This is a genomic window from Pseudomonas sp. ARP3 (genome assembly GCF_001029595.1).
GTDB lineage: Bacteria > Pseudomonadota > Gammaproteobacteria > Pseudomonadales > Pseudomonadaceae > Aquipseudomonas > Aquipseudomonas rhodesiae.
Window position 1 is genome coordinate 1 of the sequence record NZ_LEKF01000002.1, and the last position, 56,634, is coordinate 56,634.

A 56,634-nucleotide genomic window follows, 5' to 3' on the forward strand; every position below is an offset into this window, starting at 1 on the left:
CTCCACAAGCACCCACACGAATTGCTTGATTCAGTTGTTAAAGAGCGGTTGGTTAAGATCTTTCGTCTCAACCGAGGCGCGCATTCTACAGCAGCCTCATTTGCTGTCAAGTGATTATTTTCAGAAGCTTTCGAAGATTTCTTCAACAACTTCAACCACTTGCGCTTCCGATCTCTCGTTAGCGGGAGGCGAATTCTACAGCGTTACACGCCGCTGTCAACACCTCTTTTTCTCCGCTTTCGATCGAGAAGATCGAAACGTTAACAGAGCCAAACAACACTGCTCTACCAACTCCTTCTGGGCTTCGATGAACTGAAGCGATCCGCTGTCGAATCTTGCGCAACCCTTTGTTTACCAAGGAGTTTTCCGTTTCGACTGCGCCGGAAGTGGGGCGAATTATAGACTTCTGGAATCTGCCGTCAACCACTATTTTCATATTTCTGTCGTACTGGTCAAAAAACGCCCCAAAGCACGAAAGCCGGCCCTAATGGGCCGGCTTCCCGCCTAGCCAACGAGGGCTAAAGGCTGGGAAAAGCAAACTGTGACGCTTCATGACTGGCCCGCTGCGGCCAACGCTGGGTAATCGCCTTGCGCCGAGTGTAAAAGCGCACACCATCCGGCCCATACGCATGCAAGTCGCCAAACAGCGATCGCTTCCAGCCACCAAAGCTGTGATAAGCCACCGGCACCGGCAGCGGAACGTTCACACCCACCATGCCCACTTCGATTTCGTCACAGAACAGACGTGCCGCTTCACCATCACGGGTGAAGATACAAGTGCCGTTGCCATACTCGTGATCATTGATCAGTTGCATCGCAGCTTCCAGGCTGTCTACCCGAACCACGCACAACACTGGGCCAAAAATCTCTTCTTTATAGATACGCATCTCAGGGGTTACGCGATCAAACAGGCTACCGCCGAGGAAGAAGCCCTGCTCATGACCGGCAACACTCAACCCGCGACCATCGACCACCAACTCAGCGCCGGCAGCCACGCCGTCTTCTATATAGCCGCTGACCTTGTCCCGCGCCTGCCCAGTGACCAACGGCCCCATATCCAGGCCGCAAGACGTGCCTGCGCCAATCTTCAATGCCTTGACCTGCGGCACCAACTTGGCAATCAAAGCATCGGCGACCTGGTCCCCCACGCACACCGCCACCGAGATCGCCATGCAACGCTCGCCGCATGATCCGTAGGCAGCCCCCATCAAGGCACTGACCGCGTTATCCAGATCGGCGTCCGGCATCAACACCGCATGGTTCTTCGCTCCGCCCAGCGCCTGTACACGCTTGCCGCGTTTGGTCGCTTCGGAATAGATGTACTCAGCAATCGGCGTCGATCCTACAAAGCTCAAAGCTTTTACTTCAGGCGCTTCGATCAACGCATCCACCGCCCCTTTGTCTCCGTGCACCACATTGAGGACGCCTTTGGGCAGACCGGCTTCTTGCAACAGTTGTGCGATCAGCAGCGTCGAACTTGGATCGCGCTCCGAAGGTTTGAGAATGAAGCAATTGCCGCAGACGATCGCCAACGGGTACATCCACAAAGGCACCATCGCCGGGAAATTGAACGGCGTAATACCGGCCACTACACCCAGGGGCTGGAAGTCCGACCACGCATCGATGTTCGGCCCAACGTTACGGCTGTATTCGCCCTTGAGAATCTCCGGCGCCGAGCACGCATACTCGACGTTTTCGATCCCGCGCTTGAGCTCGCCGGCGGCATCTTCCAACGTTTTGCCATGCTCCTCGCTGATCAACTGCGAGATGCGGGCTTCGTTCTGCTCCAGCAATTGCTTGAAACGAAACATCACCTGAGCGCGCTTAGCCGCGGGCGTATTGCGCCAGGCCGGAAAGGCCGCCTTCGCTGAGTCGATTGCACGCTGGATAGTTTCACGGCTGGCCAACGGCACTTGGTGAATCACCTGGCCGGTGGACGGGTTATACACATCAGCGCTGCGACCGCTGTCGTTGACCAACTCGCCATTGATCAAATGCTGGATAAGGCTCATGCAGGGCTCCTGAAAAGTTGTTCTATATAGAAGGAGAAATCAGTCGATTTTGTTCAGCACGTCGCCGACCGCGTCGAACAAGCGATCCAGGTCCTGCGGCTTGCTGTTGAAGGTTGGCCCGAACTGCAGCGTGTCGCCACCGAAGCGCACGTAGAACCCCGCCTTCCACAAAGCCATGCCGGCCTCGAATGGACGCACAATGGCGTCTCCGTCACGCGGGGCGATCTGGATCGCGCCGGCCAGGCCATAGTTGCGAATGTCGATTACGTTCTTGCTGCCCTTCAAACCGTGCAGCGCATTCTCAAAGTGCGGAGCGACTTCGGCTACGCTCTGCACCAGGTTTTCCTTCTGCAATAGGTCCAACGCCGCCAGGCCCGCCGCGCAAGCGACCGGGTGCGCCGAGTAGGTGTAGCCGTGGGGGAACTCCACTGCGTACTCCGGCGTCGCCTGGTTCATGAAGGTTTGATAGATCTCGCTGCTGGCAATCACTGCGCCCATGGGGATCGCGCCGTTGGTGACTTGTTTGGCGATGCACATCAAGTCCGGGGTCACACCAAAGCTGTCCGCACCGAACATCGAGCCGGTGCGGCCGAAACCGGTGATCACTTCATCGAATACCAGCAGGATATTGTGCTGATCGCAGATCTCGCGCAGGCGCTTGAGGTAACCCTGTGGCGGCACCAGCACGCCCGCCGAACCGGCCATCGGCTCGACGAACACCGCGGCGATGTTCGACGCGTCATGCAGCTCGATCAACTTGAGCAACTCATCTGCCAAGGCGATGCCGCCCTGCTCAGGCATGCCGCGGGAAAACGCATTGCTTGCCAGCAAGGTGTGCGGGAGATGGTCAACATCCATCAGCGCCTGGCCAAACATCTTACGGTTACCGTTCACACCGCCAAGGCTGGTGCCGGCGATGTTAACCCCGTGATAACCCCGTGCGCGGCCGATCATCTTGGTCTTGGTGGCCTGGCCTTTTAAGCGCCAGTAAGCCCGCACCATCTTCACCGCGGTGTCGGCGCACTCGGAGCCAGAATCGGTGAAAAACACATGATTGAGGTTTCCGGGGGTCAGATCGGTAATCTTTTCCGCCAGTTGAAAGGACAGCGGATGACCATATTGGAAGCCCGGCGAGTAGTCCAACGTGCCCAATTGCTTGGCCACCGCTTCCTGAATTTCTTTGCGGGTGTGCCCGGCGCCGCAGGTCCACAGGCCTGATAACGAATCGTAGACCTTGCGCCCCTTGTCATCCGTCAGCCAGCTACCCTCTGCGGCCACGATCAGGCGTGGATCGCGCTGGAAATTACGGTTAGCGGTATACGGCATCCAATGCGCATCCAACTTGAGTTGGCTGGCCAGGGACGAAGGGGCGTTTTCGGGCATGTTCATCAGCAAAACCTCGCAGGGCAAAAGGCAGCGTCGGGATTGAAAGCGTTCTTGCAGCTAAATTGCCATGGCGATAAAGTCGGTGAAATCCAACTTTTCTAACCTTCAGTCAGGGCTTCACTAAACTATGAGCATCCGTCGTCCCGATCCCCTGGCTCAAGTCAGCGACTTTGATATCCGCTTATTGCGCATCTTTCGAAGCGTGGTGGAATGCGGCGGCTTTTCGGCGGCAGAAACCGTGCTCGGCATCGGGCGCTCGGCCATCAGCCAGCAAATGAGCGACCTTGAACAGCGGCTGGGATTGAGGCTCTGCCAGCGTGGCCGCGCGGGGTTTTCGCTCACGGAGGAAGGGCGCGAGGTGTACCAGTCGGCCCTGCAGTTGTTGAGCGCGCTGGAAAGTTTTCGCACCGAGGTCAACGGCCTGCACCAGCACTTACGCGGCGAATTAATCATCGGTCTCACCGACAACCTTGTCACCCTGCCTCACATGCGCATCACACACGCCTTGGCACAATTGAAGGAACGGGGCCCGGACGTGCAGATTCAGATCCGCATGATCGCACCCAACGAAGTGGAGCAAGGCGTACTCGACGGCCGCCTGCATGTGGGAGTTGTGCCCCAAGCCAGCGCGCTGTCCGGCCTGGAATACCAGCCGCTCTACAGCGAACGTTCGCTGCTTTACTGCGCAGTCGGTCATCCGCTGTTCTATGCCGACGACAAAGCGCTGGACGACACCCGCATCGATAGCCAGGACGCAATCGCCCCGACCTTTCGCCTGCCCGCAGACATCCAGGCTCACTACCAGGCGCTCAACTGCACCGCCAGCGCGTCGGACCGCGAAGGCATGGCGTTTCTGATCCTCACTGGTCGCTATATCGGCTATTTACCTGATCACTACGCCAACCTATGGGTACAACAAGGCCGACTGCGTGCGCTGAAACCGGCTACACGTTTTTACGATTTGAGCCTGGCATCGGTCACGCGCAAGGGCCGTCGCCCTCATTTGGTGCTGGAAAGCTTTCTCGACAGCTTGGCTGCAACACGCTAAATCGGGCCTCGGCGCAAAAGCTGAGCAACTGGACAGCTTTTTGCAAGGGCATCAGGACCTAGAACCGTCCGCCTTGAGTTTGCCCGCCATGCCACCAGAATCCTCCAGCCCCAGCGACCTGATCTACGGTCTCAACGACCGCCCAAAACCCGCCCCCGCCCTATTGGCCGCCTTGCAGCATGTGTTGGCCGCCTTCGTCGGTATCATCACTCCGCCGCTGATCATCGGCTCCACCCTCGGCCTTACCGCGCATTTGCCCTACCTGATCAGCATGGCGTTGATGGTTTCCGGTGTGGGCACCTTCATCCAAGCGCGTAGGCCGTTTGGTATCGGCGCCGGAATGATCTGCCTGCAAGGCACCAGCTTTGCGTTTCTCGGCGCGGTGCTGTCAGCCGGTTTTCTGGTCAAGCAACGCGGCGGCAGCCCGGAAGACATCATGGCGATGATCTTCGGCGTGTGCTTTTTCGGCGCGGCCGTGCAGATCGTCCTCAGCCGCTTCATCGGGCAGTTGCGCCGGGTAATTACGCCGCTGGTCACCGGCATCGTGATAACACTGATCGGCATCAGCCTGATCAAAGTCGGCATTACCGACCTGGGCGGCGGTTTCAACGCCGCCGATTTCGGCGCTCCGACCAACCTGGCATTGGGGCTGTTCGTGGTGCTAACGATCATTCTGCTCAATCGCTCGAACACACCGTGGGTGCGGCTTTCGGCGATTATCATCGGCCTGGCCCTGGGCAGTCTGGCGGCCTGGTTCAGCGGCAAACTGGTGCCTCAGGCCTTGCCGGACTTGCCTCTGGTCAGCTTGCCGATACCGTTTCGGTTTGGTTTCAACTTCGACTGGAGCGCATTCCTGCCGATTGCGCTGATCTATCTGATCAGCAGCATCGAAACTGTCGGCGACCTGACTGCCAATTGCATGATCGCCCGCCAACCCATCAGTGGCCCTTCCTATATAAGCCGGCTCAAAGGCGGCGTGCTGGGTGACGGGGTGAGCTGCATGATCGCCGCCACCTTCAGTGCGTTCCCCAACACTACCTTCGCGCAGAACAACGGGGTGATCCAACTCACCGGCGTCGCCAGCCGTTACGTCGGCTTATATATCGGCGTGGTGCTGTTCTGCCTCGGTTTGTTTCCGCTGATTGGGGCCGTGCTGCAGCAAATTCCCAAGCCGGTATTGGGCGGCGCGACCCTGGTGATGTTCGGCAGTGTCGCCGCCGCCGGGGTGCGCATCCTCGCGCAAGCGCCACTGGACCGGCGCAGCATGCTGATCATCGCAACTTCGTTCGGCGTCGGCCTGGGGATCGCTGCCCAGCCAAACCTGCTACACCTGATGCCCGCGCTGATACAGAATCTGTTCGATTCCGCCATCACCAGCGGCGGCCTGACCGCGATTGTGTTGTGCGTGCTATTGCCGGAGGCCAAAACCCCCGGCACCGCCGTAAACCACGCAACCGAAAGCGACACGCTGGAGCCGCTTTGACGGTTTTATTGCATCGGGACTTGTCTGGGGCTTGAGGGTGGGTTATCTGTGCACACGTCGTCTCTATCGATCAGCACGGTAATCTCCATGAGCCTCGAAGTTCCTGCCCACAGCCACCACGCCGGTAAGCCCGCCAGCCGCATCCGGCAAAAGAACGAACAAGCGATTCTCCAGGCTGCTGAGGATGAGTTCGCGCGCCATGGCTACAAGGGCACCAGCATGAACACCATTGCTGCCAGCGCCGGGCTGCCCAAGGCCAACTTGCACTACTACTTCACCAATAAACTGGGCCTGTATATCGCGGTGCTCAGCAATATCCTTGAGCTATGGGACAGCACCTTCAACACGCTGACCGCCGAGGACGATCCCGCCGAGGCCCTGACCCGCTACATCCGCACCAAGATGGAGTTCTCACGGCGCCAGCCCCAGGCCTCGCGGATCTTCGCCATGGAAATCATCAGCGGCGGCGAATGCCTCACCGAATATTTCAGCCAGGACTACCGCGCCTGGTTCAGCGGGCGTGCGGCGGTGTTCCAGGCCTGGATCGACGCCGGCAAAATGGACCCCGTGGACCCCGTACACCTGATCTTCCTGCTGTGGGGCAGCACCCAGCACTACGCCGATTTCGCTACCCAGATCTGCCGCGTCACCGGGCGTACCCGCCTGACCAAACAAGACATGGAAGACGCCGGCACCAACCTGATCCATATCATTCTCAAAGGCTGCGGCATCAAGCCGGCCCTCTAGACGAAGCAACCTATGCCTTTCACGCTCACCGGCCTTTGCGAGTTTCGTGAAGAGATACGCAAAAGCCGCTTTATCACCCTCGCTGTGCCGATCACCAGCCCACAGGACGCCCAGGCGTTTTTTCAGGAGCACAGCGTTCTCGATGCCACGCACAACTGCTGGGCCTGGAAATTGGGCGACCAGTACCGCAGCAACGACGACGGCGAACCCGGCGGCACGGCCGGGCGACCGATCCTGGCCGCCATCGAGGCCCAAGGTTTTGACCAGGTCGCCGTGCTGGTCATCCGCTGGTACGGCGGTATCCAACTGGGCACCGGTGGGCTTGCCCGTGCCTATGGTGGTGGCGCGAATAAATGCTTACAAAACGCCGAGCGCATCGAGCTGATCAGCCGCGTGCCGTTGCGTTGTGCGTGCGGCTTCTCCGAATTGAACTTGGTCAAACTGCGCGTGGCCGAATTGGGCGGGCTGGTGGTGGAAGAAACCTTCACCGCCAATGGTGTCGAATTGCATCTGGCCCTGGGGGAAGCGCAGATCGAAACCCTGCAAACCCAGCTCGCAGACTTGAGCCGTGGCCGCATCCTCCTGCAACGCTGAAACTGCTACTGTTGTGCGCTGAATCTCCCTGAACCGCGATTTCAAAGGAAGCCTTTCATGTCTACGCCAAAAACCGCACTGATCATCGGCGCCTCCCGCGGGCTGGGTCTTGGCCTGGTCAAGCAACTGCTCCAGGACGGCTGGGACGTGACCGCCACCGTGCGCGATCCGAGCAAAGCCGATGCGCTGAAAGCCGTTGGCCCGGTGCAGATCGAGAAACTCGACATGGACGATCAACAAGCCGTGATCGCCCTGAACCAGCGCCTCAAAGAGCGCACCTTCGATCTGCTGTTCATCAATGCCGGCGTCAAAGGCCCGGACAATCAGGAACCCGGCCACGCCACCCTGGCCGAAGTCGGCCAGCTGTTCTTCACCAACGCCGTAGCGCCGATCAACCTGGCCCAGCGTTTTGTCGGGCAAATCCGCAAAGACAGCGGTGTGTTGGCGTTCATGAGTTCGGTGCTGGGCAGCGTCACCATTCCCGACGGCTCGGAGATGGCGCTGTACAAAGCCAGTAAGGCTGCGCTCAATTCCATGACCAACAGCTTTATCACCCAATTGGGCGACCACCGGCTAACGGTGCTGTCGATGCACCCGGGCTGGGTCAAAACCGACATGGGCGGCGAAAACGCCCATATTGATGTCGATACCAGCGTGCGTGGTCTGGTGGATCAAGTGAATGCCTTCGCCGGCAAAGGTGGCCATCATTTCGTGGACTACAAAGGCGACACAATCGCCTGGTAAGTACACACGAAAAAAATGTGGGAGGGGCTTATCCCTCCCACACAAATCAATCCGCTTTCCTACAAACCGAACTCCACGTACTCTAGCCCCTCGCCCCCACCGGCGACCCTGGATCAGCAGACAGGGCAACACTGAGCTGGCAAACCTGAACCCATCATTCAGAGGAGCCGGCCAATGCCTGCGACCCGTATCTGGTTAAAAAACCCCCTCGCGATTTTCACTGCCAATGGCCTCGATGCCCGTGGCGGCCTGGTGCTGCAAAACGGTGTGATCGCCGAAGTGCTATCGGCTGGCCAAGTCCCTGCGCAACCTTGCGAACAGGTCTTCGATGCCCGTGAACATGTGGTCCTGCCGGGCCTGATCAACACACACCATCACTTCTACCAGACCCTCACCCGTGCCTGGGCGCCGGTAGTCAATCAGCCGTTGTTTCCGTGGCTGAAAACCCTTTACCCGGTATGGGCGCGGCTGACCCCGGAAAAACTCGCCCTGGCCAGTAAAGTAGCATTGGCCGAGCTGTTGCTGTCCGGCTGCACCACTGCGGCCGACCATCACTACTTGTTCCCCGACGGCCTGGAACACGCCATCGATGTGCAAGTGGACAGCGTGCGCGAACTGGGCATGCGCGCCATGCTCACCCGCGGCTCCATGAGCTTGGGCGAAGCCGATGGCGGCCTGCCACCGCAGCAAACCGTGCAACAAGGCCAAGTGATCCTGGACGACAGCCAACGCCTGATCCGCGCCTACCACCAGCGCGGCGACGGCGCGCAGATCCAGATCGCCCTGGCACCCTGCTCGCCGTTTTCAGTCACGCCGGAAATCATGCGCGCCAGTGCCGAATTGGCCACTCAACTCGATGTGCGCCTGCACACCCATCTGGCCGAAACCCTCGACGAAGAAAACTTCTGCCTGCAGCGCTTCGGCCTGCGCACGGTGGACTACCTCGACAGCGTCGGCTGGCTCGGCCAGCGCACCTGGCTGGCCCACGGCATTCACTTCAACCCGGATGAAATCGCGCGCCTGGGCGAGGCCGGTACCGGTATCTGTCACTGCCCAAGCTCCAATATGCGCTTGGCTTCGGGCATCTGCCCGACCCTGGACCTGATCGCCGCCGGCGCGCCAATCGGCCTGGGTGTGGACGGCTCGGCCTCCAACGACGCGTCGAACATGATCCTCGAAGCGCGCCAGGCCCTGTATATCCAGCGCTTGCGTTATGGCGCGCAGCACATCACCCCCGAAGGCGTGCTCGGCTGGGCCACTAAAGGCTCGGCGCATTTGTTGGGGCGTACGGATATAGGCGAGTTGGCCGTTGGCAAACAAGCCGACCTGGCGCTGTTCAAGCTGGATGAGCTGCGCTTTTCCGGCAGCCATGATCCGATCTCGGCGCTGCTGCTGTGCGGCGCGGACCGAGCGGATCGGGTGATGGTCGGCGGGCAGTGGCGAGTCATCGACGGGCAGGTGGAAGGCCTGGATCTGAAAGGCTTGATTGCCGATCACAGCCAGGCGGCGCGGGCGTTGATCGCCGGGAGCTGATCCCGGCGTCCTCACCAACCTTACGCTGCTGCGCTTACAGGCCCAGCAGCGACAACATGATAAACGTCGCAAACAGCACAAAGTGGGTCATCCCTTCGATGGCGTTTGTTTCGCCATCGTTGAGGTTGATCGCGCTGACGATCAGCGTGATAAACACCATCACGGTTTGCACGGGGGTCATTGCCATCTGGAACGGCTGGCCGGTGTAGAGCGCCATGGCCTCCATTACCGGCACGGTCAGGATCACTGTTGACAACGAAGCACCCAACGCGATGTTGACCACCGACTGCATACGGTTGGCCAACGCGGCGCGCAATGCCGTCAGAATTTCCGGCGCCGCCGAAATCGCCGCCACCACAATCGCCGTCACTACCGGCGGCGCGCCCGTGCCTTCCAGGCCAAGGTCGAGAGTCTTGGACATGACCTCTGCCAACGCACCAATCACCACCACACCGAACACCAAAGTGCCAATGGAAAACGCCAGGCTGACCGGCGGCGCTTCCGCGTCTGCCGGCAACTGCTTACGGCGTTTTTCCGGGTAGCTGTAACTGAAGAAGTAACTGTGCGGCCCCACCTGCATCCTCAGGAACAAGGTGTACAGCACCACCATCGCGCCGATGGTGAAGGCCGAGTAAATTTTCCAATCGCCTCTGGGGATAAATTCCGGCACCACCATCGACACGCCCATGGCGGTGAGGATCATCACGCTGTAGGTCCGCGCCGAATCGTCGTTGTAGGACTGTTCGCCATGCTTGATCCCGCCCATCAGCGCAGCGAGGCCAAGGATGCCGTTGATGTCGAGCATCACCGCCGAGTAAATGGTGTCGCGCACCAGGGTCGGTGAAGGTTCGTTACTCATCATGATCGCCAGGATCACCACCTCCACCAGCACGGCCGCGAGGGTCAGGATCATAGTGCCGTAGGGGTCGCCGACTTTTTCCGCCAGTTGCTCGGCGTGGTGGGCTACACGCATCGACGCCATCACGATAAACGCGATCAGCGCCAGCCCTGCGAGCAGCGCCACCATTTGCCCGCTGTGCAGCATCCAATGCTCCAACGGATAGGCGGCGATGGCGGCAATCAGCGCCAGCAGCATAAATTTTTCTTGCTTGAGGGATGTGAGCATTCCGGGCCTTTTAATGCGGCAAATCAGTCATTGATGGGGTACAGACTGCGCCACGTCGCTAACGTTTCGTTACACCTTAGTTCACGTCGCCCTTGCGCGAATAAAACGAATACTCTCCTGCTGGTCAGGTTTTGCCGATTATTTCAGCCATGGCCTGTAGAATGCGGCGATTGCACCTGATGAGAATTTAGACATGTACGATTGGCTCAACGCCCTGCCCAAGGCCGAACTGCACCTGCACCTGGAGGGTTCGCTGGAGCCTGAGCTGCTGTTTGCCCTGGCCGAGCGCAATAAAATCGCGCTGCCGTGGAACGACGTCGACACCCTGCGCAAGGCCTACGCCTTCAATAACCTGCAAGAATTTCTCGACCTGTACTACCAGGGCGCCGATGTGCTGCGCACCTCCCAGGATTTTTACGACCTTACCTGGGCCTACCTGCTGCGCTGTAAAGCCCAGAACGTGATCCACACCGAGCCGTTCTTCGATCCGCAAACCCACACCGATCGTGGCATCCCGTTCGAGGTGGTGCTGAACGGCATCGCCGCCGCGCTCAAAGATGGCGAGCAGCAATTGGGCATCACCAGCGGTTTGATCCTCAGCTTCCTGCGCCACCTGAGTGAAGCAGAAGCCGAGAAAACCCTGGACCAGGCCCTGCCGTTCCGCGATGCGTTCGTGGCCGTTGGCCTGGACAGCTCGGAAATGGGCCACCCGCCAAGCAAGTTCCAGCGCGTGTTCGATCGCGCACGGCATGAAGGCTTCCTCACCGTGGCACACGCCGGCGAAGAAGGCCCACCGGAATACATCTGGGAAGCCCTCGACCTGCTGAAAATCCAGCGTATCGACCACGGCGTGCGCGCCATCGAAGACGAGCGCCTGATGCAGCGCATCATCGACGAGCAAATTCCGCTCACCGTGTGCCCGTTGTCCAACACCAAGCTCTGCGTGTTCGACGACATGGCCCAGCACAACATCCTCGACATGCTTGAGCGGGGCGTGAAGGTGACGGTGAATTCGGATGACCCGGCGTACTTCGGCGGTTATGTCACCGAAAACTTCTATGCACTGTATGAATCACTGGGCATGACCCAGGATCAGGCCAAACGCCTGGCCCAGAACAGCCTGGATGCGCGCTTGATCAAGCCGTAACGAAAGAAGGGAGGGTGCTTGCACCCTCCCTTCTTTTGCGCAGCGGTTTTCAGGCTTCGGCCAACTCTTCCAACGTTTTGCCCTTGGTTTCCATCCCAAATACCCACACCACCAGCGCCGCCACCGCAAAACATAGCGCGCCCAAGGCAAATACTCCGCCCTGCCCGGTCACCGGAAACACCAGCCCGGTCACCAACGGCCCCAGCAACGAACCGACCCGGCCAATCGCCGAGGCAAACCCGGACCCGGTCGCCCGCGCCGACGTGGGGTACAACTCCGGCGTGTAGGTGTAGAGCACCGCCCACATGCCAAACAAAAAGAACTGCATCAACAGCCCCGTGGTGATCAGCAAGCCGACATTGCCGCCAAACACCGCACTCTGCCCATACAGAAACGCCATCAAGCCGCCACCGAGCAATGTCACCACACACACCGGTTTACGCCCCCAGCGCTCGACCAACCAGGCCGCCATCAAAAAGCCGGGGATCCCGCCCAGGGAAATGATCACCGTGTAGTACACCGATTGGGTCACCGCGAAACCGGACTGCTGCAACAGCGCGCTCAGCCACGAGGTCAGCCCGTAGAAACCGAGCAGGGCAAAGAACCAGACGCTCCAGATCATCAGCGTGCGCTGGCGATACTGCGCGGACCACAATTGCTGGAATGCCGAAAAGAAATTCCCCGGCACGCTCTGCACCCGTGGCAGGCGAATCGGTTCCGGCAAGTCGGTGCGGCCCAGGGAGGTACGCACTTTGTTCTCGATCCCAATCAGCACCTTGTCCGCTGCGTCATGGCGGCCGGCCTGTTCCAGCCAGCGCGGCGATTCGGGGATGAAAAAACGGATTGCCAACACAAACACCGCCGGCACCGCCAACACCAGGAAGATGTCACGCCAGCCGATCACCGGCAGCAGGAAATACGACAGCACCCCCGCCGCCACAAAGCCCAGCGGCCAGAAACCATCCATCAACGCGATATAGCGCCCGCGCGCCTTGGCCGGGATCAGCTCGGACAGCATCGATTGCGCAATCGGAAACTCCATGCCCATGCCGATCCCCAGCAGGATACGAAACAGCGTCAATGTCTCCACGGTCTGCGCCGTGGAACACAGATAGCTGGCCAAGCCCCACAGCACGATGCTCCACTGAAACACCGGCTTACGCCCGAAGCGATCGGCGAGCATCCCGGACAACGACGCCCCCACCACCATGCCGAAAAAACTCGAACTGGCGAGCAAACCCGCCTGGGCGGTGCTCAGCCCGAACTCGGTTTTGATCGAGCCCAACAGGAAGGTCATCATCGCCAGATCCATGGAGTCGAAAAAAAACGCCAAGGCAATGATGATAAAAATCACTCGGTGGTAACCGCTGATGGCTAACCGTTCGAGGCGTTCCGCTGCGCTAAAACCTTGCATACCCATGCCACACCCCCAGTAAGAAAAGCCCGAGGACGAGTGTGCGGCATGCTTTTTCCAGATTTTTGCTGGATGCGACCTGATTAAAACTCTCAACGACGCCACGACTATTCAGGCGCAGCCAGGCGGTCGATTTCCTGCTGCCCGATCTCACTGACCTGTAGCGCCTGGGAATCATTGATCAGGCTGACCCAGTTCGATTGCAGAAACAATTGCAGCAACCCCGCCCCCAGCGCACCGCCCAAGTGCGGATGCTGCTGACTCCAGTCGAAACAATCGCAGGTCAGCGGCGAGCTTAGTGCCTGGGTGAAAATGCCCAAGTTCGCCAGTTGCTGGGCCCCCTTGACGGTGACATCGGTGCGTTGTTCATAACGCTCGATCCACCTCGCCTCCATCATGCGCTCGTACAACCCCGCCGCCAGCTCGCCGCCGAGATGGCCGTGACACAGTCGCGCCCGACGCAGTGACGGCGGCGCCAACAGCGTCGGTTCCGGCGAACAGGGCGCGGCACGGGCGGCACTGGCCAGGGTGGTACTGGCCAACGCATCGATGGCGAGGCTGACATCGGCGGCGGCCACCCGAAACAGACGCTTGCCACGCCGCGCCTCGGCCCGTAGCAAGCCACTGCCGGTGAGCCGCGCCAAATGCGCATTGGCCGACGCTGGCGAGAGCCCGGTCAACCTGGCGAGTTCTTCTGAAGTTTTAGCGGAGCCGTCCATCAAAACCCAGAGCATGGCGGCGCGTTTCGGCTCGGCGAGCAAGCCGGCGATCTGACTGATACAAGGTGCTGCTTCCATCGGTTCACTCCCTGTTAAATCACTTTTCTGCTGCGGTTGGCGCCAAAGTATAGGTGCGCCATGGGCCGGTTCCGCGGCGTCTGACAGCGCGAATAGGGACAGAACATGAGTGAAATTTCTGGCTGTGGTGGAGGCTATTGCCCAGCCCCTGCTGGCTCCGGCATTTGCGCGGTCAAGTTCGCACAACGGGTGACCAGCATGTCCCGCAGCAAGTTGACGGGTTTGCTCAATTGCGCCCGGTGGGCACACAGCAGATTGAGCGGTGTGGGCTCGCCGCGCAGCTCTGGGAGGATCAAGCGCAGGCGCCCGGCGAGCACGTCGGTGCTCACATCCAGCCAGGATTTGTAGGCAATGCCCACCCCGGCCACCGCCCAGCGCCGCACCACATCGGCGTCGTCGCTGAAACGGTCGCCGCTGACCGTCAGACTGATGTCGCGCTTACCGTCGCGAAACGCCCAATGGTCATGCACGCGGCTACCGAGCATGTACAGCAGGCAATTGTGCTGAGCCAGTTGTTCCAGGTGACGGGGTTCGCCGTGACGCGCCAAATAACTGGGGGCGGCGCATAGCACACGCACGTTGCTCGGCGCCACGGGCAGCGCCACCAGGCTGGAGTCCTCGGGTTCGCCGTAGCGCAGGGCGATATCCACCGGTTGGCGAAACAGGTCGGCGATTCGATCACCCAACAACAGGCGCACGTTGAGCTGCGGATGTTCACGCTGGAACTCATCCAGCCAGGGCAGTAATTGGTTACGGCCAAAGTCCGACGGTGCCGAGAGTTGCAGCACGCCGCTGACATGGTCCTGACCGCTGGCCAGCAAGCGCCGCCCCTCATCCAAGGAACCCAACGCAGCACGGGCATACTCTAGGAACCCTTCACCCTCGGCGGTCAAGCGCAGGCTGCGGGTGGAGCGCGCCAGCAAACGCGCGCCCAACTGCTGCTCAATGCGCTTGAGCGCCGCACTGGCCACCGCCGGCGACAGGTCCATCACCCGCGCCGCTGCCGACAGGCTGCCCAAGTCCGCCGCACGTACAAACAATTGCAAATCATCGAAGCGCAGCATTATCAAAATTCCGTTGAAACAGCCCTCTGTTTTAGCCGCTTTTATGATGGCGGGAAATAGCCAATCATCAGCCCACCCCGTGTTTAACGTGCCAGGAGTCGCTTATGTCCGCTGCCTTTAACGTGATCGCCACACTGATCGCCAAACCTGGCCAACAGGCCGCCCTGGAAACCCTGCTGCGCGGTCTGCTTGAACCCACACGCCGTGAAGACGGCTGCGAGCAGTACGACCTGCATCAGGACCAGCAACACCCCGGGACCTTCTACATGCTCGAACGTTGGCGCGACGACGCAGCCCTGGCCGCCCACGACCAGAGTGCGCATATCCAGCACTTCCGCGCCGAGGCGGCGCAGGTACTCGAACATTTCGAACTCAAACGCCTGAATTTTCTCGCCTGATCACCGCTATTTTCCGGAGCCTCCATGAAAGCCATTGCCTACTACGCGTCACTGCCCATCAACGATCCCCTGTCCCTGCAAGACATCGAATTGCCGGCCCCCGTCGCCGGCCCCCGCGACCTGCTGGTAGAAGTCAAAGCCATCTCGGTCAACCCGGTGGACACCAAAGTGCGCCAGAACGTCGCCCCCGAACACGGCGCTGCCAAGGTGCTGGGCTGGGACGTCGCCGGGGTGGTCAAGGCGGTCGGCAGCGACGTGACCCTCTTCAAAGCTGGCGACAAGGTGTTCTACGCCGGCTCCCTGACCCGCCCGGGCGGCAACAGCGAACTGCACACGGTGGACGAACGCATCGTCGGGCATATGCCCAAGAGCCTGAACTTTGCCGAAGCCGCCGCGCTGCCGCTGACCGCTATCACGGCCTGGGAACTGCTGTTCGAGCGCCTGCAGATTCGCGAGGGCAAGGAAGATGAAGGCCAGAGCCTGCTGATCGTCGGCGCCGCCGGCGGTGTGGGTTCGATCCTCACCCAACTGGCCCGGCAACTGACGGCATTGAAGGTGATCGGCACCGCGTCGCGCCCGGAAACCCAGGCATGGGCCAAAGCACTGGGCGCCCATCGGGTGATCGACCACAGCCAGCCGCTGAGCCAAGCCTTGCAACAGGCCGGCGAAGCGCAAGTGACCCATGTCGCCAGCCTGACCCAGACCGAGCACCACCTGGATCAGTTGGTCGAAGCGCTGCAACCTCAGGGCAAGCTCGCGCTGATCGACGACCCCAAGGCACTGGACGTCAGCAAGCTCAAGCGCAAGAGCCTGTCGCTGCATTGGGAGTTTATGTACACCCGCTCGATGTTCGAGACGCCGGACATGATCGAACAACACCACCTGCTCAATCGCGTGGCTGAACTGATCGACGCCGGCACGCTGGAAACCACCGTGGGCGAGCACTTCGGTGCGATCAACGCGGCCAATCTGCGTCGGGCTCACGCGTTGCTGGAGAGCGGCAAGGCCAAAGGCAAGATCGTGTTGGAAGGTTTCTGAAACAGGTCTGTAGGCGTCGTCTGTTACTCGTGTGAGTGATGGACGACGCCGCTAGTCAGACAGTTGACCTTTGTCATATTTGCGAGCGCATTCGGGTTTATATTGGCCGCCTTTGCCACGATTCTTTTACGTGAGGAAGTCAGCAATGAAGATCCTGATAAAAGCGTTAGCAAAATCTCAATGGGAGGTCCGTCTGGACCAGAGAACCATTACCTTCCGCAGTGAAGCCGAGGCCCGCGCCTTTGCCGAGACCCTGCAAGCGCGCATTCAGGCGCCGCACAATTTCCGGGTCAACCAGCAGCGCGCCGCCGCTGGCTGACCCCCTCGGTCAGCCCTGCGCCTGCACGGCCCTGGCCCGTTGCAGGCGCAAGGTCGACATGGCCACTGTCACCGCCAATAGCCCGCACAAGCTGATGACCATCGCCATCGGCATCGCTGTGCCATCGTGCAACGCCCCCACCAACGACGCCGCCCCCGCCGCCACGCCGAACTGAATACAACCGAGCAATGCCGAAGCACTACCGGCCCGCGCACCCTGGCCTGCCATAGCACAGGCCGAGGTGTTAGGCAGTATGCAACCCAGGCTGGCGATACAGATAAACAGTGGTATCAGCAGAGGCCACAACGCTTGGGTGCGCAGCGCGGCCACTCCCAGCAGCGTCAGCGCCGCCGCCACGTACACCCACACTGTGCGCGACAGCAAAAATGCCGGGCCACGTTTGGCTAACAGTCGGGCATTGAGCTGAGCCACCAGGATAAAACCGGCGGCGTTGGAGCCGAACACCCAGCCGTAATGCTCGGCTGGCACGCCGTAGAGTTTGATAAATACGAAAGGTGAACCGGCTATGTAGGCAAACATTCCGGCAATCGACAGCGCACCGGTGAGGGCATAGCCGAGGTAGACCCGGTCCGACAGCAACCCGAGATAACGACGCAGCGAGCCGGACAATGGCTGGCGCGGTTGGTGGGCCGGGAAAGTTTCCGGCAACCCTACCGCCACGGCGACTGCCGCCATCACGCTGAAGATCGACAACGCCAGGAAGATCGACTGCCAGCCCCACAACCCCACCATCAAGCCACCGGCCAGCGGCGCGAGGATCGGCGCCAGGCCGGTCACCAGCATCAGTTGGGAGAACACTTTGGCCGAGCCCACGGCATCGCATTTGTCGCTGACCACCGCGCGGGAAATCACCATGCCCGCGCAGCCACCCAGGGCTTGCACAAAGCGCGCGCCGATCAGCCACTCCAGGGACGGCGCAAAGGCACAGGCGAAGGAGGCCAAGGTAAACAGGGTCACGCCGCTGAGCAGCGGCCCGCGCCGACCGAAACGGTCTGCCAGGGGGCCGTAGATCAATTGGCCGATAGCCAGGCCGGCGAAATACACCGCCAACGTCAGCTGGATATGTTTTTCATCGGTGGCAAACGCGGTGGCCATCGCCGGAAAACCCGGCAAGTAAAAATCGATCGCCAGTGGAGCGAAGGCGCTCAGGGCACCCAGGATCAGAATTATGCGAAGGTTCATCAGGCACCCAAGTGAGTCGGCAGCCCGACAGTCTAGCCGTGCTTGGGTGCCTTGAACATTACGATAGCTCGCTAACTATTAAATTTCAGACGACGCTGTAGCCTTCCTCCTTGATCAGCCCGGCAATCGCTTCACGGCTCAGCTGGCTCTGCACGCTGACCTGCTTCGCCGCCAGGTCCACCTTCACTTCGGCTGTTGGGTCCTGGCTCTGTACCGCTTGGGTCACCGCTTTGACGCAATGGCCGCAGGTCATTCCTTCCACAGTGAATACTTGCATGACATGACTCCTTTGATGAGGTTGGACCCAGTCTCGACCTTGCCACGATGGCAAGGTCAAGTTCCTGAGAAATCGGCCGGGCTGGTATTCGGCGGCCACGTCGGCCAAGCTTCAACTTTCTCAAGCTGTGAACCACGGAGTACTCGCCATGCGCTGGTCGTTTTTTGGCCTTGTGGGCCTGATGAGCTTGTCTGCCGCCGCGCCCCAGGCCCTGGCCGCAGAAGACTATGCGGTGCTGATCATTTCCCGGGAACGCCTGGAAGTGCCGAGCAATTGCGAGATTGGCCTGTACCTCAACGACCAGTTGGCCGGCCGGCTGTTCCAAGAGCAGTCCACCTCGTTCAACTTGCCGGCGGGTAATCTGTCGTTGCGCCTCAAGTTGCTGCCGGGCCAGGCGCCGGGCTGCTTGCCGGGTCTGCTGGCACCGCCGGCGCAGAACATCACGTTGAAGGCCGGAGACGTACGCAAACTGCGGATCGCCCAAGGCCCGGACGGCATGTACCTCAAGCCTGCGGCATTGGAATACTGAAGGCGCTTGACCTTACCCACAGGACAAGGTTGATCCTAGGGGCCACTTCTCTTGGAGGATTGCCCCATGAATGGAACCACCACCTTTGACCTGCCCATCGGCGGTATGACCTGCGCCAGTTGCGCCGGGCGTGTCGAGCGCGCGCTGGGCAAGGTGCCGGGGGTGCAGAGCGTCAGCGTCAACCTGGCCAATGAACGTGCCCACGTCGAAGTCCTCGGCCAGATGGACCCCAGCGTGCTGATCGCCGCCGTCGACAAGGCCGGTTACAGCGCCAGCCTGCCGCAGACCGAAACCCGCACCGCCGCCGATCAAGCTCAGCGCCTGCACCGCGAGCGCTGGGCCTTGCTGTTGGCCATCGTGCTGGCGCTGCCCCTGGTGCTGCCGATGCTGGTGCAGCCGTTCGGCCTACATTGGATGCTACCGGCCTGGGTGCAATTCGCCCTGGCCACCCCGGTGCAATTTATCCTCGGCGCGCGCTTTTACGTGGCCGCCTGGAAAGCCGTGCGCGCCGGGGCGGGCAATATGGATTTGCTGGTGGCCATCGGCACCAGCGCCGGTTACGGCCTGAGCCTGTACGAATGGCTCAACGCCCCCGCCGGCAGCATGCCGCACCTGTATTTCGAAGCCTCCGCAGTGGTGATTGCCCTGATCCTGCTGGGCAAATACCTGGAAAGCCGCGCCAAGCGCCAGACCGCCAGCGCCATCCGCGCCCTGGAAGCCCTGCGCCCCGAGCGCGCCACCCGCGTGCGCGATGGCCATGAACAAGAGGTGGCGATCAACGCCCTGTCCCTCAACGATGTGGTCAGCGTCAAACCCGGCGAACGCTTCCCGGTGGACGGTGAAGTGATCGAAGGCCAGAGCCATGCCGACGAAGCCCTGATCAGCGGCGAGAGCTTGCCCGTGCCGAAACAACCGGGCGATAAGGTCACCGGCGGCGCCATCAACGGTGAAGGCCGCCTGTTGGTGCGCACCACCGCGCTGGGCGCCGAGAGCGTCCTGGCGCGGATCATCCGTTTGGTAGAAGACGCCCAGGCCGCCAAGGCGCCGATCCAGAAACTGGTGGATAAAGTCAGCCAGGTGTTTGTGCCGACCGTGCTGGTGCTGGCGCTGATCACGCTGGTGGGCTGGTGGCTGTACGGCGCGCCGCTGGAAACCGCCATCATCAATGCGGTCGCGGTACTGGTGATCGCCTGCCCATGCGCCCTCGGCCTGGCCACGCCGACCGCGATCATGGCCGGCACCGGCGTCGCCGCGCGACACGGCATTCTGATCAAGGACGCCGAGGCCTTGGAACGTGCCCATGAAGTCAGCGCCGTAGTGTTCGACAAGACCGGCACCCTCACCTCCGGCACGCCAAAAATCGCGCATATGATCGCGGTGGATGGCGATCAAGCCCAACTGTTGCAACAAGCCGGCGCGCTGCAACGCGGCAGCGAGCACCCATTGGCCAACGCAGTGCTGGAAGCCTGCGCCGAACAGGGGCTGAACGTTGCCGATGTCAGCGCCAGCCAATCCCTGACCGGGCGCGGTATCGCCGGCACCCTCGATGGCCGGCCACTGGCCTTGGGCAATCGTCGCCTGCTGGAAGACAGCGGCCTGAACCCTGGCGATCTGACGCAAACCGCTCAGACCTGGGAGGCCGAAGGTCGCACGTTGTCCTGGTTGATCGAGCAAGGCGGGCAACCGCGGGTGCTGGGGCTGTTCGCATTTGGCGACACCCTCAAGCCCGGTGCGTTGCAGGCCGTGGGGCAGCTCACGGCTCAAGGCATCAGCAGCCATCTGCTCACCGGCGACAATCGCGGCAGTGCGCAGGTGGTGGCGCAGGCGCTGGGCATCGACGATGTGCATGCCGAAGTGCTGCCCGCCGACAAAGCCGCCACCGTCGCCGCGCTGAAAAAAACCGGCGTGGTGGCGATGGTCGGCGACGGCATCAATGACGCCCCGGCCCTGGCGGCCGCCGATATCGGCATCGCCATGGGCGGCGGCACCGATGTGGCCATGCATGCCGCCGGCATTACCCTGATGCGCGGCGATCCGCGCCTGGTGCCGGCCGCGCTGGAGATCAGCCGCAAGACCTACGCCAAGATCCGGCAGAACCTGTTCTGGGCCTTTGTGTATAACTTGATTGGCATTCCCCTGGCGGCCTTCGGCCTGCTCAACCCAGTGTTGGCGGGCGCGGCGATGGCGTTGTCCAGCGTCAGCGTAGTGAGCAATGCCTTGCTGTTGAAAACCTGGAAACCCAAGGATTTGGAGGATCGACACCCATGAACATCGGCCAAGCCGCGCGTCAGAGTGGGCTCAGCGCCAAGATGATTCGCTATTACGAATCCATCGGCCTGCTGAAAGCGGCTCACCGCACCGACAGCGGCTACCGCGTGTACGGCGCGGAGGACCTGCATACGTTGGCGTTTATCAAACGCTCGCGGGATCTGGGGTTTTCACTGGAAGAGGTCGGCAAACTGCTGGCCCTGTGGCAAGACCGCCACCGCGCCAGCGCCGACGTAAAAGCCTTGGCGCGCCAGCATATCGACGAGTTGAATCAGAAGATCCTGGAACTGGGCCAACTGCGCGACACCTTGCAGGACCTGGTGGAACACTGCCAAGGCGATGATCGGCCCGATTGTCCGATCCTCAAGGAGCTGGCGTCCGGCTCTTGCTGCTCCTAAGGCCATACGCAAAACCAATGTGGGAGAGAGCTTGCCCGACAGCGGTGGATCAGCCAGCCGTTGCGGTGAAACGCTGCCATTGGGGCATAGGTATCCTCAAGTCTTAAAGGCGGACACATAACGCTGTGGTGAGCAGGCTTGTCCTGCGCTGGGGCGCGGAGCGGCCCCCTCTCCGCACACTGCGGCGTATCAGGCCAAACCGGTTGTCAGGTTTTAGGGCCGCTTCGCAGCCCAGCGCAGGGCAAGCCTGCTCACCACAAAAACCTCAATTTCTCAGGTTATGTTTTCTACCGAAGGTGTGTAGATACCTGTGCCGCCGGGGCAAGTCGAATCGTTGCACCGCCCCTCCCACCTGTTGATCTGCATGCAGCCGCAGAATATTGCATCCCAATGAGGGAGAGAGCTTGCCCGACAGCGGTGGATCAGCCAGCCGTTGCGGTGACTGAAACGCTGCCTTCGGGGCATAGATATCTTAAAGTTTTAAAGGCGAACACATAACGCTGTGGTGAGCAGGCTTGCCCTGCGCTGGGGCGCGGAGCGGCCCCCTCTCCGTACACTGTGGCGTATCAGGCAAAACCGGTTGCAGGTTTCAGGGCCGCTTCGCAGCCCAGCGCAGGGCAAGCCTGCTCACCACAAAAAATCTCACTTTCTCAGGTTATGTTTTCTACCGAAGGTGTGTAGATACCTGTGCCGCCGGGGGCAAGTCGAATCGTCGCACCGCCCCTCCCACCTGTTGATCTGCATGCAGCCGCAGACTATTGCATCCAAGGCGGCGGTGGCGGTTCGTCGGGGACTTTGCTCGACGGCGCGTCATCCGCCGCCCGAATCGCCTGGCGACGCTCTTCATCGAGCCGCGCCGCTTCGATCTCGCGGATCACACCACCCACGTCCGCCAGTTCTTCCGGCTCGTCGAATTCACCGGTCAAGACGCTGCCAGGGTGCAAGGTGCCGGCTTCATACAACGCCCACATTTCCTTGGCGTACTTGGTTTTTTTCAACTCCGGGGCGAAGCGTCCGAAGTAGGAAGCCATGTTGCCCACATCCCGCTCCAGCATGCTGAATGCGTGGTTGTTGCCCGCCGCATCCACCGCCTGGGGCAGGTCGATGATTACCGGGCCGGTCGGCGTGAGCAGCACGTTGAACTCGGACAGGTCACCGTGCACCAGGCCGGTACACAGCATCAGCACGATCTGGGAAATCAGGAAAGCGTGATACTCGCGGGCTTGATCCGGCTCCAGCACCACGTCGTTCAGACGCGGGGCGGCATCGCCATACTCATCGGCCACCAGCTCCATCAGCAGCACGCCTTCGAGGAAGTCATACGGCTGCGGCACGCGCACACCGGCACCGGCCAAGCGGAACAACGCCGCGACTTCGGCGTTCTGCCAGGCGTCTTCGGTTTCCTTCTTGCCGAACTTTGAGCCCTTGGCCATAGCGCGGGCCTGGCGGCTGTTACGGACTTTACGGCCTTCCTGGTATTCGGATGCCTGACGAAAACTTCGTTTGTTCGCCTCCTTGTAAACCTTGGCGCAACGCAATTCGTTGCCGCAGCGCACCACATAAACAGCTGCTTCTTTCCCACTCATGAGTGGGCGCAGCACTTCGTCGACCAGACCGTCTTCGATCAGGGGTTCAATGCGTTTAGGAGTCTTCATCAGCTTTTATTGTGGGTCCTTTGTTACCAAATACGCGTATGGCACTCGTTATACGGCAATCGGCTCGCGGGTGGGAGAGGCGACTGATCTTTGCCCGTTTAAGAATGCAACCAATAGGCCAATTCCGGGGCATCGTTAACGCTCAATGATCGCGGTCACCCCTTGCCCGCCGGCGGCGCAGATCGAGATCAGCCCACGGCCCTTGCCCGCCGTCTCCAACAACTTGGCCAAGTTGGCAACAATGCGCCCGCCGGTGGCGGCAAACGGATGCCCCGCCGCCAGGGAGCTGCCTTTGACATTGAGCCGGCTGCGGTCGATGGCGCCCAACGGCGCGTCGAGGCCCAGACGGGTCTTGCAGTAATCGGCATCTTCCCAGGCCCTGAGTGTGCACAACACTTGGGCGGCGAAGGCTTCGTGGATCTCGTAGTAATCGAAGTCCTGCAGCGTCAGACCGTTCCTGGCCAGCAGGCGCGGAACCGCATACACCGGCGCCATCAGCAAGCCTTCGGCGCCGTTGACGAAATCCACCGCAGCCGCTTCGCCATCGCGCAGGTAAGCCAGGATCGGCAGGCCACGTTCCTGAGCCCACGCCTCACTACCCAGCAGCACCAGGGAGGCGCCATCGGTCAGTGGCGTGGAATTGCCGGCGGTGAGGGTGCCCTTCTCGCTGCGTTCAAAGGCCGGTTTGAGGGCGGCGAGTTTCTCCAGCGTCAGGTCGGGGCGTAGGTTGTTGTCGCGAGTCAGGCCCAAAAACGGCGTGATCAGATCGTCGTGCCAGCCTTCGGCGTAGGCGGCGGCCATTTTCTGATGGCTCTCAAGGGCAAGTTGGTCCTGTTCGGCCCTGGGGATCTGCCAGGTCTGGGCCATCAATTCGCAGTGCTGGCCCATGGACAGGCCAGTACGCGGTTCGCCATTGCGCGGCAGCTCAGGCTTGAGGTGATGGGGACGAAGTTGTAACAGGACTTTTAATTTATCCGCCATCGACTTACTGCGATTGGCCTGCAGCAGGATCTTGCGCAACCCCTCATTCACACCGATCGGCGCGTCGGAAGTGGTGTCCACGCCGCCGGCAATGCCGCATTCGATCTGGCCCAGAGCGATTTTGTTGGCCACCAGCAGCGCCGCCTCCAGCCCGGTGCCGCAGGCTTGTTGGATGTCGTAGGCCGGGGTTTGCGGCGACAGGCGCGAGCCCAGCACGCATTCGCGGGTCAGGTTGAAATCCCGCGAATGCTTGAGTACCGCACCGGCGGCCACTTCGCCCAGGCGCAAGCCGTGCAGGTTGTAGCGTTCGATCAAACCTTCCAGGGCGGCCGTCAGCATCGCCTGGTTGCTCGCAGTAGCGTAGGGGCCATTGGAGCGGGCGAAAGGAATGCGATTTGCGCCAATGATCGCTACACGCCGCAATTGAGTCATGGAAAGCTCCCTGTGTGTGGTGGGCCGGCCGCCGTGGCCTGGAAGGATAAGCCTAGTCGAACGACTGCTACCCTGGGATGGTCAACCCTTTGAACCCCAGCCTTCGGAGAGCGTTCCATGTCTGACCGTTATATCGACTTCGCCAACTCCAGCCTCGGCCAGCGCCTGGTCGCCGCCATTGGCCTGCCGTCGCCGGGACGCCTGGAACGCTGGCAGGCCGGGCGCCTGCGGCCGGTCGAGGGCGCCTTGCTGCTCGGCGGCGGCGCACTGGCGGCCCAGGTGCTGCCGTTCGCCAACAAACTCACCGATGCCATTTACAGCTATGGCGCCGAACCGCTGGACGCCCCCACATGGATCCCCGGCCATGGCCCCAAGCTCAAAGCGGTGGTGTTCGACGCCAGCGGCCTGCAGCACACCGATTCGCTCAAGCAACTGCGCGAATTCTTTCAGCCGCTGCTGAAAAATCTCGACCATAGCGCCCACCTAGTGATTCTCGGCCGCGCTCCGGAAAGCCTCAGCGATCCGTTTGCCGCCAGTGCCCAGCGCGCCCTGGAAGGCTTCAGCCGCTCCTTGGCCAAAGAACTGCGCAATGGCGGCGTGTTGCAGTTGCTCTATGTCGGCGACGGCGCCGAGGCGCAACTGGAAGGCGCGCTGCGCTTCTTCCTATCGCCGAAGAGTGCCTACATTTCAGGCCAGGTGATTCGCCTGCAAGCCTGCGCTACCCCAGTGGAGGACTGGACCCGCCCCCTGGCGCGGCGCAAGGCCCTGGTCACCGGCGCCGCCCGTGGCATCGGCGCGGCCATCGCCGAAACCCTGGCCCGCGACGGTGCCGAGGTGATCCTGCTCGACGTGCCCCAGGCCAAGGCCGATCTGGAAGCCCTGGCCGCACGCCTGGGGGCGCGCACCGTCATCCTGGATATCTGCGCCGAAGACGCTGCCACGCAGTTGATCGAACACCTGCCCGAGGGTCTCGACATTCTGGTGCATAACGCCGGCATCACCCGCGACAAGACCCTGGCCAATATGACCCCGGAATATTGGGATGCCGTGCTGGCGGTCAATCTGAATGCGCCGCAAGTACTGACCAAAGCCCTGCTAGACAGCGGCACACTGCGCGACAACGCCCGCGTGGTGCTGCTGGCCTCCATCAGCGGCATCGCCGGCAACCGCGGGCAAACCAATTACGCGGCGAGCAAGGCCGGTTTGATCGGCCTGGCCGAAGCCTGGGCGCCGTTGCTCAAGGCGCGAGGCATCAGTATCAATGCCGTCGCGCCCGGGTTTATCGAAACCCAGATGACCGCGCATATTCCCTTCGCCCTGCGCGAAGCCGGGCGGCGCATGAGTTCGTTGGGCCAGGGCGGGTTGCCTCAGGACGTCGCCGAGGCCGTGGCGTGGCTAGGCCAGCCGGGCTCCGGCGCGGTCAGCGGGCAAGCCCTGCGGGTGTGTGGGCAAAGTCTATTGGGAGCGTGAGCATGCAGTGGCAGACCTTAAGCAACCGACCTTTCCTGTCGCCGCTGTATTGGCGTGCAGCGCTCAAGCGCAAGATCAGCGGCACCAGCCTGCCCGACCTGGGGTTGCGCTGCCGGGTCAGCGTCGATCCCAAGGCGGTGGCGGCCTATCGCAAGGTGTGCGGCTTTGCCGACAGCCCGATGCTGCCGGCCACTTACCCGCATATCCTCGCCTTCGGCGTGCAGATGCAATTGCTCACCGACAAAGCGTTCCCGTTTCCCCTGCTCGGGCTGATCCACTTGAGTAACCGCATTCGCGTGCACCGCCCCTTGGGCGGCGTGGGCGAACTGTGGATTGGCGTGCACGCACAGAACCTCAAGCCACACGCCAAAGGCGCGACGTTCGACCTGATCACCACCGTCGAGGACGCCCTCGGCCTGCTGTGGGAAGGCGAGAGCCGCATGCTGTGCCGAGGCGTGAAGCTGTCAGGCCCGGCAGAGGATGAGCCTCTGCCCACGCCCGCCCAGGTCAGCGAACTGACGCGCTGGAACGCCCCCAGCGACATCGGCCGCCGCTACGCACGGGTGTCCGGCGACTACAACCCGATCCACCTCAGCGCCCCCACCGCCAGACTGTTCGGGTTTCCCCAGGCCATCGCCCATGGTTTATGGAACAAGGCGCGCAGCCTGGCGGCCCTGGGTGAGCATCTGCCTGCGGCCAATATCGAACTGTTTGTGGAGTTCAGAAAACCGGTGCGGCTGCCCAGCGAAGTGCACCTATCGGCCAGCGCCGCCGGTTCTAGTGGCGAGTGGGTGTTAAACGGTGCGGGCGGGATTGAGCATATGGTCGGCAGGTGGCAGCCCATCGGCTGAGCACCGTTGGCCGCTCAAGGCTTGAACCCTGTGACGTGTTTGGGAAGCAGGCTGTTCAACGTATCGACCAGCCGCGCCAGATAGATCGGTTTGCGAAACAGGTCCAGCACTTGCAAGCGCAGCAAGTCGCTGAGTTCATCCATCTCGGCATGACCGGACATAACGATCACCGGCAAGTGCGAGCGGTCCGCGTGTACTGTCCGTAGGTCGGTGGAATGAAGACAAAGATACGGGGGCTGCCGCGCAGCCCCCGGTGATCGATCAGTGGGGCGGATAGCTGGAGAGGATGCGCGTGACCGTGGTGCGGATCGCGTTATTGCGGTCTTGCGGGTTCGGGGTGCTGCTCATCAGTTGTTCATCGCTGCCGCGCCACACCAGTTTGCCGTCCCTGCCGTCCAGCAGGTCGATCTGGATGGTCGCCACTTTATAGGTGACGCTGCGGGTTTCGTTGTACATCGGCGCGCCCCAATAGCCGTTCCATGGACCGCCCCAGGCGCCGCCGTAGTTGGTGGTGACTTGCTGCTGGCGGTCTTCGACGATCAGGTAAGCCTGTACGTTCACGTCTGCCTTGGCGCCGGCAGCGGCCGGGCGCAAGCCGCGCTGGTCAAGTTGCTCGCCGACGGCTTGGCGGATGCGCTGCTCGGTGAGGTCGCTTTTGATGCGCGGATCATCGGGGCGGTATTGCAGGGCGGGGTCTTTCCAAGCCCAACTGCGGTAAGCACCGAAGTCCCGGCTGGCATCGAAGTCGTGGTTGACTTGGCTGGTCTGGCAACCGCTCAGCAGCACAGCAAACGCAAGCGTAGCGATACGACGAAACATGGTGGTTCTCCAAAAAGCGGCAGACACGTTAAATGAGAATAGCGGTTAACGCGGCGGATACGCGGCCATGGCCTTTTGTACCGCCTGGCGCAGCGCATCGGCCCGCTCGCTGAGGCTGCCCTGGCTGCTGGTTTCCGCGCTGGCGCTCCACACCGGCTGGCCGCTGCGGGCATCGAACAGGTTGATGCGAACCACCACCACTTGCACTTCATAGGTGCGCACCACCGGCACGCTGTTATACATGCCGTAGCCTGGACCATAGCGGTTATAGCCGCCGTAACCATAGCCGTAATCATCCTGGACTTGGCGCAGGCGCTTCTCCTGGCGAACATCGGCGCTCACCAGCAGGTCCGCCGGGCGGTTGTCATGCAGCGGGCGCAGGCCGCGCTGGTCGAGGGCCCCGCTGACCGCTTCGGCGATCTGCGCCGAATCGGCCCACGCCGTGCCCGCCGGCAGTTGGCCATTGCGCCAAGCCCAATTGCGGTAAGCACCGTAGTCACGCACCGGCGCCGGGTAGGCGCTGGCATCGAACGTGGTGGCGGCCTGGGGCGGCGCCGGCGGGATCGGGGCCGAAGCGGCCACGTAAGGGTTGGGGCTGGAGCATGCTCCGAGCCCGAGGGACAGCAGGATCAAACACAGACGACGCATTTCGACCTCCGCAGACTGAACCGCTTAAACCGGACGGCAGATCCAGTGCAAATAACGCCCAAGTCCGGCAAAGCTTGGGTGACGACGATGAGCGAGCTCCATCTCGACAAGATCCTGCAAGGCGGCGCGGGCCTGGAACTCCACTGGCATATAGTCGTGGAACACCCGCACGCCACTTTGGCTTTCGACCTGCCACAACCCTTCGAGTTGCGCCGCCAGCTCTCGCGGGTCGAGGGGCTGTTGCGGAGTAAGGCTTTGCTTTTCGCCGGCCATGTCGTTCTTGCGCATTTTGCGGAAATGGCCTTTGAGCAGGTTGCGGTAGATCAGCGCATCGCGGTTGTAGAACGCCAGGGACAACCAGCCCCCCGGCGCGGTCAGCTGATGCAACACCGGCAGAATGGCGTGGGGTTCGGCCAGCCACTCCAGCACGGCGTGGCACAGCACCAGGTCGTAGGGTTCGGTGAGCTGGCCGAGCAGTTCCTGCCACGGTGCGTGAATGAAGATAGCGCTCTGTCCGGCTTCGGCGAAGCGTTGGCGAGCACCTTCGAGCATCGGCGCGGCGGGTTCGGCCAGCGTCACCTGATGCCCACGCTCGGCCAGCCACAGGGACATATGCCCGAGCCCGGCGCCGATATCCAGCACGCGCAACGTGCGTTGCGGCAAGGCTTCAGCCAGGTCGGCCTGCAACACCGCCAGGCGGATCGCGCCTTTGGCGCCGCCATAGATTTTTTCGGCAAAGCGCGTGGCCAGTTGGTCGAAGTGACGGTCACTCATGGATAAACCGCCGTTCGCTGTCGGCCAGTTTGGCGCGCACCACCTCGTTCATGTCCAGGCCCAGCTCACTGCACAGCAACAACAGATACAACACAATATCGCCGACTTCCTGGCCGGCGTGGGCGAGTTTGTCGGCGGGCAATTGGCGGGATTGGTCTTCGGTGAGCCATTGGAAGATTTCCACCAACTCGGCCATTTCCACACTGGCGGCCATGGCCAGGTTTTTCGGGCTGTGAAACTGTTTCCAGTCGTTGGTATCGCGGATGCGATGCAGGCGTTCGGTGAGGTGTTCGAGGTTCATGGGGCGGGCTCCTGAAGGTGTATAGCTTCGGGGGGATGAGCGTTGAAGGCAAGTGAATCACCTGGGATGGTCTTCAGGCCGCCATCGGGGGCAAGCCCCCTCCCACATTTGAATGCATTCACCTATCAAAAAGTGGGAGGGGGCTTGCCCCCGATGAGGTCCTGATCCACCACGCTGAATTCAAGCCTGGCGGTTTGACCGGCTTCATCCAGCACACTGAGCTGATAGCGGCCCAAGCGCTCGAAACTGGCATTGATGCTGTTCTGGTTGGCACTGTCGCCCAGGGCCGATAGCTTCAACTGCAAGCCTGCTGGCTGCCGGCAGGCGCAGTGGGTCGCCTTCAGGCCGCCATCGGGGGCAAGCTCCCTCCCACATTTGAATGCATTCACATATTAAAAAGTGGGAGGGGGCTTGCCCCCGATGAGGTACTAATCCACCACGCTGAATTCAAGCCGGGCGGTTTGACCGGCTTCATCCAGCACACTGAGCTGGTAGCGGCCCAAGCGCTCGAAACTGGCATTGATGCTGCCCTGGTTGGCACTGTCGCCCAGGGCCGATAGCTTCAACTGCAAAGCCTGCTGGCTGCCGGCCGGCAGGCGCAGTGGGTCGCCTTCAGGCCGCCATCGGGGGCAAGCCCCCTCCCACATTTGAATGCATTCACCTATCAAAAAGTGGGAGGGGGCTTGCCCCCGATGAGGTCCTAATCCACCACGCTGAATTCAAGCCGGGCGGTTTGACCGGCTTCATCCAGCACACTGAGCTGGTAGCGGCCAAAGCGCTCGAAACTGGCATTGATGCTGCCCTGGTTGGCACTGTCGCCCAGGGCCGATAGCTTCAACTGCAAAGCCTGCTGGCTGCCGGCCGGCAGGCGCAGTGGGTCGCCTTCAGGTCGCCATCGGGGGCAAGCCCCCTCCCACATTTGAATGCATTCACCTATCAAAAAGTGGGAGGGGGCTTGCCCCCGATGAGGCCCTAATCCACCACGCTGAATTCAAGCCTGGCGGTTTGACCGGCCTCATCCAGCACACTGAGCTGGTAGCGGCCCAAGCGCTCGAAACTGGCACTGATGCTGTCCTGGTTGGCACTGTCGCCCAGTGGCGCGCCGTTGAGGAACCACCAGCGCCGGCCGCTGCCGCCCAGGGCGGATAGCTTCAGCTGCAAAGCCTGCTGGCTGTCGGCCGGCAGGCGCAGTTGGTCGCCTTCGCGCACGCCGACAATCGACAGCGGTGAAGAGGCCGCCAAGGCCGGTGGCGGGCAGTCCGGGTCGGCCGCAGGAATGCGCGCTTCACGGCGTTCGGCCCTGGGCAACCAGGGCTCCAGCGGCGCGGGCCATAGGGCGATATTCCTGGCCTGCGCGCCGGGGCAGTGGGCATCCACTCGCAAGCCTTTGGCGTTGACCCACACGTTTTCCATCAGCCCTACGCTGAGCGGTTGATCCAATGCCTGTAAGGTCGGCGGCGTGGTGTTGTCCAGAGTCCAAGCAAAGCGCTGGCGTCGGCAATTGGGGTCGGCGCGGCTCATGGGCTGGCCCAGCGGCCAACAGATCGCCGCCACGCCGACATTGGCCGGCACCACTTTGACCGGCGCGCTGATACCGCGCTGGCTGTCGCGGTTGGTCAGCACATCGTGCACTTGCAGCATCAATGGCGCCGCCGACGCCAGACCGAACTGACCGGGCACGGGCGTGCCGTCCGGGCGGCCGATCCAGATGCCGATCAAGTAGCGCGGCCCCACACCAATCGCCCAGGCATCGCGAAAGCCGTAGCTGGTGCCGGTTTTCCAGGCCAGCACCGGGCGCTGGACCAACTCGGCGCGCGGGTCGCGGTCCGGCCGGGCCTGGCCGCTGAGGATGCGCCGCACAATCCAGGCGGCGCCTGGCGACAGTAACGGCCGTTCTCTGAGCGTATCGTCCGGTTGAAAGCGCAAAGTGGCGCTCTTGCCGTCGCGGGCGAAAGCGCTGTAGCCGCTCACCAGATCCTCCAGGCGGCTGCCGGCGCCGCCCAGGATCAGCGCCAAATTCGGCTCGGCCAGCGCCGGCAGCGCCAGGGGCACGCCGCCGATGCGCATCTGCGCGGCAAAACGCTTGGGCCCGTAGGCTTCCAGCAACTGCACCGCCGGCAGGTTGAGGGAACTGGACAGCGCCGTGCTCGCCGGCACCGCACCGGTAAAGCCCATGGAAAAGTTGCCCGGGCGGTAATCGCCGTAGCGCCGAGGCACGTCCTGCAGCAGCGACTCGGAATGAATCAAGCCGTCGTCCAGCGCCATGCCGTACAGGAAGGGTTTCAAGGTAGAGCCTGGCGAGCGCAAGGCGCTGACCATGTCCACATGCCCGAAGCGCCTGGCATCGTTGATGTCCACCGAACCCAAGTAGGCGCGCACCGCCATGGTTTCTTCTTCTACCACCAGGATCGCAGCCGAGGTGTGCTCCGGCAGACGCGCGCGCCAACCCAGCAGCAGGTCTTCCAGACGGCGCTGCAAGGAGGCGTCCAGGGTGGTGCGGATCAACGGCGGGCTGTCGGGACGGTTCAGGCGTCGCGCAAGCAACGGCGCCAGGCTGGGCTCCTGGCGTGGAGCGAGCAGCAGCGGTTCTTCCAGGGCTTCATCGACCGCCGTTTGCGGCCATACCTGGAATTCGGCGAGGCGCCGCAGCACCTTATCGCGGGCCTGCTGCGCACGTTGCGGATGGCGGTCCGGGCGCAGGCGGCTGGGCGCCTGTGGTAATACCGCCAGCAACGCGGCCTCGGCGTGGGTCAACTGCGCCGGGGATTTGCCCAGGTACGCCCAACTGGCCGCCGCCACGCCCTGCAAGGTGCCACCGAAGGGCGCACGGTTGAGGTACAGGTTGAGGATCTCGGCCTTGGACAGGTGCCACTCCAGCTGGGCTGTGCGCCACAACTGACGCAACTTGCCGTGCAAGGTGCGTGAGTGCGGGTCCAGCAGGCGCGCCACCTGCATCGACAGGGTGCTGCCACCCGACACCACCCGTTCCCCGGCCAGGTTCTGCCAGGTCGCCCGCACCAACGCCAGCGGGTTCACCCCCGGATGCTGATAAAACCAGCGGTCTTCATAGGTGAGCAGCGCATCGAGGTAATACGGCGACACCTCACTGGTCTGCACCGGATAGCGCCACACGCCGTCGGCATCGGCAAATCGCCATAACGGCGTGCCATCCTCGGCCAGCACCACCCGCGCCAAATCATCCTGAGGCAGCGGCAATGGCCAGATGCGGTCAGCCAGCCACAGCAGCGCAACGACTGACAGCACAGCACCCAAAAACCAGCGCAGCAACCGTGGGAGCCGAGTGAATCCAGCCATGAATAAACGAAACCTCAAACCGGCAAACCTCTATGCTTGTGGGGAACTAGCCCGCTGCAATAACAACCAAAGGCACACACCCGCCCACCTTCTGATCAGGACACATATATGCAGGTAGAAAGCTTCTTCGAATGGCTGGGCCAGGCGCTCGGTTCCGTCATCCGCTTTATCGTCGACGGCCTCAGCGGACTGTTCGGCGCCCTGACCCACGCCGGCAGCAACTTCGTCGAAGGCCTGTCCCGCACCTTGGGCATGGACACTTCGATCATCAGCATCATCACCCTGATCATCGGCCTGATGCTGCTCTACTCGGCCGTACGCGCCTTTATGCGGGCGTCGATAATCATGGGCATCATCTGGCTGATGCTCGGCCTGTGGCTGCTCAGTTGGGTCGTGCATTAACGTTAAGCACGCCACAGCCCCCTGTGGGAGGGGGCTTGCCCCGATAGCAGCGTTCCAGTCAACGCACCTGGCAACTGACCCACCGCCATCGGGAGCAAGCTCCCTCTCACATTAGCGCCGATTCCGAGTTGAGAAATCAGCGCCCCTTGATCACCAGATCCGCCGGGGTCTCACCCACCGCCTGCCAGTTCGGCCGATACATCGACTCCACCTGCGGCGGCGGCACGCGATAGGTGCCCGGCGTTACGGCACGCGCCAGGTACAGCAGGTGCGTGGTGACATCGCTGTCCAGATTCAAGGCCGCCACGTAGCGGTCATCGCGGAACTCCTGGTGCTTGAGCGATGCGTTCTGCATCGACTCACGCCACTCCTTCACTTGGCTGCTGGCGTTTTCCAGGCTGGCGGCGCTTTGTGCCAGGTTCTGGTTTTCCAGCTCCAGGCCTGCGGGGAGCAAATCCACCACCAGAGCGTCCGGCACCCGTTGCTTGGCTTTAACTGCCACATGCACCAGCACCAGGTCGCCGCTGTTGAGGTTGCGCAGGTTCAACGGCTGACCGTTCATGCCAAGGTACTCGCGGCGGATGCTCAGGTTGTCGCCCCCCGGTGCCGGTGGGACTTGTGGGTAACCGGAGATCGTCAGTTGCTGGTACACCGGCGTCTCCCCCTGATTGCTCAGGGCCAGGTCGGCGGACAGCAGCTTGCCGTCCAATGCCAGTGTCGACTGCTGATTATTCAACTCATGCACCCCGCCGCTGCCGGTAAGCGACACTTGCCAGTTGGCCTCCGGTTGCGCGAACCCCAGACGCCCGGCGAGGAACAGCGAATTGCGCTCCTGGGTCGACAGATACGGGCTGGCCGCCAATTGATCCGACAAGGTAAACAGCCGCTCCTCGCGCTTGCCCTTGGCTAGGTCGTTTTCTTCAAGCAGCGCCAGGATCATCGCCTGATCGCGCAATGGGCTGCCGTAATCGGCCAGCCAATCCTTGTTACTGCGCTGTGCGGCAAGGCCGGCGAGCAAGGCTTGATCGGCACGCGGTTGGTCGCCCATTTTCTGCAGGGCAATCGCCAACTGCACCAACGGCAACCCCGAGCGCGCATCGCTGCGCCGCTCGAACAGACTGCGCAACGCCCCTAACGGCGCCTGCTGGCTGCGCGCCAGGACCATGCCGGCATAAGCCTGCACGGCGAAGCGGGTGTGGTCGGCGTTGTCGCTGTAGTCGACGTCGATCAGGTTGCGCTCCTGCACATAACGCAGCAGGCGCTCGCTGGCTTTTTTCAGGGCCTCGGCCGGTACGGCAAAACCCTGGTCACGGGCGCGCAGCAGGAAGTCGGTGACGTACGCGGTCAGCCAATATTCCTCTTCGCCATCGGCACCCCACAAGCCAAAGCTGCCGTTATAGCGCTGCATGCCCAGCAGGCGTTCGATGCCCAGTTCGATTTTGCGCTTGCGCTCGGCGTCCGACTCACCCTTGATACCCAGGCGCTTGAGCAACGCGTCATCGGCATACAGCGAGGGATACAGGCCGCTGGCGGTCTGCTCCAGGCAACCATAGGGATAGGCCTTGAGCGCACTGATCTGCGCGCCCAGGTTCAACGGCGGCCGGCTCGACAGGCTCAGCAAGGCTTCACGCCCCGAGGCATCGAATTGATCCAGCGTGCCAACGGGCAACTTCCACGGTTCGCTTTTGAGCACCGCGCGATAATGCTTGAGCAGCGCCGGGTAGGCTGGGCGCACGCCCAACGTCCATTCGCGGCTGAACGGCGGCAGCTGTTCGCCCGGCAGGTCCAGGCCATTGACGGTCACTTTGAGCTTGCCCTGCCCCAGCCCACCCCAGGCTTTCACCGGGATGCGCAGCGTGGTGCGCTGGCCTTGCTTGAGTTCGACCGATTGCGCGCCGGCATCGACCAGTTCCAACTGGCCTTCGGCACTCAGTTGCACATCGAGCTTCTGCGCCTTGCCCGACAGGTTGGACAGGTCCAACGCCAGGCTCGTCTGGTCGCCGCCGGCCAGGAAGCGCGGCGCCGACAGTTCGGCCACCAGCGGCGCGGCGACCACGGTCTTGGCTTCGGCCATGCCGTAGCGGTCATCGCTCCAAGCCTGGGCCATCAGGCGCAACTCGCCGTTGAAATCAGGAATATTGACGCTGACTTCACCCTCGCCCTTGTCATTCAACGTCACCGGCGCGCTTTGCAGCGCCACGATGGTCAGGCTGGTGTCAGGGCGTTTGCCACCTTTGGCCAACGCCGCGTCACCGCCGAACGCCAGACTGGCCAGACGGCCCTGGCCGGCTTCGATCAACTGGCCGTAGATGTCGAACTGATCCACGCCATAAGCCTTACGGCCGAACAGGCTGGCGTACGGGTCGGGCGTCGGATATTCGGTGATATTGAGGATGCCCACGTCCACCGCTGCCACCAGCACATGTACTTGTTTAGGCACGCTGCCATCGGCATTCCGGGCGGCGACCTTCACCGTGAGCGGTTGCTTGGGACGCATTTTTTCCGGAGCGCTGAGGGTCACGCCGAGCTTGCGCTGGGTGCGATCCAGGGGCAAGTGCAGCAGGCCCACCGCGCGTTTCGGGGTGATATTGGCTTTGCGCTCGCCGGGACGAATCACCAGGGCGCTGACATACAGGTCATGGCGCGACCATTTCGGGTCAAGCTTCACGGCAAAACTCTTGCCTTCGGCCGGCACGTCGATTTCCTGCCACCACAGCGGCCCTTCGGCGGATTCCACCAGCAAGTAGCCCTTACCGGCGGCCGGCGGCGTGACCGTGATGTTAGCGGTATCGCCATCGCCATAGGCTGGCTTATCCAGCGCCAGCTTGACCTGATCGGGGCGCACGGCGCCGCCTTCGGTGTTGTCCTGGGCCTGATAACCGGCCCAGAAACGCAGGCTGCTGACTAGGCCGGTCTGCGGGTCTTCGACCTCCACGCGATACGGCCCCCACTCCACCTGGAAGCTGACCTTGGCGGTATCACCGGCCTTGATGTTGAGGGTCTGCTCGTCGAGGTTGAGGAATTTCTCGTTGTAGTGGTAGCTCCAGCCGTCGTTGTCGGAGTAGTTCCAGTAGTAGTCACGGCGTTCGCGCACCAGGCGCACTTTGAGGTTGGGCGCGGCAAGCTTCTGGCCGTCCTGATTGGCCAGCAGCACTTCGAATTCCGCCGGGCCGTCGCCATTGGTTTCCTTGCCGTCAAACAGCCCGCGCAGGCCCGGCAGTTGCTTGGCCGGCCAGATCGGCTGCACCAGGCGCCGTGTGATCGGCCGCCCGCCCGACTCATGCAGGCTGGCCTGCACGATCAGTTGCAGCGGCGACTTGGCCTCGGCCCACTTGCTCTCCAGGCTCAGGACCTCCTGGCCCTTGGCGTCGAGCACGTTTTCGTCAATCTCGAAATCCTGGCTCAGGTCCTCCTCGGTGACGGAACCGAACTCGTAGCCCGGCAGCGACTTGACCGCCTCGCGCAACGGCCGCACATAAACCTGGCCGCTCACCCGGTTACCCGAAGCCGGCGCGCCGTAGAGGTAGCGCCCCGTGAGCTGGATTTGCGGGCTGTCCGCCGGGCTCAACGGCGTGTCGCTGCCCTTGAGTTCCAGGGCCAAGCGTTCGGGCAGGAAGTCTTCAACGAGGAATTCGTACAACTGCGGCTTGCCGTCGCCCAAGTCGAACACCAGCTGCCAGCGCCCGGTCGGCGCCTCGCCGGCCAATTGCAGGGCGTATTGATAAAGGCCGGATGCGTCGGCATCCCACACGAATTTGCGGCTGACCTGTTCATCCGGACGACGCACTTCGACGCTCACCGGCTGCGGCTTGACCGTGTTGCCGTCCTTGTCTCGCAGCAAGGCGTTGAGCAGCACGGTTTCGCCTGGGCGATACAGGTCGCGCGGGCCGAATACAAAGAACTGCAAGGGGTGGGACGGCTGGCCGCCGATGTCGAATTCGGCCAGGTCCAGCGCGGCGCTATCCAGGCGCAACAGGCTGGTCTGCTCACCCTGCTTGGCCAGCAACACCTGGGCTTTTTTCGGCAGCGGCAACTGCGCGTGGCCGCCCTTTTCGGTCTTGCCCTCGGCCAGCACGCGGCCATCGCCGTCCAGCACTTCCAGGTCCACGTCATCCAGGGCTTTGCCGCCTTCCAGGGCCTGGGTAAAGACGTCGAGGCGATTGCTGTAGCGGTGCACCGACAGGCCAATGTCGCTCAGGGTGAACAGCGTGGCCGGTTGGGAATAGTTATACGTGCCCGACGCACGCATCACCGCCAGGTATACGCCAGGCTGCTGCAATTGCTTGAGGCCAGCGATCGGCAGCAGCAGGGTTTCGCGGGTATTGCGCGCAGGGTTCAAATCGAAACGCCCGCCGTAGACCAGATCGGCCATGGGCAGCAACTCGCGGGACTCGTAACTTTGCAGGCTGGTATTGCGCCCCCACTGCGCCAGGAACGACGGCAGGGACTCGGGCTTGATGCGGAAGAATTCGACGTCGATTTTGTCGACGTTCAGCGCGATCACCGGCAGGCCCTCGGCCAGGCGCGTCGGCAGCAGGGTGCCGCGACTGGCGAAGCCGACGGTGGCTTGCAGGTCGCGGGTTTCCAGGCGGGCGATGTACTCGGCGGCGAGTTTATTATCGTTGACGGCCTTGAGCCCGGCGTCGACGGTGAGCACCAGTTTGCGCTGCGGTTCGAGGTGACGCAGGCGCAATTCCATCAGGTTATCGGAGAGTTCCCAGGCGCCGTCGACCTTGCCGGACTTACTGTCGACCAGGTGCAGCTTGTCGGCAAACTTCTGCTCCGGGTCCAGGGGAATGGAGAAGCTCACCGATAGCGTGCTGGCACCGTCCAACTGCACCTCGGACACGTCTACCACGCTTAATTCACGCCCGGCATAGCGCTGCTTCAGCGCCGCCACATCCACCGCCGCTTTGATCGGCTTGGGGGCGGTGCTGGTGGTCGCCACGGGTGCGGTGGGCGCAGTGGGTTTATCGGAAGAATCGCAGGCGCTCAGCAGGGCCAGGGCGCAGGCCAGGAACAATCCTTTGTTAAGCATGGGGCACTCGTTGTCAGAGGGAACCGGGGGTGTGAACTATATATCAGCCCGAGCGGGGCCGATGTGGTGCTGGTCACATTGACCGACGGAGGGTGGGTTGGTTCGCAGCCGTTTGAACCCCCCAGCCAAATCCCACAGCCACCTCCCACATTGGCTCTGCTGCATGGCTAATGGATGGTTACAATGTCGTTCCCCCAAGGAGCCTGCATGTCCACCTTACTGACCGACTGGCGCGACCGCCCCACCCACCGCCGCGTATGGGCCCTGGCTGCGCCGATGATTCTGTCGAATATCTCGGTGCCGTTGGTTGCCCTGGTCGACAGCATGGTGATCGGCCATTTGCCGCATGCCCACCAATTGGGCGCGGTGGCCGTGGGTGCCAGCCTGTACACCTTTCTGGCCTGGGCCATGGGTTTTCTGCGTATGGGCTCCACTGGTTTCGCCGCTCAGGCCGCCGGGCGCAAGGATGGCGCGGCGCTGCGACAGATCCTGCTGCAAGGCTTGCTGCTGGCGCTTGGGCTGGCCATATTGCTGGGCACGGTGGGCATCCCCCTGAGCCATACGGCACTGGAATGGATGCAGCCGTCCGAGCAACTGAATCAACTGACCCGGGATTTTTTCCACACCCGCCTGTTCGGCCTGCCCGCTGCACTGGCCAGCTATGCGCTGGTTGGCTGGTTCCTCGGCACGCAGAACGCCCGCGCGCCGCTGGCGATTCTGCTGACCACCAACCTGGTCAATATCGCCCTGAACCTTTGGTTCGTGCTTGGCCTGGAGTGGGGCGTGGCGGGGTCGGCACGCGCCTCGGTCATCGCCGAGTGGACCGGTGCCTTGCTTGGCCTGGCCCTCACGCAAAAAGCCCTACGCGCCTACCCCGGGAATATCGCCTGGGCGGCCCTCAAGCGCTGGCAGAGCTGGCGCCCGTTGCTGGCGGTCAACCGCGACATTTTTATCCGCAGCCTGGCGTTGCAGTCGGTGTTTTTCATGATCACGGTGCAAGGCGCGCGCCTGGGCGACGCCACCGTGGCGGCCAATGCGCTACTGCTCAACGGCCTACTGCTGACCGCCCACGCCCTGGACGGCCTGGCCCACGCGGTGGAGGCACTGTGCGGTCACGCCATCGGCGCACGGGACCGGCAAACCCTGCGGCGTTCGCTGGTAGTGGCCGGTGGTTGGTCACTGATCGCCAGCCTTGGGTTTGCATTGTTGTTCACCGTCGCCGGCCATCTGTTTATCGCCATGCAGACCGATATCCCCAGCGTGCGCGAAACCGCGGACATCTACCTGCCTTACCTAGCGGTACTGCCCTTGATTGCGGTGTGGAGTTATCTGCTGGATGGGCTGTTTATCGGTGCTACGCGGGCGCGGGAAATGCGCGATGGGATGTTGTTGACGGTATTGATCGTGCTGCCGTTCGCGTGGGTCTTGCAGGGGTTGGGCAATCACGGGTTGTGGATAACCTTCCTGCTGTTTATGGCGCTGCGCAGTTTCACGTTGTGGGTTATCGCGTGGCGCTTGAGCAAAAAGAACCAATGGTTTGGCGATCCGACCTGTTAGTTTTCACAGGTTACAAACCGACCCGCCGGGCGTTGAATGGCCATGGGTAATCCCCATCCCATACATTCAAGGAGAGTCGGATATGAACATCACGAAAGCACTGTGGATGGCCGCCGCTTGCACACTCGCAACCACTGCTGGCTGCACTAATGGGCAAGGGCCGGCCAATGTTCAGGGCATGCTGGAGGTGGAAAACAGCAGCCAGTTCAATCTGATAGTCACCCAAGAAGCCGATGTTCACCAACTTGCGCCAAAAGGTCGAGTTGAGCTGCCCATTGATGACCGAGTCGTCATGGTGCACCGTAGAAACGGTAACGTTGACAGAATTGACCGACTTAGCCTTGAGTTCAACACCGCTCAATGCGGGCACAGTGTGTGCCTGAAAGTGCACTGAAGCGCCCGCCGATACGACGCACGGAAAACACCGTGCGTCGCTCAAGACGGTATCAGGAAGACAAGTAGGACGAACGCGTCAGCCCCAGACGCAACGCGTCCAGGAACTGGGTGCGCTCCGACGCGCTGATCTTCGCGCTGGCGCACTTGTCACGGTAGTGCGTCATCAACTCCTCCGGCGACAAGTGCACGTAGCGCAGCATGTCTTCGATGGTGTCGTGGGTTTCGATCCCGGCGCTGTACACCGTGCCGTCTTCACGCTGGTAGATGTTCACCGAGTCGGTGTCGCCGAACAGGTTGTGCATGTCGCCGAGAATTTCCTGGTAGGCGCCGACCAGGAAGATACCCAGCAGGTAGTCCTCGCCTTCCTTCAGGGCGTGTACCGGCAGGCTGGTTTCGATGCTCTGCTCGTCGACGTATTGCTTGATCTTGCCGTCGGAGTCGCAGGTCAGGTCCTGCAGCACCGCACGGCGCAGCGGCTCTTCGTCGAGACGGTGCAGCGGCAGGATCGGTAGCACTTGGCCGATGGCCCAGGTGTCGGGCAGGCTCTGGAAGACCGAGAAGTTGCAGATGTACTTGTCGGCCAGTTTGTCGTTGAGTTCGTCCAGGACTTGGCGGTGCGAGCGCTGGCGGGCTTTCAGCGAGTTATGCAGGCGACGGCACACGGCGAAGTAGCACTGCTCGGCCAGGGCCTTTTCCGCCAGGGTCAGTTTGCCGTCGGCGTACTGGGTGGCCACATCACTCATGTAGTGGGTGGCGCGCCAGTAGGTTTCGGTGACCATCTCGATGTCGGTCGGGCCGAGCAGGTCCACCAGCCATTGCACGGTTTCCGGCAGGCTTTCCTTGTTCTCGATCAGCGGGATTTCGTCGTTGTGTTTCTCGACGTCGGTCACCTGCACCACCAGCATGGCGTGGTGAGCGGTCAGGGAACGGCCGCTTTCGGAGAAAATGTTCGGATGCGGCAGGCTCTGCGCGTCGCAGAACTCCTTGAGCATGCCCACCACCACGCCGGCGTAGTCGTCCATGTCGTAGTTGATGGAGCTGGCGTTACGCGAGTGAGTACCGTCGTAGTCCACGCCCAGGCCACCGCCGACGTCGATGTGATCCACCGGCAGGCCGAGGTTACGCAGTTCGCCGTAATAACGAATGGCCTCTTTGAAGCCGTGCTGGTAGTCGGCCAGGTTGGCGATCTGCGAGCCCATATGGAAGTGCAGCAGACGAATGCCCTGATCCAGGCCTGCGGCGCGGAAGCGCTCGACCACCGACAGCAACTGCGCGGCCGACAAACCGAACTTGGATTTCTCGCCACCGGTGTCCGCCCACTTGCTCGACGCCAAGGACGACAAGCGCACGCGCAAGCCCACCTGAGGCTTGACCTTGAGGCTCGCGGCCTCTTCGATCACCAGGCCGACTTCGGATTCTTTTTCGATCACGATAAACACGTTGTGGCCCAGCTTCTGGCCCATCAGCGCCAGACGGATGAACTCACGGTCCTTGTAACCGTTGCAAACGATAGTGCCGCCCTTCGGTGCCAACGCCAGCACGGCCAGCAGCTCGGGCTTGGAGCCGGCTTCGAGGCCAATGGAAACGTTCTGGGTGGCGATGATGTTCTCGATCACCGCTTCCTGCTGGTTCACCTTGATCGGGTACAGCGCGGTGTACTTGCTCTGGTACTCCAGGCGTTCGATGTTCGAATCGAAAGCACCGGTCAGTTGGCGCACACGGTCTTGCAGGATGTCGGGGAAGCGCACCAGCAGCGGCAGCGACAGCCCGCTTTTGCGTAGCTCGTCGACTTGCTCGTAAAGGTCGACGGGCGTGCTGTTCGGGCCGTTCGGACGAACTTCAACGCGACCGGCGTCATTGATCGCGAAATACCCGGCCCCCCAATGGCGGATCCCATAAACACTGCGGCTGTCCGCAACGGTCCATTGGCTGCCATCGTCTTTGCGTGTGCGTCGTACGGACATCGAAGTCCCCTATAAATGAAGTCGAAGGCACCGCCTCGGGTTCGAGGCCGGCGCAGTCTAAAGAATGAAAATGACGATTTGCCTGTAAGAGAGGTAGACCCCACTCGCAGGACAGAGTTTAGACACTGGCCGGTAAGAGGCTCAGCCGCCGGACTTTTTGGCCTTGTATCCCAGCTTGATCAGCTCGGCCAATAACAGCTCGACGTGGTCGCCCTGGATCTCGATGACGCCGTCTTTCAACGCACCACCGGTGCCACAGCGCTTTTTCAGCGTGGTGGCCAGTTCCTTGAGGGGCTCCGCGGCCAGGGGCACGCCGGTGATGGTGGTCACCGTCTTGCCGCCGCGGCCCTTGCTCTCGCGTCGCACGCGGGCAATACCGTCGCCTTCGGGAATCAGGGTCTGTTTGCAGATGCAGGCGTCCACGGGCTGACGACAGTCCGGGCAGTGTCGACCTGCGTCGGTGGAAAATACCAGGCCACCAAGGGCGGCGAAGGATGCGGCTTTTTTGGCCACCGGCAATCCTCTTGGGAGGATGAAGACTGATCGGCCCCCAAAAGGGTCAGCCGACCGCGAAGCCCCACTCAGGCAGGGGCAGCGCTACCGCATCGCCAAAGCGACGCGGGTGAAAAGTCGCGCAGTGTAACGGCAAAAAGCACGCTTGCTAAGAGCCAAATGGCGCCAATTCATGCAACTTTAGCGACGCAAGGCCAGATAGCGACGCAAGCCCTCTTGGGCGTCAGGGCAGTAAGGTTTTTTCTTGGCGTCCTGCAAGACTTTGCTGATGGGTAAAAAGCGCGCCTCCATCACCTCTTCTGGCTGTAACCGCAGAGGGCCATCCCACACGGCTGAATAGGATTTACACCAGAGCCGACTGTCACCATCCTCGAAATAGAAATGGTCATGTTCTACCAGATCCACCCCGCCCACGCCCAACTCCTCTTCCAGCTCACGGGCCGCCGAGACCGCGTAAGACTCACCCGCCGCGACCATTCCACCCGCCGCCGTGTCCCAGAACCCTGGGTACAGGGCTTTGCTCAGGGTGCGCCGATGCACGCACAGCTCACCCTTGGAGTTGAAGAGGAAGATAAACGTGCAGCGGCCGATCAAGCCACGCGCGCGCAGATCGGACCTGACGAGGTGGCCGAGCAGGTTGTCCTGCTCGTCGACCCAACAGATCAGTTCGGCATCGGAGGCCGCGCGATGGGCCTCCTCCCGTTGACTGGCATCCATCATCAACCCTGGTTGAGCAGTTGACGCAGGTCGATCACCGCAGCGTTGGCTCGGGAAATGTAATTGGCCATGACCAGCGAGTGGTTGGCCAGCACGCCAAAACCGCTGCCATTGAGGATCATCGGGCTCCACACCGGCTCTTGCGAGGCTTCCAGTTCACGAATGATCTGGCGCACGCTGACGGTGGCGTTCTTCTTGGCCAGCACATCGGCAAAGTCGACTTCGATCGCACGCAGCAGGTGAGACAGTGCCCAGGCCTGGCCACGGGCTTCGTAGAACACGTTGTCGATCTGCATCCATGGGGTTTCCACCACTTCTTCGTCGACCTGCGGCACCTCACCCGGGGCGAGCGCCTCGGTTTTCAACGCGGTATTGAGTTTTACCCGACCGACACTGGCCGACAGGCGCTGGGACAACGAACCCAGGCGCGTGGCGACATCGCCCAGCCAATTGTTCAGGTTGTCGGCGCGGGCGTAGAACAGCGCGCCTTTCTGGTTGGGATCGGAGAGGCGCGCTTCGTAGCGGCTCAGGGAGTTGATGCCTTCCTGGTACTCAGACTCACTGGACGGCAGCACCCAGCTCTTGTTGTCGAAGTTGAAGCGTGGCTCAGCCTTGGCCAAGTCAGCGTCTTCAGCCGATTGGGATTGGGAGCGGGCGAAGTCTTTACGCAGGGCACGAGTCAGGTCGCGCACTTGCACCAGCACGCCGTATTCCCAGCTGGGCATGTTGTCCATCCACAGGCCCGGCGGGAAGCGGTCGTTGGAAATGTAGCCACCGGGCTTGTTCAACAGCGTGCCGACCACAGTCTTGAGGGTTTCAACGGTGGTGAAGCCCACGACCATCTGCTTGCCGTCTTTTTCGGCAGCGATCTGCGCGTTTTGCTGGACCGGAAACAGCGCCGGCTCTTCGCTCCAGTACCAGCCCAGAGCGCCGGTGACCAACAGGTACAGGCCGAGTACGCTGAGTACGGCCCGACTCATCAGCAGCGTACGAAAATAGCCGCGGTTAGTCGATTTGGGTTCAGGCGCGGGGCCGGTGGCACTGCCTGCACGGTTTTTCCAGTCCAGCATGGCGATATCCTTTCAATCACTTGAGTTCATGCACTTGAATTGAGGGCGTGCGTTCAAAACACTCCGACCACAACCCTACCCCATCGTGCCCGCCGGTGCGGGGCTTTTATCCAAACTGGCGCAACCGGCACATTCAACTATATAAGGATGCACGTTTTTTTTGCCGCGCGACCATCGAGTCAGTAACTGAATGCCGAAGACGCACAGTTAATTGACGTATGACACTCATTGGCATGAAAAGAGGTGCTAGCATAGAGCCATCAGTCGACTTCAGCATGCACCTTCACCAAGTAGTCAGGATATGACCGAGCCAGAAGACCCCAGCCGTGAGCGTCTCAAGCAGCATTTTGCCCAGCGGGTAATTCATCAGGCACGTCAAATTCTTGAGATCTGGCAGCGCCTGCAACGCAGCGAATGGTCGAGCGCCGACCTCTCCGAACTCAGCGAGGCCAATTTGCGCTTGCTGCGTTTTGCCGAGCGCTTTGAGCAGCCAGAGCACGGTCAACTGGCTCACCATATCGGCGAATCCCTTAAAGCGGTGGACGAGAACCGCGGCCGCCTGAGCAGCCATTTGATCACTGAACTCAACCGCTTGATGCAGCGCCTGTCCCGCACCGGCCTGCGTCAGGGCGACCAACTGGAACAAACCGTTCTGCCGCCGATGCGCAAGCCGATCTACGTGATGCTGGCCGACCACGACCGCGCCGAGCGACTGGCCAAGCAGTTGGAGTTCTTTGGGATGAGCGCCCAATCCTTGGACAGCGTAGCGGCATTTCGCTCGTCCATGGCCGAGCGTCTGCCATCCGCCATCGTGATGGACGTGGATTTCTGCGGCACCGGGCTGGGCCTCAAGCTCGCCGCCGAAGCCCAAGAGGGCCTGGAGCAAAAACTGCCGCTGCTGTTTTTCAGCCTGCACGAAACCGACACCCCCACACGCCTGGCCGCCGTACGCGCCGGGGGCCAGGAATTCCTCACCGGCACGCTGGAAGCCTCCAGCCTGCTGGAAAAGATCGAAGTGCTGACCTGCGTCGCCCAGTACGAACCTTATAAAGTACTGATCATCGATGACTCGCGGGCCCAGGCCCTGCACACCGAGCGCCTGCTCAACAGCGCCGGCATCGTCACCCGCACCTTGATCGAGCCGATCCAGGCCATGGCCGAATTGGCGGATTTCCAGCCCGACCTGATCATCCTCGACATGTACATGCCCGCCTGCACCGGCACCGAGCTGGCCAAGGTGATCCGCCACAATGACCGTTATGTGAGCGTGCCGATCATCTACCTGTCGGCCGAGGACGATCTGGACAAGCAACTGGATGCCATGAGCGAGGGCGGCGACGACTTCCTCACCAAGCCGATCAAGCCGCGCCACCTGATCACCACCGTGCGCAACCGCGCGGCCCGCGCCCGTAACCTCAAGGCGCGGATGGTGCGCGACAGCCTGACCGGTCTGTACAACCACACCCATATCCTGCAACTGCTCGAAGACTGCAGCTTCCGCGCGCGCCGTGAAAACAAGCCGCTGAGCTTTGCCATGCTCGATATCGACCACTTCAAGCGCGTCAATGACAGCCACGGCCACCCGATGGGCGACCGCGTGATCAAGAGCCTGGCGCTGTTTCTCAAGCAGCGGTTGCGCAAGACCGACTTTATCGGGCGCTACGGCGGTGAGGAGTTCGCCATCGTCATGCCCGACACCGACCTGGAATCGGCCTGCAAGGTGCTGGATGAAATTCGCGAACGCTTCGCCGAAATCCACTACCCCGCCCAGCCCCATGATCTGTGGTGCACCTTCAGCGCCGGCCTGGTGGAGTTGTGCGACGGTTCCGACAGCCTGATGATGGCGGCCCAGGCCGACGAGGCGCTGTACCGCGCCAAAGGTGGAGGACGCAACCGCGTACAGGCGGCGCGCACGTCAAAGCAAAGTGCCATCTTTTCACCGGAATCCACTGACTCCGTCATAACGCTGTAATAGAAACGCAATAACTTCAGGCACTTATCTTTTGCTGCCGGCTGAAACCACGCATGCGCCTGAAGCTGCTGACCAATCTCAACACCCTCCTGTTAGTGGCCGTGTGCCTGGCGCTGGGGGCGACCTTATGGTGGTCGCAACGCGCCTTGGAGCGCCCTTATCTGCTGATGGAACGCTACCTGAGCCTGTCGCAGACCTTTCAGAACCAGGCGGCACGCAATATCGAGGACTATCTGGCCAGTGGCGATGCGCTGCGTTTGAGCGGCGCCAGCCAAAGCCTGGAAAGCCTGCTGCAACATCTGGATGAACTGCCCGCCGAGCTGACGCAGAGCCTGCGCCCCAGCCTGGTGGAGCTGGACACCTTCAGCAAGACCGACCTGCTCGCCGCCGGCAAGTTGGCCGGCGACCCGCAAGCCTTGTTGGTGCAGGCCGAGCGCGAGCTGGGCGCGAACCTGGAACAGCTGAGCCAGTACGCCACGGGGGTCAACTCCCCGGAAGCTGCACGCTACCTACCAGCGCTGCTGGCCGCGTCCCAGCACTTGGGCAAACTCTCACTGGCCCGCGACAAACTGGTCAGCAGCGGGCGCGCCGAGCTGGCCGATGACGTGGAGCGCGAACTGGGCCAGATCCGTGGCCAGGCCGACCTGCTGGAACAGTTGCCATTACTGGGTGTGAAAGCCAGCGCCGAATCCAATACCGATGACTTCTCCGCGTTGATGGGCCTGGAAAACACCGAAAAAGCCGAAGCCCAGGACAGCGGCGTCGACCTCAAGCGCGAACTCAACAGCCTGCTGACCCGTTACCCGGCCGAACTCAAACGCACCCGCGCGCAGATCCAGCAGCGCGCCGATCTGGCCGCCGCCACGCATCTGAAGATCAACGCGGTGCAACAGGCCATCGCCGGGCTGGAACCGGCGGTGCGCGCGCAGCATGGCAAAATCCAGGGCGAAGTGCGCCTGATGCAAGGCGTGATGATTGGCCTGATCCTGCTGATCGCACTGCTGATCGACACCCTGCAACGCCGCCTGGCCCGAGTGCTGACCAGCCTGGCGCCGGCCTTATCGACCTGGGCCGAGGGCGACTTCAGCCAACCGATTGCCCTGGGCAAGACCAACCGCGAACTGCACGACATCGAAGCCTCACTGAACCGCTTGCGTGCCTATCTGGTGGACTTGGTAGGCACCATTCGTGGCAATGCCGAAGAAGTTGCCGGCAGCAGCCGCGCGCTGGCCGAGTTGAGCAGCGGCCTGCACGACGGCGCCGAACGCCAGGCCGGCGATACCGCGCAGATCCGCGACTCCCTGGGTGAGCTGGAAGCGACCATTCAGCAAGTGGCCGGCGACGCCAGCCAGGCCGCCGGCGCCAGCCGCAGCGCAGGCCAGGCGGTAGAACAGGGCCAGCGGGTGATCGGCCTGAGCCTGACCGGCCTGCATGCCCTGGTGGGCGAAGTACAGCAAAACGCGCAGATGATCGAAAAGCTCGCCGAAGAATCCGCCACCATCGGCGGCGTGCTGACGGTAATCCGCTCCATCGCCGACCAGACCAACCTGCTCGCACTCAACGCCGCCATCGAAGCCGCCCGCGCCGGGGAGGCCGGCCGCGGTTTTGCGGTGGTCGCCGACGAAGTCCGCTCCCTGGCCCAGCGCACCGCCGGCGCCACCGCCGAAATCCAAGAGTTGATCGCCGGCCTGCAAAGCGCCGCCCGCCAATCGGTGGAAGGCATGCGCGCCCAGGTGGAACACGCCGAAGCCACCGCCCAGCAAGCCCAGGCGGCCGATGGTGCGCTGGACGAAATCGTCGGCGCGATCCAGACCATTTCCGACACCGCTGTGCGCATCGCCGATGTCACCGCGCAGCAGAGTGGCGCGGTAAGTGAGATTCGCGATAACAGCGAGCGAATTCATCAACTGGGCGAAGATAATTTGCTGCGTATTGGCCAAGGTCGCAGCCAGGGTGAGCATTTGCTGGTGCTGGGTGGGCAGCTCAATACCGCCGTACAAGCATTCCGCGTCTAACCGGACCCAGCGTCATATCAAGAACTAATGTGGGAGGGGGCTTGCCCCCGATAGCGGTGGATCAGTTAGAGATACTGAGACTGTCACACTGCAATCGGGGGCAAGCCCCCTCCCACACTTGATCTCCATAGGGTTCATGACGTGTCGCCTATGACCGGATACTGGCCCACAGTCATAAATTTTGCGCAATCCTCGCTAATCGTGCCGCCTACTGCATAGAACTGGACAGTCACAAAGGCTTTGCGGCATAGTCGCCGGGTTCTGACGTACCCACCTCTATAACAAGGAACAGCCGATGGCGACCTTACTGGTTCTTCACGGACCCAACCTGAACCTGCTTGGCACCCGTGAACCGGGCGTCTACGGGGCAGTGACCCTCGATCAGATCAACCTCGATCTGGAACAGAGGGCCCGTGATGCCGGCCACCATCTGCAATACCTGCAAAGCAATGCCGAGTACGAGTTGATTGATCGCATCCATGCCGCGCGCGGCGAAGGTGTGGACTTTATCCTGATCAATCCCGCCGCTTTTACGCATACAAGTGTTGCATTACGTGACGCGCTGCTGGCGGTGAGCATCCCATTCATCGAAGTGCATTTGTCGAATGTGCACAAACGCGAACCTTTCCGCCATCACTCCTACTTCTCCGACGTAGCGGTAGGAGTGATCTGCGGCCTTGGCGCCAGCGGTTACCGACTGGCCCTGGAGGCCGCCCTGGAACAGCTTGAACAACCGGCCAAGCGCCCCTGACCGACCCTTGGGAGTTGATGATTCATGGATATCCGTAAAGTTAAGAAGTTGATCGAACTGCTGGAAGAATCCGGTATCGACGAGCTGGAAATCAAGGAAGGCGAAGAGTCCGTACGGATCAGCCGCCACAGCAAGACCCCGGCTCAACAATTCTATGCCCCGCAGATGCAAGCACCGGCTCCGGCTGCTGCTGCACCAGCCGCTGCACCGGCTGCCCCGGCTGCCCCGGCTGCTCCTGCTTCACCGGCAGCTCCTGCGCTGAACGGTTTCGTGGTCAAGTCGCCAATGGTCGGTACTTTCTACCGCACCCCGGCACCGACCTCGCCAGCCTTCGTTGAAGTGGGCAAGACCGTGAAAGTGGGCGACACCATTTGCATCGTCGAAGCGATGAAAATGATGAACCACATCACCGCTGAAAAAGCCGGCGTGATCGAGTCCATCCTGGTAGAAAACGGTCAGCCGGTTGAGTACGACCAGCCGCTGTTCACCATCGTTTGAACCGCGGAGCACCTTCGATGTTGAAACCTGCGAAGAAACTGCAAAAAGTCCTGATCGCCAACCGCGGCGAGATCGCGCTGCGTATCCTGCGCGCCTGTAAGGAAGAGGGCATCAAGACCGTCGCTGTTTACTCGACGGCCGACACCGAATTGATGCACGTTAAGCTGGCGGACGAGAGCATCTGCATCGGCCCGCCACTGGCCTCGAACTCCTACCTGAATATCCCGAACATCATCGCCGCGGCAGAAGTGACCGGCGCTGATGGCATCCACCCAGGCTACGGCTTCCTCGCGGAAAACGCCGATTTCGCCGAGCAAGTGGAAAAATCCGGGTTCGCCTTCATCGGCCCGAAAGCCGAGACCATTCGCCTGATGGGCGACAAGGTGTCGGCCAAGGACGCCATGATTGCGGCCGGCGTGCCAACCGTTCCAGGTTCCGACGGCCCACTGCCTGAAGACGAGGAAACCGCCCTGCGCATTGGTCGCGAAGTCGGTTACCCGGTGATCATCAAGGCCGCCGGTGGCGGTGGTGGTCGCGGCATGCGCGTGGTGCACAAGGAAGAAGACCTGATCGAAGCGGCCAAGCAGACCCGTGCGGAAGCCGGCGCCTGGTTCGGCAACCCGATGGTCTATCTGGAGAAATACCTGACCAATCCACGTCACGTGGAAGTGCAGGTACTGTCCGACGGCCAGGGCCACGCCATCCACCTCGGCGACCGTGACTGCTCGCTGCAACGCCGTCACCAGAAGGTGTTGGAAGAAGCGCCGGCTCCGGGCCTGGACGAAACCGCTCGCCAGGAAGTTCTGGCGCGCTGCGTCAAGGCGTGCATCGACATCAACTACCGTGGCGCCGGTACCTTCGAGTTCCTCTACGAGAACGGTCGTTTCTACTTCATCGAGATGAACACTCGCGTGCAGGTGGAGCATCCGGTTTCGGAGATGGTCACCGGTATCGACATCGTCAAGGAGATGCTGAGCATCGCCGCCGGCAACGTGCTGTCGTTCACCCAGGCTGACGTGAAGATTCATGGCCACTCCCTAGAGTGCCGAATCAACGCCGAAGACCCTAAAACCTTTATGCCGAGCCCAGGCCTGGTCAAGCACTTCCATGCTCCGGGCGGCAACGGCGTTCGCGTCGATTCGCACCTGTACAGCGGCTACAAGGTTCCGTCCAACTACGACTCGCTGATCGGCAAGCTGATCACCTGGGGCGCCACCCGCGACGAGGCCATGGCCCGTATGCGCAACGCTCTGGACGAAATCGTGGTCGACGGCATCAAGACCAACGTTCCGCTGCACCGGGAACTGGTCCGCGATGAAGGCTTCTGCGAAGGTGGTGTGAACATTCACTACCTGGAACACAAACTGGCCGACCAGTAAGTGCTCCACCCAACAAAACCGCCTTCGGGCGGTTTTGTTGTTTGTGGGCCCTCTATTGTGAAAATGTACACAACCCAAATGCGGGAGGGGGCTTGCCCCCGACTGCAGTGTGTCAGTCTGAGTCTCTCTAACTGGTCCACCGCTATCGGGGGCAAGCCCCCTCCCACATTTGACCGGCGTGCAGTCAGTAGTGTCGTCTTCTGCCCGCCGCTCGCGTAAACTTGCGCGCTTTCGCGACCCCGTCGTCGCACACTCATTATTTTCAAAGGTGCCCGCCATGCCTTGGCTGCAAGTCCGTCTCGCCATCAGCCCAGAACAAGCCGAAACCTACGAAGACGCGTTCCTCGAAGTGGGCGCCGTGTCGGTGACCTTTATGGACGCCGAAGACCAGCCGATCTTCGAACCCGAACTGAACACCACCCCACTGTGGTCCCACACCCACTTGCTGGCCCTGTTCGAGGGCGGCACCGAAGCCGCCAGCGTACTGGCCCACCTGGAACTGCTCACCGGCAGCCCGCTGCCGGAACATCACAGCGAAGTGATCGAAGACCAGGACTGGGAGCGCAGTTGGATGGACAACTTCCAGCCCATGCGTTTCGGCCAGCGCCTGTGGATCGTGCCGAGCTGGCACGCGGCACCGGAGCCGGACGCGGTGAACCTGCTGCTCGACCCGGGCCTGGCGTTCGGCACCGGCACCCACCCCACCACCGCCCTGTGCCTGGAATGGCTCGACGGTCAGGACCTGCGCGACAGCCACGTACTGGACTTCGGCTGCGGCTCGGGGATTCTGGCAATTGCCGCTCTGCTGCTGGGTGCCAAGGAAGCCGTCGGCACCGATATCGATGTACAGGCCTTGGACGCGTCGCGCGATAACGCCGGGCGCAACAACATTCCTGAAGGCAAATTCCCGCTTTACCTACCACAGGATTTGCCCCAGGTGCAGGCCGATGTGCTGGTGGCCAATATCCTCGCCGGGCCGCTGGTGTCCCTGGCGCCGCAGCTGTCGAGCCTGGTCAAGACCGGCGGGCGCCTGGCGCTGTCGGGGATCCTCGCCGAACAGGGCGATGAAGTCGCCGCCGCTTATGCCCAGGACTTCGACCTGGACCCGATCGCTAACCGCGATGGCTGGGTACGCATCAGCGGTCGTCGGCGCTAGAATGAGCGCTTGCCTGAATCGGATGGCCGCATGACCGACAGTTTCGTCACCCAGTGCCCACATTGCCAGACTCGCTTTCGCGTCAACCATGCTCAATTGAGCGTGGCCCGCGGCGTGGTTCGTTGCGGCTCGTGCCTGCAAGTGTTCAACGCGGCTCGCCAGTTACTGGAGCAACGCGCGGCCCATGCGCCTGCGCCTGCGCCTGCGCCGACGACCGAGCCGCCGACAGCCGCCGAGGCCTTGCCCGAGGCGCCGCGCGCGATCAGCCAGAAGCAATGGAGCGCCGAAGAGCTGGACCTGGATCACTTGGACCTGGACGAAGAACTGGCCAAGCTGGAACGCCGCCCCACTCAGCCCGCCACATCGGTGAGCGCAGACCGTCGCCAACCCGGCGATCGTCGGCAGAAGGAAGAACCCCTCAGCGCCAGCCGCGACACGGTCAAGGCCGAAGAGGAAAAGTGGGCCGCCAGCCTGTTCAGCGAACCCGCTGAAGAACGTGTCCAAGCCGACGAAGACGAACCCGAAGCGACCCCAGGCGCCGCGACACGTCAGCGCACCGAACCGTCGATGTCGTTCCACACCGACGAGATCGAGGATGAGCCGCCGTTGCGGCCGATACGCGACACCGACGCATTCGATCCCCCGGTCACTCCAGTACACGATGAGGCCCCCACGCCGGAGCCCGAAGAACACCCTCAGCCGCGCCGCAAGCGTGCGCGCCCTGCGGCCAGCGTCCACGACGACGTGCTTCAGGACCTGGAAGACGACCCGCTGCACCTCTACGCACAAAAACGCCCTTCGGGGCTGGGGCGCCGCCTGATCTGGCTATTGCTGGTGCTCCTCGCCGCAGCCGGCCTGGCGGGCCAGTACATCGCCTATCAATTCGACGACCTGGCCCGCCAGGACGCCTACCGTCCGTGGTTCCAGCAATTGTGCCCCACACTGGGCTGCACGGTACCGTCACGGGTCGATATCGCCCATATCAAGAGCAGCAACCTGGTGGTGCGCAGCCACCCTGAGTTCGCCGGGGCGCTGGTGGTGGACGCAATCATCTACAACCGCGCGACCTTCTCCCAGCCCTTCCCGTTGCTGGAGCTGCGTTTCGCCGATCTCAACGGCGGCTTGATTGCCAGTCGTCGGTTCAAACCGAGCGAATACCTCAGCGGCGAGCTGGCCGGCGTTAGCGAAATGCCATCGCAGACCCCAATCCATATTTCCCTGGATATCCTCGATCCGGGTAACAGAGCCGTGAATTACAGCCTGAGCTTCCACTCCCCTGAGTGAAACGACTCAGCCACCGAAACCTGACGGTGGAATATTGACTGCGCGCCGCTCAACCAAACCGACGGCGATAAAGAAATAACTGTTCAGATTTTATCCAATTCAGCCTTTATCCAGTCATCGAGAGCGGGTATCATGCCAACCCTTTTTCGAACTCTAATGATCCGGCCCCACAACAGGGAAGTCCTATGTCGGCGGTACGCATCGGCCCATACACATTGCAGAACGGCTTGATTCTCGCCCCCATGGCGGGCGTCACCGACCAGCCCTTTCGTCAGCTGTGCAAACGATTGGGCGCCGGCCTAGTAGTCTCGGAAATGGTCACCAGCGACATGAGTTTGTGGAACACCCGCAAGTCGCGGATGCGCATGATCCACGAAGGTGATCCCGAGCCCCGCTCGGTGCAGATCGCCGGTGGAGATGCGCAGATGCTGGCGGATGCGGCCCGAGCCAACGTGGAGCTGGGTGCGCAGATTATCGATATCAACATGGGCTGCCCGGCCAAGAAGGTCTGCAACAAGGCCGCCGGTTCAGCGCTGTTGAAAGATGAGCAGTTGGTTGCCGAGATCCTGCAGGCCGTTGTCGCCGCAGTCGATGTGCCGGTAACCCTGAAGATTCGCACCGGCTGGGACCGGGACAACAAGAATGGTCTGACGGTGGCGAAGATCGCCGAACAGGCAGGTATTACAGCACTGGCGGTGCATGGCCGCACCCGCGCCGACCTTTACACCGGTGAAGCCGAGTACGACACCATCGCCGCGATAAAGCAGGCGGTGTCGATGCCGGTCTTTGCCAATGGCGATATCGACTCCGCCGAGAAAGCCCGGCGCGTACTCCACGCGACCGGTGCCGATGGCCTGTTGATTGGCCGTGCTGCCCAGGGGCGGCCGTGGATTTTTCGTGAGATCGAGCACTTCCTGCGCACCGGCGAAACCTTGCCGGCGCCGGAGCTGGTCGAGGTGGAACGTATTCTGCTAGAGCATCTGGCCGCCCTGCACTCCTTCTATGGAGACGTCATGGGAGTACGCATTGCTCGTAAGCATGTGGGCTGGTATCTCGCAACCTTGCCGGGCGCCAAGGAGTTTCGCGCCCACTTCAATCGTTTGGATGATACGGAAGCACAGTGCGCCAACGTTCGTGAGTTCTTCGCCGGACGTTACAAGAGCCTGGTGACAGGGGACGGAGAGGGGGTGGCCGCATGACGATGATGACCGAGACTTTAGTGAGTGGAACAGCACCCGTGAGCGACAACGTCAATTTGAAACAGCACCTCAACACACCGAGCGAAGAAGGTCAGACCCTTCGCGGGAGTGTCGAGAAGGCGCTGCACAATTATTTCGCCCACCTTGAGGGCGCTTCCGTCACGGACGTGTACAACCTGGTGCTCTCCGAAGTCGAGGCGCCCTTGCTCGAAAGCGTGATGAACTACGTCAAGGGCAACCAGACCAAAGCCAGTGAGCTGCTGGGCCTCAACCGTGGGACCCTGCGCAAGAAGCTCAAGCAGTACGATTTGCTGTAAGCATTCAATCCAACCAGAAAGGCGCCCGCGTAAAACCGGTCGCCTTTTTTGCTGACTCCTTTGCTTTTGATGGAAATTGAAATGACCGACCAGACCACCCGCCTGCCGATCCGCCGCGCCTTGATCAGTGTCTCCGACAAGACCGGGATCCTCGAATTTGCCCGTGAGCTGGAAGCTCTGGGCGTGGAAATCCTCTCCACGGGCGGGACCTTCAAACTGCTGCAGGACAACGGCGTGGCCGCAGTAGAAGTCGCGGACTACACCGGTTTCGCAGAAATGATGGACGGTCGGGTCAAGACCCTGCACCCGAAAATCCACGGCGGCATCCTCGGCCGTCGCGGCACCGACGACGCGATCATGAACGAGCACGGCATAAAGCCGATCGATCTGGTGGCCGTCAACCTCTACCCATTCGAAGCCACCATCAACAAACCCGGCTGTGACCTGCCGACCGCCATCGAAAACATCGACATCGGCGGCCCGACCATGGTCCGCTCGGCGGCCAAGAACCACAAAGACGTGGCCATTGTGGTCAATGCCAGCGACTACGCCAGCGTGTTGGAAAACCTCAAGGCCGGTGGCCTGACCTACGCTCAGCGTTTCGACCTGATGCTCAAGGCGTTCGAACACACCGCCGCCTACGACGGCATGATCGCCAACTACATGGGCACCGTTAATCAAGCCGCCGAAACCCTCAGCACCGAAGGCCGCAGCCAGTTCCCGCGCACCTTCAACAGCCAGTTCATCAAGGCCCAGGAAATGCGCTACGGCGAGAACCCGCACCAGAGCGCGGCGTTCTACGTGGAAGCCAAGCCTGCCGAAGTGGGCATCGCCACCGCGACCCAGCTGCAAGGCAAAGAGCTGTCCTACAACAACGTGGCCGACACCGACGCTGCGCTGGAATGCGTCAAGAGCTTCGTCAAGCCGGCCTGCGTGATCGTCAAGCACGCCAACCCGTGCGGCGTGGCCGTCAGCCCGGACGCCGAAGGCGGCATTCGCCAGGCCTACGAACTGGCCTACGCCACCGACACCGAGTCGGCGTTCGGCGGCATCATCGCCTTCAACCGCGAACTGGACGCCGAGACCGCCAAGGCCATCGTCGATCGTCAATTCGTTGAAGTGATCATCGCCCCATCCGTGAGCGAAGAAGCCCGCGCCATCGTCGCAGCCAAGGCCAATGTGCGCCTGCTGGCCTGCGGCGAGTGGTCGGCCGACCGCGCCGCGGCCTGGGACTACAAGCGCGTCAACGGCGGCCTGCTGGTGCAGAGCCGCGATATCGGCATGATCAGCGCCGACGACCTGAAAGTGGTGACCCAGCGGGCGCCGACCGAACAGGAAATCCACGACCTGATCTTCGCCTGGAAAGTGGCCAAGTACGTTAAATCCAACGCCATCGTCTACGCCAAGAACCGCCAGACCATCGGCGTCGGCGCCGGCCAGATGAGCCGCGTGAACTCGGCGCGTATCGCCGCGATCAAGGCCGAGCACGCCGGGTTGCAGGTGGCCGGTTCGGTAATGGCGTCCGACGCGTTCTTCCCGTTCCGTGACGGCCTGGACAACGCCGCCAAGGCCGGTGTGACCGCCGTGATCCAGCCAGGCGGCTCGATGCGCGACGCCGAAGTGATTGCCGCGGCC

At 61.9% G+C, this 56,634-nt stretch carries 49 protein-coding genes and 3 pseudogenes (1 of these 52 only partly in view); 28 read left to right on the forward strand and 24 right to left on the reverse strand.

Features of this window, described 5'->3' with window-relative positions; genetic code table 11:
- Positions 1-518 precede the first annotated feature (518 nt).
- Positions 519-2,012, reverse strand: a complete 1,494-nt coding sequence (locus ABX75_RS01865) for a CoA-acylating methylmalonate-semialdehyde dehydrogenase (RefSeq protein WP_047881367.1) — start codon at positions 2,010-2,012, stop codon at positions 519-521.
- Between the two features lie 39 nt (positions 2,013-2,051).
- On the reverse strand, positions 2,052-3,401 hold the full coding sequence (locus tag ABX75_RS01870) for an aspartate aminotransferase family protein (RefSeq protein ID WP_040265109.1): 1,350 nt from the start codon (positions 3,399-3,401) through the stop codon (positions 2,052-2,054).
- A gap of 124 nt (positions 3,402-3,525) precedes the next feature.
- Here ABX75_RS01870 and ABX75_RS01875 point away from each other — a divergent pair, with 124 nt between their 5' ends.
- The 6 genes from ABX75_RS01875 to ABX75_RS01900 all read left to right on the forward strand — a co-directional run bounded on the left by ABX75_RS01875 (position 3,526) and on the right by ABX75_RS01900 (position 9,547).
- Complete coding sequence (locus tag ABX75_RS01875) at positions 3,526-4,446, forward strand: LysR family transcriptional regulator (protein ID WP_034095736.1); 921 nt, start codon at positions 3,526-3,528, stop codon at positions 4,444-4,446.
- A gap of 88 nt (positions 4,447-4,534) precedes the next feature.
- Entirely contained in the window at positions 4,535-5,929 is a 1,395-nt protein-coding gene (locus ABX75_RS01880) for a uracil-xanthine permease family protein (protein ID WP_047881368.1), read from the forward strand.
- Between the two features lie 87 nt (positions 5,930-6,016).
- Entirely contained in the window at positions 6,017-6,676 is a 660-nt protein-coding gene (locus ABX75_RS01885; protein WP_034095734.1) for a TetR/AcrR family transcriptional regulator, read from the forward strand.
- Positions 6,677-6,688: 12 nt separating this feature from the next.
- Positions 6,689-7,270 (forward strand): YigZ family protein, encoded by a 582-nt coding sequence (locus ABX75_RS01890; RefSeq protein ID WP_047881369.1) that lies wholly within the window; start codon positions 6,689-6,691, stop codon positions 7,268-7,270.
- A gap of 57 nt (positions 7,271-7,327) precedes the next feature.
- The gene (locus tag ABX75_RS01895) at positions 7,328-8,014 is read left to right on the forward strand and encodes an SDR family oxidoreductase (protein ID WP_034111622.1); all 687 of its coding nucleotides are present in this window, start codon (positions 7,328-7,330) and stop codon (positions 8,012-8,014) included.
- A 174-nt stretch (positions 8,015-8,188) separates the two neighbouring features.
- On the forward strand, positions 8,189-9,547 hold the full coding sequence (locus ABX75_RS01900; RefSeq protein ID WP_047881370.1) for an 8-oxoguanine deaminase: 1,359 nt from the start codon (positions 8,189-8,191) through the stop codon (positions 9,545-9,547).
- 34 nt (positions 9,548-9,581) lie between these two features.
- Here the strand turns inward: ABX75_RS01900 and ABX75_RS01905 are convergent, their stop codons facing one another.
- Positions 9,582-10,673 (reverse strand): calcium:proton antiporter, encoded by a 1,092-nt coding sequence (locus ABX75_RS01905; RefSeq protein WP_034111618.1) that lies wholly within the window; start codon positions 10,671-10,673, stop codon positions 9,582-9,584.
- 193 nt (positions 10,674-10,866) lie between these two features.
- On the opposite strand from ABX75_RS01905, the gene ABX75_RS01910 reads away from it, so the two are divergent.
- On the forward strand, positions 10,867-11,820 hold the full coding sequence (locus ABX75_RS01910; protein WP_047881371.1) for an adenosine deaminase: 954 nt from the start codon (positions 10,867-10,869) through the stop codon (positions 11,818-11,820).
- A 49-nt stretch (positions 11,821-11,869) separates the two neighbouring features.
- Here ABX75_RS01910 and ABX75_RS01915 read toward each other — a convergent pair whose 3' ends face one another.
- The 3 genes from ABX75_RS01915 to ABX75_RS01925 form a co-directional block, all read right to left on the reverse strand.
- Positions 11,870-13,240, reverse strand: coding sequence for an MFS transporter (locus ABX75_RS01915; RefSeq protein WP_047881372.1), 1,371 nt, complete (start codon positions 13,238-13,240; stop codon positions 11,870-11,872).
- Positions 13,241-13,341: 101 nt separating this feature from the next.
- Complete coding sequence (locus tag ABX75_RS01920) at positions 13,342-14,031, reverse strand: helix-turn-helix transcriptional regulator (protein WP_034095727.1); 690 nt, start codon at positions 14,029-14,031, stop codon at positions 13,342-13,344.
- A 134-nt stretch (positions 14,032-14,165) separates the two neighbouring features.
- Positions 14,166-15,095 (reverse strand): LysR family transcriptional regulator, encoded by a 930-nt coding sequence (locus tag ABX75_RS01925; protein ID WP_034095726.1) that lies wholly within the window; start codon positions 15,093-15,095, stop codon positions 14,166-14,168.
- Between the two features lie 104 nt (positions 15,096-15,199).
- Here ABX75_RS01925 and ABX75_RS01930 point away from each other — a divergent pair, with 104 nt between their 5' ends.
- From ABX75_RS01930 to ABX75_RS29320, 3 genes are all read left to right on the forward strand, one after another.
- The gene (locus ABX75_RS01930; protein ID WP_034111612.1) at positions 15,200-15,493 is read left to right on the forward strand and encodes a putative quinol monooxygenase; all 294 of its coding nucleotides are present in this window, start codon (positions 15,200-15,202) and stop codon (positions 15,491-15,493) included.
- Between the two features lie 24 nt (positions 15,494-15,517).
- A complete protein-coding gene (locus tag ABX75_RS01935) occupies positions 15,518-16,531 on the forward strand; it encodes a zinc-binding alcohol dehydrogenase family protein (protein WP_034095724.1) in 1,014 nt (337 codons plus the stop codon).
- A gap of 145 nt (positions 16,532-16,676) precedes the next feature.
- Complete coding sequence (locus ABX75_RS29320) at positions 16,677-16,850, forward strand: hypothetical protein (RefSeq protein WP_167389858.1); 174 nt, start codon at positions 16,677-16,679, stop codon at positions 16,848-16,850.
- 9 nt (positions 16,851-16,859) lie between these two features.
- Here ABX75_RS29320 and ABX75_RS01940 read toward each other — a convergent pair whose 3' ends face one another.
- Positions 16,860-18,053 (reverse strand): multidrug effflux MFS transporter, encoded by a 1,194-nt coding sequence (locus ABX75_RS01940; protein WP_034111610.1) that lies wholly within the window; start codon positions 18,051-18,053, stop codon positions 16,860-16,862.
- 85 nt (positions 18,054-18,138) lie between these two features.
- Entirely contained in the window at positions 18,139-18,330 is a 192-nt protein-coding gene (locus tag ABX75_RS01945) for a heavy-metal-associated domain-containing protein (RefSeq protein WP_034095722.1), read from the reverse strand.
- A 148-nt stretch (positions 18,331-18,478) separates the two neighbouring features.
- Here ABX75_RS01945 and ABX75_RS01950 point away from each other — a divergent pair, with 148 nt between their 5' ends.
- The 3 genes from ABX75_RS01950 to cueR all read left to right on the forward strand — a co-directional run bounded on the left by ABX75_RS01950 (position 18,479) and on the right by cueR (position 21,525).
- Positions 18,479-18,859: a hypothetical protein gene (locus tag ABX75_RS01950; protein ID WP_047881373.1), complete on the forward strand. Its 381-nt coding sequence runs from the start codon at positions 18,479-18,481 to the stop codon at positions 18,857-18,859.
- Positions 18,860-18,925: 66 nt separating this feature from the next.
- Complete coding sequence (locus ABX75_RS01955; RefSeq protein ID WP_047881374.1) at positions 18,926-21,127, forward strand: cation-translocating P-type ATPase; 2,202 nt, start codon at positions 18,926-18,928, stop codon at positions 21,125-21,127.
- Positions 21,124-21,525, forward strand: a complete 402-nt coding sequence (gene cueR, locus ABX75_RS01960) for a Cu(I)-responsive transcriptional regulator (RefSeq protein WP_034095719.1) — start codon at positions 21,124-21,126, stop codon at positions 21,523-21,525. Before ABX75_RS01955 ends, cueR begins: the two co-directional genes overlap by 4 nt.
- Positions 21,526-22,280: 755 nt before the next feature.
- Here the strand turns inward: cueR and ABX75_RS01965 are convergent.
- Positions 22,281-23,180 carry a PA4780 family RIO1-like protein kinase gene (locus tag ABX75_RS01965; protein ID WP_034095704.1) on the reverse strand — a complete coding sequence of 300 codons (900 nt, stop codon included), beginning with the start codon at positions 23,178-23,180 and terminating at the stop codon, positions 22,281-22,283.
- Positions 23,181-23,315: 135 nt separating this feature from the next.
- The gene (locus tag ABX75_RS01970) at positions 23,316-24,593 is read right to left on the reverse strand and encodes an acetyl-CoA C-acetyltransferase (RefSeq protein ID WP_034095703.1); all 1,278 of its coding nucleotides are present in this window, start codon (positions 24,591-24,593) and stop codon (positions 23,316-23,318) included.
- A gap of 117 nt (positions 24,594-24,710) precedes the next feature.
- On the opposite strand from ABX75_RS01970, the gene ABX75_RS01975 reads away from it, so the two are divergent.
- The gene (locus ABX75_RS01975) at positions 24,711-26,063 is read left to right on the forward strand and encodes a 3-oxoacyl-ACP reductase (protein WP_034095702.1); all 1,353 of its coding nucleotides are present in this window, start codon (positions 24,711-24,713) and stop codon (positions 26,061-26,063) included.
- Positions 26,064-26,065: 2 nt separating this feature from the next.
- Positions 26,066-26,914: a MaoC/PaaZ C-terminal domain-containing protein gene (locus ABX75_RS01980; RefSeq protein WP_047881375.1), complete on the forward strand. Its 849-nt coding sequence runs from the start codon at positions 26,066-26,068 to the stop codon at positions 26,912-26,914.
- Between the two features lie 14 nt (positions 26,915-26,928).
- Here the strand turns inward: ABX75_RS01980 and ABX75_RS01985 are convergent.
- From ABX75_RS01985 to pbpC, 9 genes and pseudogenes are all read right to left on the reverse strand, one after another.
- Positions 26,929-27,108 (reverse strand): annotated as a pseudogene (locus ABX75_RS01985) (response regulator); the annotation flags it as partial.
- Between the two features lie 67 nt (positions 27,109-27,175).
- The gene (locus ABX75_RS01990) at positions 27,176-27,733 is read right to left on the reverse strand and encodes a DUF4136 domain-containing protein (protein ID WP_034095700.1); all 558 of its coding nucleotides are present in this window, start codon (positions 27,731-27,733) and stop codon (positions 27,176-27,178) included.
- Positions 27,734-27,778: 45 nt separating this feature from the next.
- The gene (locus tag ABX75_RS01995; protein WP_034111600.1) at positions 27,779-28,381 is read right to left on the reverse strand and encodes a DUF4136 domain-containing protein; all 603 of its coding nucleotides are present in this window, start codon (positions 28,379-28,381) and stop codon (positions 27,779-27,781) included.
- A gap of 24 nt (positions 28,382-28,405) precedes the next feature.
- The gene (locus ABX75_RS02000; RefSeq protein ID WP_047881376.1) at positions 28,406-29,155 is read right to left on the reverse strand and encodes a methyltransferase domain-containing protein; all 750 of its coding nucleotides are present in this window, start codon (positions 29,153-29,155) and stop codon (positions 28,406-28,408) included.
- Positions 29,148-29,456 carry a MazG-like family protein gene (locus ABX75_RS02005; protein WP_034095697.1) on the reverse strand — a complete coding sequence of 103 codons (309 nt, stop codon included), beginning with the start codon at positions 29,454-29,456 and terminating at the stop codon, positions 29,148-29,150. Before ABX75_RS02005 ends, ABX75_RS02000 begins: the two co-directional genes overlap by 8 nt.
- 125 nt (positions 29,457-29,581) lie before the next feature.
- A pseudogene (locus ABX75_RS29325) lies at positions 29,582-29,798 on the reverse strand (hypothetical protein); the annotation flags it as partial.
- 86 nt (positions 29,799-29,884) lie between these two features.
- A pseudogene (locus ABX75_RS02015) lies at positions 29,885-30,070 on the reverse strand (hypothetical protein); the annotation flags it as partial.
- A gap of 86 nt (positions 30,071-30,156) precedes the next feature.
- Positions 30,157-30,375, reverse strand: coding sequence for a hypothetical protein (locus tag ABX75_RS02020; protein ID WP_034095696.1), 219 nt, complete (start codon positions 30,373-30,375; stop codon positions 30,157-30,159).
- A 53-nt stretch (positions 30,376-30,428) separates the two neighbouring features.
- On the reverse strand, positions 30,429-32,771 hold the full coding sequence (pbpC, locus tag ABX75_RS02025; RefSeq protein WP_047881379.1) for a peptidoglycan glycosyltransferase PbpC: 2,343 nt from the start codon (positions 32,769-32,771) through the stop codon (positions 30,429-30,431).
- A gap of 108 nt (positions 32,772-32,879) precedes the next feature.
- Between pbpC and ABX75_RS02030 the strand changes: the two genes are divergently transcribed.
- On the forward strand, positions 32,880-33,173 hold the full coding sequence (locus tag ABX75_RS02030; protein ID WP_034095695.1) for a hypothetical protein: 294 nt from the start codon (positions 32,880-32,882) through the stop codon (positions 33,171-33,173).
- A gap of 136 nt (positions 33,174-33,309) precedes the next feature.
- Here the strand turns inward: ABX75_RS02030 and ABX75_RS02035 are convergent, their stop codons facing one another.
- Positions 33,310-38,211 carry an alpha-2-macroglobulin gene (locus ABX75_RS02035; protein ID WP_047881380.1) on the reverse strand — a complete coding sequence of 1,634 codons (4,902 nt, stop codon included), beginning with the start codon at positions 38,209-38,211 and terminating at the stop codon, positions 33,310-33,312.
- A gap of 207 nt (positions 38,212-38,418) precedes the next feature.
- Between ABX75_RS02035 and ABX75_RS02040 the strand changes: the two genes are divergently transcribed.
- Positions 38,419-39,768, forward strand: a complete 1,350-nt coding sequence (locus ABX75_RS02040; protein WP_047881381.1) for an MATE family efflux transporter — start codon at positions 38,419-38,421, stop codon at positions 39,766-39,768.
- 82 nt (positions 39,769-39,850) lie between these two features.
- Entirely contained in the window at positions 39,851-40,162 is a 312-nt protein-coding gene (locus ABX75_RS02045; protein ID WP_047881382.1) for a hypothetical protein, read from the forward strand.
- A gap of 52 nt (positions 40,163-40,214) precedes the next feature.
- Here the strand turns inward: ABX75_RS02045 and speA are convergent, their stop codons facing one another.
- The 4 genes from speA to ABX75_RS02065 all read right to left on the reverse strand — a co-directional run bounded on the left by speA (position 40,215) and on the right by ABX75_RS02065 (position 44,428).
- Positions 40,215-42,128, reverse strand: coding sequence for an arginine decarboxylase (speA, locus tag ABX75_RS02050; RefSeq protein WP_047881383.1), 1,914 nt, complete (start codon positions 42,126-42,128; stop codon positions 40,215-40,217).
- A gap of 141 nt (positions 42,129-42,269) precedes the next feature.
- Positions 42,270-42,641 (reverse strand): translation initiation factor Sui1, encoded by a 372-nt coding sequence (locus ABX75_RS02055; RefSeq protein WP_034095690.1) that lies wholly within the window; start codon positions 42,639-42,641, stop codon positions 42,270-42,272.
- 180 nt (positions 42,642-42,821) lie between these two features.
- Entirely contained in the window at positions 42,822-43,358 is a 537-nt protein-coding gene (locus ABX75_RS02060; protein ID WP_047881384.1) for an NUDIX hydrolase, read from the reverse strand.
- Between the two features lie 2 nt (positions 43,359-43,360).
- Positions 43,361-44,428, reverse strand: a complete 1,068-nt coding sequence (locus ABX75_RS02065) for a DUF2333 family protein (protein WP_034095688.1) — start codon at positions 44,426-44,428, stop codon at positions 43,361-43,363.
- A gap of 301 nt (positions 44,429-44,729) precedes the next feature.
- Between ABX75_RS02065 and ABX75_RS02070 the strand changes: the two genes are divergently transcribed.
- From ABX75_RS02070 to purH, 10 genes are all read left to right on the forward strand, one after another.
- Positions 44,730-46,400, forward strand: coding sequence for a PleD family two-component system response regulator (locus ABX75_RS02070; protein ID WP_034095687.1), 1,671 nt, complete (start codon positions 44,730-44,732; stop codon positions 46,398-46,400).
- Positions 46,401-47,371: 971 nt separating this feature from the next.
- Positions 47,372-48,415 (forward strand): methyl-accepting chemotaxis protein, encoded by a 1,044-nt coding sequence (locus tag ABX75_RS29870; protein ID WP_371263974.1) that lies wholly within the window; start codon positions 47,372-47,374, stop codon positions 48,413-48,415.
- A gap of 295 nt (positions 48,416-48,710) precedes the next feature.
- A complete protein-coding gene (gene aroQ, locus ABX75_RS02080; protein WP_034095685.1) occupies positions 48,711-49,166 on the forward strand; it encodes a type II 3-dehydroquinate dehydratase in 456 nt (151 codons plus the stop codon).
- A gap of 24 nt (positions 49,167-49,190) precedes the next feature.
- Positions 49,191-49,664, forward strand: coding sequence for an acetyl-CoA carboxylase biotin carboxyl carrier protein (gene accB, locus ABX75_RS02085; RefSeq protein WP_047881385.1), 474 nt, complete (start codon positions 49,191-49,193; stop codon positions 49,662-49,664).
- A gap of 17 nt (positions 49,665-49,681) precedes the next feature.
- Positions 49,682-51,043 carry an acetyl-CoA carboxylase biotin carboxylase subunit gene (accC, locus tag ABX75_RS02090; protein WP_034095683.1) on the forward strand — a complete coding sequence of 454 codons (1,362 nt, stop codon included), beginning with the start codon at positions 49,682-49,684 and terminating at the stop codon, positions 51,041-51,043.
- A 277-nt stretch (positions 51,044-51,320) separates the two neighbouring features.
- Complete coding sequence (gene prmA / locus ABX75_RS02095; protein ID WP_034095682.1) at positions 51,321-52,199, forward strand: 50S ribosomal protein L11 methyltransferase; 879 nt, start codon at positions 51,321-51,323, stop codon at positions 52,197-52,199.
- A 30-nt stretch (positions 52,200-52,229) separates the two neighbouring features.
- The gene (locus tag ABX75_RS02100; RefSeq protein WP_047881386.1) at positions 52,230-53,483 is read left to right on the forward strand and encodes a DUF3426 domain-containing protein; all 1,254 of its coding nucleotides are present in this window, start codon (positions 52,230-52,232) and stop codon (positions 53,481-53,483) included.
- 185 nt (positions 53,484-53,668) lie between these two features.
- The gene (gene dusB / locus ABX75_RS02105) at positions 53,669-54,682 is read left to right on the forward strand and encodes a tRNA dihydrouridine synthase DusB (protein WP_034111586.1); all 1,014 of its coding nucleotides are present in this window, start codon (positions 53,669-53,671) and stop codon (positions 54,680-54,682) included.
- A complete protein-coding gene (gene fis / locus ABX75_RS02110; RefSeq protein ID WP_003221275.1) occupies positions 54,679-54,999 on the forward strand; it encodes a DNA-binding transcriptional regulator Fis in 321 nt (106 codons plus the stop codon). The genes dusB and fis overlap by 4 nt, the downstream gene beginning before the upstream one ends.
- Before the next feature lie 81 nt (positions 55,000-55,080).
- Positions 55,081-56,634: the 5' portion of a bifunctional phosphoribosylaminoimidazolecarboxamide formyltransferase/IMP cyclohydrolase gene (gene purH, locus ABX75_RS02115; RefSeq protein WP_034095679.1), read on the forward strand. Its footprint extends 54 nt past the window's final position; only the first 1,554 of its 1,608 coding nucleotides appear in the window; the start codon lies at positions 55,081-55,083; its stop codon lies off the right edge, out of view.

Excerpts from the sequence above, each read along its gene's own strand:
- ABX75_RS01865 (WP_047881367.1), bottom strand. The coding sequence starts at position 2,012 with ATGAGCCTTATCCAGCATTTGATCAATGGCGAGTTGGTCAACGACAGC.
- ABX75_RS01870 (WP_040265109.1), bottom strand. The coding sequence starts at position 3,401 with ATGAACATGCCCGAAAACGCCCCTTCGTCCCTGGCCAGCCAACTCAAG.
- ABX75_RS01875 (WP_034095736.1), top strand. The coding sequence starts at position 3,526 with ATGAGCATCCGTCGTCCCGATCCCCTGGCTCAAGTCAGCGACTTTGAT.
- ABX75_RS01880 (WP_047881368.1), top strand. The coding sequence starts at position 4,535 with ATGCCACCAGAATCCTCCAGCCCCAGCGACCTGATCTACGGTCTCAAC.
- ABX75_RS01885 (WP_034095734.1), top strand. The coding sequence starts at position 6,017 with ATGAGCCTCGAAGTTCCTGCCCACAGCCACCACGCCGGTAAGCCCGCC.
- ABX75_RS01890 (WP_047881369.1), top strand. The coding sequence starts at position 6,689 with ATGCCTTTCACGCTCACCGGCCTTTGCGAGTTTCGTGAAGAGATACGC.
- ABX75_RS01895 (WP_034111622.1), top strand. The coding sequence starts at position 7,328 with ATGTCTACGCCAAAAACCGCACTGATCATCGGCGCCTCCCGCGGGCTG.
- ABX75_RS01900 (WP_047881370.1), top strand. The coding sequence starts at position 8,189 with ATGCCTGCGACCCGTATCTGGTTAAAAAACCCCCTCGCGATTTTCACT.
- ABX75_RS01905 (WP_034111618.1), bottom strand. The coding sequence starts at position 10,673 with ATGCTCACATCCCTCAAGCAAGAAAAATTTATGCTGCTGGCGCTGATT.
- ABX75_RS01910 (WP_047881371.1), top strand. The coding sequence starts at position 10,867 with ATGTACGATTGGCTCAACGCCCTGCCCAAGGCCGAACTGCACCTGCAC.
- ABX75_RS01915 (WP_047881372.1), bottom strand. The coding sequence starts at position 13,240 with ATGGGTATGCAAGGTTTTAGCGCAGCGGAACGCCTCGAACGGTTAGCC.
- ABX75_RS01920 (WP_034095727.1), bottom strand. The coding sequence starts at position 14,031 with ATGGAAGCAGCACCTTGTATCAGTCAGATCGCCGGCTTGCTCGCCGAG.
- ABX75_RS01925 (WP_034095726.1), bottom strand. The coding sequence starts at position 15,095 with ATGCTGCGCTTCGATGATTTGCAATTGTTTGTACGTGCGGCGGACTTG.
- ABX75_RS01930 (WP_034111612.1), top strand. The coding sequence starts at position 15,200 with ATGTCCGCTGCCTTTAACGTGATCGCCACACTGATCGCCAAACCTGGC.
- ABX75_RS01935 (WP_034095724.1), top strand. The coding sequence starts at position 15,518 with ATGAAAGCCATTGCCTACTACGCGTCACTGCCCATCAACGATCCCCTG.
- ABX75_RS29320 (WP_167389858.1), top strand. The coding sequence starts at position 16,677 with ATGAAGATCCTGATAAAAGCGTTAGCAAAATCTCAATGGGAGGTCCGT.
- ABX75_RS01940 (WP_034111610.1), bottom strand. The coding sequence starts at position 18,053 with ATGAACCTTCGCATAATTCTGATCCTGGGTGCCCTGAGCGCCTTCGCT.
- ABX75_RS01945 (WP_034095722.1), bottom strand. The coding sequence starts at position 18,330 with ATGCAAGTATTCACTGTGGAAGGAATGACCTGCGGCCATTGCGTCAAA.
- ABX75_RS01950 (WP_047881373.1), top strand. The coding sequence starts at position 18,479 with ATGCGCTGGTCGTTTTTTGGCCTTGTGGGCCTGATGAGCTTGTCTGCC.
- ABX75_RS01955 (WP_047881374.1), top strand. The coding sequence starts at position 18,926 with ATGAATGGAACCACCACCTTTGACCTGCCCATCGGCGGTATGACCTGC.
- cueR (WP_034095719.1), top strand. The coding sequence starts at position 21,124 with ATGAACATCGGCCAAGCCGCGCGTCAGAGTGGGCTCAGCGCCAAGATG.
- ABX75_RS01965 (WP_034095704.1), bottom strand. The coding sequence starts at position 23,180 with ATGAAGACTCCTAAACGCATTGAACCCCTGATCGAAGACGGTCTGGTC.
- ABX75_RS01970 (WP_034095703.1), bottom strand. The coding sequence starts at position 24,593 with ATGACTCAATTGCGGCGTGTAGCGATCATTGGCGCAAATCGCATTCCT.
- ABX75_RS01975 (WP_034095702.1), top strand. The coding sequence starts at position 24,711 with ATGTCTGACCGTTATATCGACTTCGCCAACTCCAGCCTCGGCCAGCGC.
- ABX75_RS01980 (WP_047881375.1), top strand. The coding sequence starts at position 26,066 with ATGCAGTGGCAGACCTTAAGCAACCGACCTTTCCTGTCGCCGCTGTAT.
- ABX75_RS01990 (WP_034095700.1), bottom strand. The coding sequence starts at position 27,733 with ATGTTTCGTCGTATCGCTACGCTTGCGTTTGCTGTGCTGCTGAGCGGT.
- ABX75_RS01995 (WP_034111600.1), bottom strand. The coding sequence starts at position 28,381 with ATGCGTCGTCTGTGTTTGATCCTGCTGTCCCTCGGGCTCGGAGCATGC.
- ABX75_RS02000 (WP_047881376.1), bottom strand. The coding sequence starts at position 29,155 with ATGAGTGACCGTCACTTCGACCAACTGGCCACGCGCTTTGCCGAAAAA.
- ABX75_RS02005 (WP_034095697.1), bottom strand. The coding sequence starts at position 29,456 with ATGAACCTCGAACACCTCACCGAACGCCTGCATCGCATCCGCGATACC.
- ABX75_RS02020 (WP_034095696.1), bottom strand. The coding sequence starts at position 30,375 with ATGTGGGAGGGGGCTTGCCCCCGATGGCGACCTGAAGGCGACCCACTG.
- pbpC (WP_047881379.1), bottom strand. The coding sequence starts at position 32,771 with ATGGCTGGATTCACTCGGCTCCCACGGTTGCTGCGCTGGTTTTTGGGT.
- ABX75_RS02030 (WP_034095695.1), top strand. The coding sequence starts at position 32,880 with ATGCAGGTAGAAAGCTTCTTCGAATGGCTGGGCCAGGCGCTCGGTTCC.
- ABX75_RS02035 (WP_047881380.1), bottom strand. The coding sequence starts at position 38,211 with ATGCTTAACAAAGGATTGTTCCTGGCCTGCGCCCTGGCCCTGCTGAGC.
- ABX75_RS02040 (WP_047881381.1), top strand. The coding sequence starts at position 38,419 with ATGTCCACCTTACTGACCGACTGGCGCGACCGCCCCACCCACCGCCGC.
- ABX75_RS02045 (WP_047881382.1), top strand. The coding sequence starts at position 39,851 with ATGAACATCACGAAAGCACTGTGGATGGCCGCCGCTTGCACACTCGCA.
- speA (WP_047881383.1), bottom strand. The coding sequence starts at position 42,128 with ATGTCCGTACGACGCACACGCAAAGACGATGGCAGCCAATGGACCGTT.
- ABX75_RS02060 (WP_047881384.1), bottom strand. The coding sequence starts at position 43,358 with ATGGATGCCAGTCAACGGGAGGAGGCCCATCGCGCGGCCTCCGATGCC.
- ABX75_RS02065 (WP_034095688.1), bottom strand. The coding sequence starts at position 44,428 with ATGCTGGACTGGAAAAACCGTGCAGGCAGTGCCACCGGCCCCGCGCCT.
- ABX75_RS02070 (WP_034095687.1), top strand. The coding sequence starts at position 44,730 with ATGACCGAGCCAGAAGACCCCAGCCGTGAGCGTCTCAAGCAGCATTTT.
- ABX75_RS29870 (WP_371263974.1), top strand. The coding sequence starts at position 47,372 with ATGATTGGCCTGATCCTGCTGATCGCACTGCTGATCGACACCCTGCAA.
- aroQ (WP_034095685.1), top strand. The coding sequence starts at position 48,711 with ATGGCGACCTTACTGGTTCTTCACGGACCCAACCTGAACCTGCTTGGC.
- accB (WP_047881385.1), top strand. The coding sequence starts at position 49,191 with ATGGATATCCGTAAAGTTAAGAAGTTGATCGAACTGCTGGAAGAATCC.
- accC (WP_034095683.1), top strand. The coding sequence starts at position 49,682 with ATGTTGAAACCTGCGAAGAAACTGCAAAAAGTCCTGATCGCCAACCGC.
- prmA (WP_034095682.1), top strand. The coding sequence starts at position 51,321 with ATGCCTTGGCTGCAAGTCCGTCTCGCCATCAGCCCAGAACAAGCCGAA.
- ABX75_RS02100 (WP_047881386.1), top strand. The coding sequence starts at position 52,230 with ATGACCGACAGTTTCGTCACCCAGTGCCCACATTGCCAGACTCGCTTT.
- dusB (WP_034111586.1), top strand. The coding sequence starts at position 53,669 with ATGTCGGCGGTACGCATCGGCCCATACACATTGCAGAACGGCTTGATT.
- fis (WP_003221275.1), top strand. The coding sequence starts at position 54,679 with ATGACGATGATGACCGAGACTTTAGTGAGTGGAACAGCACCCGTGAGC.